The following is a 57,671-nucleotide window of genomic DNA, read 5'->3' on the forward strand; positions in this document are numbered from 1 at the left end:
TTGAATTTCTGTCATCTCTAGAGTATCTTGAATTTCTGTCATCTCTAGAGTATCTTGAATTTCTGTCATCTCTAGAGTATCTGTCACTTCCTGAATCTTGTGGTTTGTTTTGTCTGAAGCAATCACTGCAGTAAACAGGTTTGTTAGTTCTTGGAACAAATGGAATTTGACATTCGATACCACAATCAGAACAAGTTACAGTGGTAGATTCATTTCTGTCATCTCTAGAGTATCTTGAATTTCTGTCATCTCTAGAATTTCTAAAAGAACGGGATGGTTCATTTCCTCCAGTGTATTTTCTTACAGATTTTTTTTTATCGGAATATTTTGATTTGTAAAGTTCCATATTATAGAAAATTTTAGATTTATTGGATATAGATACTTAGATCTTGATTTTATGCCTAAAATAAAAAAATGTGTTAAATTAAGGATTTATCCATTTCAGTAGACATTATTTCCTGTACTTTGAGAAAATAAAGTTTTGTTGAATATGGCATATCATCTAAATTGTTGTCAACTGCAATCATAAAATATCTAACAGCACGTTTTGAAATATCAAGATTAAATTTCATTGATAAAACAGGGTCTTGATGAACTTTAATTTTGTCTTGAAGCCATGGGGGAGCCATATCAATTGTTTCTTTAATAATTTTATTATACCAATATGAAAGATTTTGAGGATGCAAGCCTTGTTTGAGATTAGATACATCAGTGTCAATTTGCTTCATCATGTGATTAATGATTGTCATAAGGCATAATTCCGTAGTTTTGATTTATTCCAATTACTCAAAGTTCGATAAGCTACTTGTCAATTGATAACAAGTTTCCATCAACATCAATTTCTGAATTTTTGATCCTAGTAGTAGATATTCTTGTTCCATCTTCTGCTAAAGACATTGGAACTGTGATGATTTGAACATGTGGAAGATTCTTTTCAGATCTTAATTTATTTAAAATATTTCCCTGATTACTTGTTTCATCACTAACAATTAACGCTTGGACTTCTTTTTCTAAAACTGCAGGCCCAAAATCATTTTCTAATTTACTAATTTGAAAAGAAGTATTTAGAAAATTTTTTGTAAGAACAGATGTTAAATTTTCAAGACGTTGAGTGTATTTATTTACAAGATTTTTTCCTTTTTTCTTAGCAAGTTCATCGCTAGTCAAACCAATAATTACTTTATCAGAAATTGTGAAGGCGTTTGAAAGTAATGTCAAATGACCTTTATGAATAATGTCAAATGTACCACCCATAGCAACAAGAGAAAATTTGGCCATGCAAATGTATGATATTCTTTAAAAATAAATCTACTAGTTTTCCTATAAATCTAGTCTTAAGTTATTCAGAAAAATTGCTTCAATCTGATTCTTTATGCATTTAAACGATGAAAATCTATATGAGAAAATTCTAATTCACAAGAATTAGGGTAAATGGTCCTTGGTCTGCTATTGGGACATTATTTCTATCCCAAACAAATGTTTCAATAAAGAATAATCCAGGTTGTTCTGGAGTCCAGTCTATTGTTTGAGTTTCTTGTCCAGTTCCAATAAACCTTCCATCAAATTTTCCAATATATTCTACAGTGGGTAATGCATCACGACTTGATGGAGATTTTTTTATCTGAACATAGTAAGTGTAAGCAGTTTCATTAGATTTTGGATCTGCTGCAAATTCAATCAAGGTGTGACTTTTTATGTTAACAATAGATCCAACTTTAAGATCAGATAGTGTATTTCCATTAGGATCTTCTACAGATACATTAGAGATTGTTACTAATTTATTAGGAATTTGAGACTGTGGAATTTTTACATCAACAAAATCAGAATAAAAAATATTAGATTCAGCAAAAAGCCAAAATCCTACTGCTTGTGAATTTATTTTTTCATTGAGTTCAAAATCCACATTAGTGTTTAAATCAACTTTACCCAATTCAATTGTAGAAACTTCAAGCATTCGTGGTGGTTCAAAATTATCATAAAATGCAAGGTAGACATTAGTATCAGTGTTTGGGGCCCCTCCATTTTGTAAAACTCCTGAAAATTGTAGAGTATTATCCAAAAATATTTCACTAGAATATACAATGAGACCTTTTTGTTTTTTATCTGAAGGTTCAAATCCCAAAAGCAAAACGGATGCTTCAGTTATGTTAGCATCAGGTGTTGGAGAACGAATAGAATATGGTGATTTACCATTTGGTGGAATTACCTCAAGAGTGGTAGTACCTTGTATTACCTCCAAAGGATCAGACCCAAATTCATCAAAGAAATTTGCTTGGATTTTGACATTTGTGACAGATGTTAATGAATTCTTATTTTCAACTACTCCAACTACAACAGTGTACCCTTCAGAATCTCGATAAACAAAAGGAACTTCATTTGTTAAAGAGACAGATAGTGTAGGAGCATTATCAGTTTTTTGTGCAGTTGATACCTGTGAGAGAGGAATTAGAAGTAATATCAAAAATGCAGATAAAAATAGTTTCATAGCTAGATTTCCTTACGATTAGAGATTAATTTCAGGTAACATAACATATAGTGAACAATAAAGGTAACAACGTTTAACCCAGTTAACACTGGACGCTAAGAGAATAAAAAGAAATTAAAAATAGATGTAAATTTTATTTTCTCTTTGCGGTAATTGCTAACCAGTATATCAAACCTGGTGCTAAACCAACAATGAGTGGAATCCATACAGGCCATCCATCTACTACACTTGCCATAGATGAAAATCAAAACTTATCCTATTTAAATCCATCCAGCAAGTATGAATTTCAGCATAGATCGGGAAGTATGAAAGTGGACCGGACGGAATTTGAATCCGTGACCCCCCGCGTGCAAGGCGGGTATACTACCAGGCTATACTACCGGCCCACATAAGGAATGGATAAGGTGTGGATTTTAATTGTTGTCTTCTTGGGAAGGATTTTATTTGAAATCTCAATCGATTTAATATGGTACTTTTAGAATCACAAATTAAGTTAAAGGCAGGAGATATTGCACCTGATTTTGAATTACTAGGAATTGATGGTAAAAAACACTCACTAAATGATTATAACAATTACAAAGGAATTTTGGTAATTTTCATGTGTAACCATTGTCCATACGTCAAAGCAAAAGTTGGTGCACTAAATGAATTATATGAAAAGTTTGGCAAAGAGATAGCAATCATAGGAATTAACAGTAATGATTCTACCGATTATCCTGAAGATAGCTTTGATGCAATGAAAGAAACTGCAAAAGAGAAAGGATTTGGGTTTGATTATCTAGTAGATGAAACTCAAGAAATTGCCAAGAAGTACGGAGCCATGTGTACGCCAGACCCATTCTTGTTTAATAGCCAAAAACAATTAGTTTTTCATGGAAAAATAGATAACGCTATGAAACCAGATGATATTGCAACCGAAAAAACAATGGTAGCTAATATGCAGAAATTATTATCTGGTGAAAAAATTCAGAAAGATTTTGACCCTTCCATTGGATGTTCAATCAAGTGGAAAGAAAATTAAACTTAAATGAGTCTTGCCTAGAGATTTGTTCGTGGGCTCGTAGCTCAGCTTGGCTGGAGCGTTCGACTGATAATCGAAAGGTCATGTGTTCGAATCACATCGGGCCCATTTTTGTCATTTCAGGTTTTGTGATACAGTTTGAGACCACTGTAAAACTTCTTCAATCTTATCAGATACCATATCTGAATTGATTTTAGTCTTTTTTGATACTTTTCCACATAGGATTAATTTCATGTTTTTGCCAGATTTTTCTTTAATTGGATTTATAGAATCTGCAAAAAAAATCAATCCCTCATCTGTTTGAGAAAATACAACTACTAACAAAATACCGGGCTTTTGTTTCCATATTTTTCCCAATAATTTTTGAAAATCAAGATCAAAAAGGATATTGATTGCAGAAGACATATCACCCAAGTGAGAAACTTTCCAACCATCTGAATGATAAACAGCAGAAGCAGCTTCTGAATTTAATCTGCTTTGTGCATCTGAGGCAATAACTACCACATTCTTTTTTGGATCAGAAATTACTTGAAATTGATTAAAAATTTGAAGAGATTTTGAAATTGTTGTATTAAGAAGATTTTGTTCTGATGTGCCAATTTTACCATCATCATAAAGTTTCTGTACATTTTCAATTGCAGGTAGAATTATTTCTAGGACTAAGCGATTAGTGGTTGCTCCAGAATGTAAACAATTACGAATTAAGGAATAAACTCTATCTTCACTATCTTTGAGTAAATATTCAAGATATTGTGGAGTGATTTTAAAGTAATCATCAGGAAAGTTAAAAGATTCTTGCCCTGGTTCTAAAAACCACAAAGTAACATTTCCAATATTTTTTTGTCGAAGCAATCCTTCAGCTGCAAATACTTTGAGATATTTTGCCATAGTAATTCTATTGATACCAATTTTCTCAGAAATCTCAACTCCGGACATTCCAGATACTGCACCATCCAAAATTGAGATTAGTTTTTGTCGAATCTCTTCAGTTGAATAGCCTTTACCCATAGTGATCTTGAGTCAAGGTATTCTATAAAGACTAATTTTCATTCCCATAAGAGATTTAACAAAAAGACCTAACGCCGAAGCCTGCAGGATTGAAATCAATGGAGACAACAAATGGATTACAGTAATTCAGAATGAAAAGAAAAACTAAGAGACTTTAGAGTATGGATTCAAAATCGCTACAATAATCATAGTTTTATTTTTGTAAAATAAAAAAATTATGGAGAGGCATTATTACCAAACCATTGTGGTTGTTTTTTTAACCACCTAACAAAATCCATAACAGCAGTATTGTTTGAAAAATCTACAACAACTGCGGAACCACCTGAATTTTGATTAGTAAGCATTTGTTGATATTCAATTTCAGCCATATTACATATTACACATTAATGTATATTATATACATGTATTATGCTTATACGTATTATACATAAATGTATATATATAGGTGGATATGCATACTAGTGTATGAATGAAAAGACAATGATGCAGAATGATGTAAAACATATTTCCAGAAACAATACAGATTCTAAAACAACATCTAAAAATCAACCCAATCCAACATTAGGAACAATCAGAATGGTTGAAGAAACACTTTTTGAAATGTCTGAGTATCCAACAAAAAATAAACTATGGAGAGCATTACCAAGACAGATTCAATATCCATCATTCAAAGAAATTTTAAAATATTTAGAAGAATCGAATAAGTTAATCACGGATAAAGACGGTTCATTGATTTGGATTTTTGCAAATACTGAAAAACAAAAGAAATTGAGAGAAGAAACTAAATCACTGCTATAAACTCAATACTCGAATCGTTTTTCATAATCTTTATGTGAAAATACTTCTAAAATTGAAATGATTAACCCATCAGGTTCACCAATTATAGTATAGATCATTCGCCAACCTGATTGTAATGCATATCTCCATAGATTAGTAATTTCATATTTTTTTATATAAACTGATGGCCATTTATCACGTTGAATTTTTTGGCCAGATAAACAATCTTGTTTTAAGATTAGAAATGCATTTTTCAATTCTTGTTTTAAAGGATCTTTTTCAGATAAAGAATCGAAATAACTTCGAAAATCATCAGTACCTCCAACATCTTTTACTTTAGATGACATAATGAGTATAGTAAAGTATTACCAATTTAGAGTTACTAAATTAGGCACTTAATTCTTAGATAGATTTGAACAGTGTCTTGACTATCTAATTTAAAATAATACTGCCATTTTTAGGACATATTGAAATCAAAACAAGTCACGATCTCTATTTTCCTTTTCTTTATAGCTGGACTTTGTGAAATCGGTGGTGGTTATCTAGTTTGGTTATGGTTGCGAGACAGTTTTGCATGGTGGGTTGGTGCAATCGGAGGTTTTATCTTATTTTTGTACGGTATTGTTCCGACATTTCAAAAAGCAACTTTTCATAGGATTTATGCAGCATATGGCGGCGTCTTTGTTGTCATGTCCATCTTATGGGGATGGCTCATTGACAATACACCACCTGACAGTTATGATGTGATCGGCACAATAGTTGCCGTAGTTGGCGTCTTGATCATTTACTATTATCCAAGAAAGGAGGAAAAAATTTGGAATTCATAGTAACAACACTTGGTGTCTTCTTTCTTGCAGCATTGTTGGAGATTGGTGGAGGGTATCTTGTATGGAAGTGGTTACGTGAACATAAAGGTAAAATGTTTGGTTTGATTGGAGGATTGATTTTGTTTGTTTATGGAATGGTACCAACTTTACAACCTGCCGAATTTGGACGTGTGTATGCTACTTATGGTGGAATATTTGTCGTTGCATCCATAATGTGGGGATATTGGATCGATAAGAAAAAGCCAGATAGGTTTGAGATAATAGGTTCAGTTGTTGTTTTGGTTGGTGTTGCGATTATGTTTTATTTTCCAAGATAATCATCAACCGAAAGGCAACACGAATAATAATTCCTGAGAAGGCAACAGTACTGATCAGAGTTATTACTTTCTTGTTTAAAAAAAAAGAAAAAAGGTGTGATTATTCACAAGAACAATCACAACCATTTTCACTGTTGCATGAACAGTTACAAGTACATTTACATTCATTTACCATATTATCACCTCCACTCATTTTCTCATAGTGACTATAGAAAGTTAAGTTAATAAGTTGGCAAGTGAAGAAAACAGTATTAGGTGAAGTTTTGTTAAGTTGCCCGCTATGATTGATTTTCTACCTGAGAGCTGTAAATGCTGTCCCATTGACAACACATTGAAAATTATTGGGAAAAAATTCACAATTCACATATTGCGTAATATGGTTATTCTCAAACAAAAAAGATTCAATCAGTTATTGGCTTCAATTGAGGGGATCAATCCAAACACTCTAGCAACTAGACTCAAAGAGATGGAAAAAAGTAATCTAATTGAAAAAAAGATTTTCAATGAAACTCCTATCAGAATAGAATACTCCCTTACCAAAAAAGGAAATGCATTAAGACCAATTCTTGAAGAAATGGCAAAATTCTCAATTATGTTTTGTTGTGGGGACATATTCAAAGATGCAAAACCTAGAACTTTTCGTCATGTTTATGGAAAGAATTTACCCATAGTGTAATTACAAAATTCAATCAACCGACAGGCAACAGCCTTAATTTTCAATCGTTAACGCAATAACAGCACTCAAAGTAATTTCCATTTTTTCTAAATCAGTGTACTTACCCAAAAAGCCATGGTAGTGATATAGATTGATGCTACTATGTATAATGGAATTTCACCCAAATTTGGTTTTGGGAATGAAAACTTGATTTTTGGTTTGTGAATGAATTCCTGTCCCATATGTACAGTTTATTTTGAGACTTTTTAAATTTTAATGATAAGAAAAAATTGAATCATATGTCACGATCCTTGACAGGGAATAGAATATGTCCCAAGACTTGACAGTATCCTCTGAAAGGTGACAGAAACAACAACAAGATGGAACGTCTCAATGGTGAGTTTAGGGATAGAGAGAAAGTAATGAGGGGAGTAAAGAAGAAAGAATCTGTAATATTTGATGGGTCACAGATTTACCATAATTATGTTCGTCCTCACATGGCTTTGAATGGGAAGACTCCTGCTGAGGCTTGTGGGATTGATGTGAAAGGTTCTGACAAATGGAAGACCCTGATTCAAAATGCAAGCCAAAATTAATTGAAATTTTCATATATGTACTCCATAAAGTTTAGCGGAGGTAATTCCACAGATTTAACCGATAATATGTTAATCATATTTTCTCTATGCGTATCTCCTTTAAGAGAAGTATTTGGGATGGAAAATCTGTCCAAAATAATATACATAATCTGTCACATATGTCAAGACTAGGTGGCTATTCGCCACCTAATCCATCACGCATGTCCCGAATGTTTACAAGAAAATTATGTCCCATCAATTTGACAGCACCTCCTGAATAAAACATTATATACTTGAGTACTTTATTGTACGGTAAGGAAAAGTAAATTGCCAAAAGCCGGATTCAAATCAATCACTGTTTCAGAAACTGTTTATGATAAATTCCACGAAGTTTATCAAAAGAGTAAAGACGATCTAACAATGAAGGGCGTCAATAGTTTTGCAGGTTATGTGACTTACATGTTAGAGGAGATGATGCAAAAGGACAAGACCTTTGCAAGATATGCTCCAAAGATTGAAAAGATTTCTGTCGATGATGATCGTGTCATACTAAAAGATAATATCAAAAATAGAATTGCAGAAGTTGCAATTCAGAAAGGAGAATTATTTTGTCAGCTCTGTGACGAAAAAGATTGTGTCCATGTTGGCTTTGTATTTTCACTACCAGATGTTTACGAAGTACTAAACTCTAGAGGAATTAAAAATCCAAGATAAGGTGGAGGAGGTGGGATTTGAACCCACGAACTCCTGAGAGACAGGATCACCCATTATTTGATCTTAAGTCCTGCATGTCCAAAAGCACATAGTGCTTACTTTGGCCAGGCTTGATTACTCCTCCAAAAGGATGAAAATCTGAGTGAAATTTAACAGTTTAGAGTAAATTGACCCAGAATGAAGAATTATAAGGATTTTCTACAGGACAAATTTGTGCTTCGATAGCTCAGCCTGGTAGAGCGTTACATTGGTAATGTAAAGGTCGCGGGTTCAGATCCCGTTCGAAGCTTTTAATAATTTTTAATCAATAATTCGAAATGACCAGTTCTCTTTTTAGAATTGGAGTTAATTGAGCGGTTTGCCTGAATCTTACTTATGGTCCAGTGTTTTGTTGAGAACATATCTACAACTTCTTTAGAATTAGAATTAGATAAAAGTACTTTACATCCTTTTGAATCCAAATTTATACAAAGTTCTGCCAATCGACTGAGATCATCAAAAGTGAAATCTTTGTTTGTATAACTTGTGAAATTGGCAGTATCACTAACTGGTTGATATGGAGGATCAAAATATACAAGATCACCTTTTTTGGCATCTCTAAGAACTGCCTCAAAATCCCTGCACTGGATATTGACTTTACTTGATTGTAAAATGTAACTTACTGAACGAAGGTTATCTTCGTTTACAATATTTGGATTGGTGTATTTACCCAGTGGAACATTAAATTTTCCCTTACTGTTAACTCGATATAATCCATTAAAACAAGTTCTATTCAAGAAAATTAATCGTGAAGTTTTTTCAATTTGGCTTTTAGGATTACTTTCTCTAATAGAGTAATAGTATGATTTGGAGTCTTTTTGATAATTATGTTCATGATTTTTTAATGAAATAATTAGAGATTCTACTCTATCTCGGATTGTAGTATAAGACAAAACAAGATCAGAGTTAAGATCAGAGATACTACATTTCTGTCCAATGCGCTCTGTTAGCATATGAAAAAGTAATGCTCCACCACCCAAGAAGGGTTCAAAATAAGTGCCAAAAGTTTTAGGCAAGTTTTCATTTAGAATTGGAATTAATTGACGTTTTCCACCAGCCCATTTTACAAATGGTTTCGGAATTGCAAGAATTTGATCGTATTGTTGCTTCACATATTATCATCACAAGATTACATATTGGCAAAAAAGACAATAAAAGATCACAAGCTGTGTGGTATTTTTTAATCAAATTTTTTGAAATGTAGAGAACACTCTACAAAAAAATAATAAAATGAAAAGGAAAAGGTTGGAGTTTTAGTCCCACTTTGACCATGCGGCCATCCATCTGTATGTCCAAGTGTTCAATTTACAACCTAAAGCTGCAAATGTACATGCCAATACTGCACCTGCACCTGCACCGAGAGCAACTGGGCTGTTATAGAATTTGCCTACTTGCGGTTCGATTGGTGTCATATATGGTGGCAATGTTGGTCTTGGATATTTGAATGCCGTTTCTAGTGGGTCTGCTACTGTTATCAGGTTTACCATGTTGAACAATGGTAATGACATTCCTACTAGTACGCCGCCAAACAGTATCAAGGAGTGCTTGTTCTTCTTTGTTGCCCAGTAGACTAAGTCCAACAGCATTGCTGATGGTAACCAAACTGGAGTTACAATGAAGTCATATGGATATCCGAGTGCAAACCATGCACCTTTTGCTACCCATGTGTATACTGTCATAATTAGAGCGTAGTACGTTGCTGTGCCTGGAACGCCAGTAAATGTTAGGTAATATGTTGCACCTACAATTAGCATCAACGTTTGCGATATTGAAAATACCGTGTACGAAGTCCAAGCCCAGTCAGTGTAGAAGATGTAGTCTCCTGCATTAATTGTTAACAGTGTTGAGTTAACTGCAACTACTACTATGAATAAGTAGTGTGTACATCGTCTTAACCAGACCATATGAAGGTGAAGAAACGGTCAGTATATAAAATTTTAGAGTGTGATGAAGATCGTTAATCTTAACGAAAAAGGAAAATGAAAAAGAGTGTCTGAGGGGTTTGCCTATTAGTTACCAACGAATAGTGATATGAAGATAGTACCTGCGGTAACTGCAGCAATACTGCCGGCAACAATACCGTTACTATTTTTGTTGGAACCTTCTTCCATGACCTTAACACAGAAGATGTAACCTATTGCCTCAATGATTGTCAATACGATGAATGCAAAGTGACCACTTTGAGTTGGATATGCCCATGGATAATAGAAGTATCCTGCTGCAGTTCCACCAAAAGTTGCTAACCATGCTGCCCAGAATGAAATTGTAATCATACCGGTCATGTTTTCAACACGTCTACCAATCATTCGTTCTACATCAGCACTTGATGATCCACCAGCGCCGCCAGAACCGAATCCTTTAGGAAGAGTCATTCTGGAATTATTCTAATTCAGATTCTTTTAAGTCTTTCTTAAAGTAGTGTGACATGTACGATCTGCGTCGTTTGAAAAATAATAAAAGAGAAAAAATGTGCTAATGCACTTTTTCTATGGAATTGATCTGCTGTACAATTTGCCTTCTAGAGCCATCTTGTACATCTCTGCTACGTATGGGTTCTCACCAGGAGTTTCTGCACCTAGTTCTACGAGTCGAGCATATACTCTAACTACGTATGCAAGTGCGCCCATGAAAGCCACTACGACTCCCATGTTAAACATCCAGTGGTTTGGAACTGCAAAGATTTCTTCTACAAACCAGAAATGCCACATCTCATTGACTCCAATTGTAAACATGGTTGCAAGGTAACCAAGAATGGTCATCTTTAAACCGGTGTTCATTGAATTATTTGGACCTCTAAGAACTGGTATTTTTCTATCATAGATTGCTGCTGCTCCCCATCCAAGTGGTAATGTGATGAAGTGGGAATATAGCCACCAGTGAGCTGGTGTGAAAGCACTATCTCTGATAGAGGTTTGATGCAAAGAACCATCAACGAAGTTATCCACTTCGACTGATGCTGCAGTTGAACCCATAGCAATAACGATGAGCCAGATTTTCTTTAGTCTCTGGATCTCAACTTCTTTTGGGATTAATGCGGGCATCTGTGCCATGCATACTATCATGTTAGTTCGGGATATAAAGTAAGAGTTTTAGATACTGCGTATTTTATAAGAAATATCATATCTATTACAAAATTATATGTAAATATTACATATTTTTAAATCTAAAATATTAGAATTTAGATTAAATTTTTATCAATTTCAATGTTATACATTAATGTTTTACAATGAGTATAATATCGATCCTCGTTGTGAAGGTAAAACATATAACGATGTATTTTGTTTCCACACTTTAGGGATAACTATGGTCGAAAAAACAATTTTCGTATTTGGACTAGCTGTAGTACTTGCACTAGGAACATTAGGCTTCAACTGGGTTGAATCCGTACTTCCAACTGCAGATGCACACGGTGTCCAAGCACAACTCCAGAGTCGTTTCATCAGAATTGAGGATGAAACCTTCAACAGACAATCCCTACAAACTGGCGAAACCTTGACAGTTCAAGGAACATTAGTTAGTTTAGTAGAAAGAGACCTAAGAGGATGGCTATCCATTTTCACAGAGTCAACCAACGCAGGTAACAGATGGGAGATGTTGGCAAGAGATCCACCAGGAAACGTCTTTGACATTTCTGGTAACGCTGTCGTCGATTACTCACTATCAGCCAAAGCACTTGAAGCAGGTGTATACCACGTACACACCCAACTCAACGTAGCAAAAGTTGGTCCAGGACTTGGTCCAGGTCAAACAGTAGTTGTTGAAGGAGATCCAATTATCAAACCAATCCCATATACTAACATCGCATATCAATCAATTATTATCGGTGTTGGATATGTCATTACGTTTGCAACACGACCCTGGCAAGTAATCTAAACAACCCTACTTTTTCATTTTCTAGATTTATCATACGGCAACGTAAGCTCAACAAACCAAGTTTATGTTCTGGAAAAAAATAATTAAGATATGCTAAGTTTCAAGATAATCAAGTTAGATATTTTTCAAAGTTATTTTTTCGGAGAAACAGAATTTCGAAATGACAAATACAAAGTCAACATCCAAAATCAACGAAGAGGTAAAGTTCTCAAATTACCTTTTGAGATAAAATCAAAAAAGGAAAGAATGATAGTCAGATTGACAGGTCCAAAAGATATGTTTGTAGAAGACTATCTTGTTTATCAAGGAGAATCAGAGTGGCTTGAAATTGACTCGGATGAAATTACATATTTTCTTGCAGATCATCAAGACCAATGTGATACAATTGAGATAGTAATTGAGTAAAAGAAAGGACTTTAAGGAATCTGTCAAGTCATCACATTATGAAATATCCTGGAATGGGGGATCCGTACAAGAGAAAGAAGACAATAAGATTTCTCGTGATAAGTGCCATCATAGGAGGTATCGCAGTATTACTTACCAGTTTAGTAGTAAACCCCATGATAGGAGGACAGCCACACAATGCTTGCATCGACAACATTGATACTGATTGGAAAATATCATTTACGTTTGAAATGATTGTAGATGGTCAAAAAGCCGAAGTTCAACCAAATATTGGGATCACAGAAGGGTGTCAAAGAGCCATATACACACTTTCTAATGACGGTACAGTATATGCAGAATGGACTGAAAATCCTAATTTTGAAATAGGACATTTCTTATACATTTCCAAGTTTCAAATTAGAGACATGGAAGAGTCAAAAACAGAAATTTATGTTAATGACAGATTATCAGAAACAGGCCTCAAAACCCCAATACAGGATAATTATCATTACAAAGCAGTGTTTACGACAAAAGATTATGACTCATCCAAAGAGAAAGACTTCCTGCCAGAACTAGAAGTTAGTGATTAAGATAACCATAACTAAAAAAATTAGTATTGTATACTATGTAAAAAAATTGTAATTACTAGAACTGAAAAAATACTAGTTTTCACTAAGTGATATTAAAAATAATGAAAAGAAAGGAAGTAACCTTACCAGTATTTGCCGTTGTCTGGAATAAGACCGATACCTTCTCTTTCAAAGTGTCTGTCCAATTCATCAACCCATCTCTCACGATTGTCTTTGTAAGCCCAACCGTGTACACGTAACCAGAATGAAATAATTCCAAGAAGGAATATAGTAAACATCATGGTTCCGAAGATGTAAATCATTACATCATAGAATAATGGATCATAGTTTGGTCCCAATTGTCCTGTAAGTGAAGACAGGATACTTAGGAAAGTACCTACGATAGGAATCATGATAGTTTGGCTCAATTTGTGCGATATATACATTTCTTTTATTATCAGAAAGTACGAGATCAGTATCCACTAGAGCGGACATAATAAAATAAGAAAATTGTGAGGTTTTTTATCCTCTACCCATCGCTGCGTATTTGCCAGATCTTCCTCTTAAGAAGAAAGCTCCTGCAATACCACCGAATACTGCACCAGCAATAACTGAAGCACCAACTACACCACTGGCATCAAGATATGGTGTTCCTGAACCAGAAGATGGATTTGCTGCAGCTGCTTCGATTCTTCTTCTTTGAATCTCAAGTGCTTCTTCTAGCGTGTATGATCCGGTTTCTCCTTCACTACCGACGTTACCCATGTATTGTGCAAATGCTATTGCATCTTCTGCATAGAATCCCATAGTGAATACAGCGATTAAGGATGCTGCTAATAGTATTTTTGTATTCATACCGTTTACCTGTTCGATGTGAAGCCAGAGACTTATTTAACTTTTATTCTAAACACCAGATTTCGATATAATGTACGAGATCAGTATAAGTAACGTTTAATTCTGTTCTATAATCAGCCAAATCATGGGACGAGTCCATACACATAGACATGGGAAATCACATTCTATTAGACCAGCTACACTTCGTGCACCTTCTTGGGTAACACAAAGTCCTGCTGAAATTGAAGAACTAGTAGTAAAGTATTCCAAGGATGGATTAACTCCTAGTCAAATTGGAATCAAATTAAGAGATCAACACGCAATTCCTCTAATCAAACCAATGATCAAAAAAAGCATGGATCAGGTTTTAGAAGAACATGATTTGAAAGCAGAAATGCCTGAAGATTTAGAAAACATTGTTAGAAAAGCAGTCAACCTACAAAAACACCTAAAATCAAACAAAGGGGACAATAGAAACGTTAGATCTTTGGAGTTAATTGAAGCCAAAGTTCACAGGCTATCAGTATACTACAAAAGGGTTGGAAGAATTCCTAAAACCTGGAAATATAAATCCGTGGTTGCTCAACTAGAGTGATGACAAAATCACTTGACGAGTCACTTTCATTATTCAAAGATAAAATTTCAGATTGTATAAAATCAAAAAAATCAATTTCTGTAACTACACATATTGATTGTGATGGACTAACATCAGGCAGCATAATCACAAAAGCTCTAATCAGAGCAGGTGCCAAATGTACAGTTAGAACATCAAAAGAATTTAGTAAAAATATAGTAGAGTCATTCAAAACAGATTCTAGAGATTTTCATATTGTAACTGATCTAGGCGGTGGTTTTGCAAAGGAGTTAGATAATGCATTAACAGATAATTGGATAGTTTTAGATCATCATCAAATTCCAGATGAGGAGATAGATAATCAAAACGTCATTAATTCATGGAAGTATGGCATTGATGGTGGAGTTGACATATGTGCTGGCGGAATGGCATATCTTGCATCAATGGCTCTAGATGAAAGAAATTCGGATTTGTCTGCCATTGCAGTTGTTTCTGCATTAGGGGATAGACAAGATCAGGGAGAAAGAAAATCATTTACAGGTAAAAATTTTGAGATTGCCAACACTGCCAAAGAAATAGGATTGGTGGATATTGATTTGGATTTATTGTTAGTAGGACGAGAAACAAGGCCGCTCTCAGACGCTTTGGCATTTACTTCACAGCCATTTATTGAAGGTTTAACTTGGAATAGAGATGCATGTCTTTCGCTGTTAAATTCATCTGGAATCAAGCTAAAGGAGGAAGGTCGGTGGAGAGTTCCAGCGGAACTAAACGAAGATGAAAAAAGACAAGTTATTGAGTCGATTACAAAATTTGCTTCAGGAAAAAACTCTACTGAGATAATGACAGAACTAATTGGATACACATACACATTTCCAAGAGAAGATAGCAGAGGATTCTTGCGAGACGGTAGAGAATTTTCAACCATGTTAAACTCATGTGGAAGAATTAATCGTTCGGGAGTTGGAATGGCAGTATGTATGGGAGACAGAAATAAGATTCTAAGAGAAGCTGAAACCATTCTGATAGACTATAGAAAGATGATTAGAGAATACATGAATATTTTATCAAACGAGAGATGGAGAATTTCAGAAAGTGATACATGTGTAATGGTAAACGGAGAAGACATAGTGCCAGAAACCATGACAGGTACTATTTCATCACTGATAGCAGGATCACCAAAAAATTCAGGAAAAATTGTGATTTTGAGAACAAAGGGGGAAGAGAATACAATAAAGTTTTCATCAAGAAAATCATTTGGTTGTAAATCAGATATCAATCTAAGTGAATTAATGAGAACTGGGGCCAAAAAATTTGACGGTGTTGGAGGAGGTCATAACGCAGCAGCAGGAGCAAAAATAACTAAAGACAAATTGGACGAATTTCTTAACTATTTAGAAGTAAATGTCGTTAACGTGCCAAGTACAACTAGTTCTCAATAACATATCTAAAGAAAAGGCAGAAACTGTCAAAAAAGCTCTAGAACCAGATAATGTAGATTTTCCAGAAGGATTGAGTCTTTATGTTGAAAATGTTGATAACAAACTAGTTTTTAATTTTGAAAGTAAGAAGAACATGAAACACCTTATTGGATCAGTTGATGAAGTAATGGAACATATCCAAGTAGTCTTAAAGGTGATTGAGTAATGTTAGATCCGAAACTAATCAAAGAAAATCCACAGATTGTTCGGGATATGCTCAAAAAAAGATCAGTTGAATTTGATTTAGACTCTTTGATTGAATCTGATCAAAAAAGACGTGAATTTATAATAAAAACTGATGAGTTACGAAAAAAGAAAAACCAAGTTGCAGTAGAGATATCTCAGAAAAAGAAGGCAGGCGAAGATACAGCATCAATTTTATCAGAGATGAAAAAGATTTCAGAAGATCTTACAAAATTAGAAATAGAACAAACAGATATTGAAAAAACATATTCTAGATTGGCACTAACGATTCCAAATATTGTTCATGAATCAGTTCCTGTTGGTGCAGATGAAAGTGCTAATCAAGAGGTAAGAAAATGGGGCAGCATTCCAAATTTTGATTTTAAAATAAATGATCATATTGATATTTCAGAGAATTTGGATTTAGTAGATCTAGAAAGAGCTGCAAAAGTGGCAGGTGCAAGATTCTATTATCTGAAAAATGATCTTGTGAGATTGAATCAAGCATTAATTCACTACGGATTAGACTTTCTATCAAAAAAAGAATATTCGCTTGTACAACCACCGTACATGATTAATCGAGAGTCTATGGAAGGTGCAGTAATAGCGGATGATTTTGAAGAAGTCATCTACAAAATTGAAGGTGAAGATCTATACATGATTGGAACATCAGAGCATGCCATGGCTGCAATGAGAGCAAAAGAGATCATCGAAGGAAAAGATTTGCCTTTGAGATATGCCGGTGTTAGTCCATGTTTTAGAAAAGAAGCAGGGGCACATGGAAGAGATCAAAAAGGAATTTTCAGAGTACATCAATTTGATAAAATTGAACAGTTTGTCTTCTCAAGACCAGAAGAATCTTGGAAGGAACACGAAAGAATGCTATCAGTTGCTGAAGAATTTTATCAAAAATTAGAAATCCCTCATAGAGTGATGTTGTTATCAACTGGGGATATGGGAAAAGTTTCAGCAAAAACATACGATATTGAAGCATGGATGGCAGGTCAGGGAGCATTTAGAGAAATTGTCTCGTGTTCCAATTGTTTAGATTATCAAGCAAGGAGATTGAAGATCAGATTTAGAGACAAAACAAATGAAGATACACAATATTTACACACGCTAAATAGTACGCTGATAGCCACAACAAGAGTTCTAGTATCCATAATGGAGAATTTTCAAACTAAAGATGGGCACATTAGAATTCCTAGTGTTTTACAGAGTTACATGGGAAACCAGAAAGAGATTTAGTGACATACCCTTATATTTTGGGTTCAAAGGTCGTTAATAATTGGCACGTAGAAAAGGTCGAGTAAAGGACAAGTGGCGAGAAAAACGCTGGGTCACAGTAATCGCACCAGATTCATTTAACAATGTACCAATTGCATACATTCCAATCACTGATGATGAGAATGCAGTAGGTAGAGTTTTAGAAGTTACACTTTATGATATTCTAAAAGGAGATCCATCACAACATCAATACAAGATCTACTTCCAAATCAATAAAGTTGATGGCGAGAAAGCTACAACAATTTTCAAGAGATACGAGTATTCAAAAGAATTTTTGCGCAGTTTAGTTAGAAGGGGTTCATCAAAAATTAATTTTGTAATGGACATTAAAACAAAAGATGGATATGTTTTCAGAATCAAAGTGATTGCCCTTACACATAGACAGCTAAATACATCTAGGAAACATGCTCTTAGATTAATCACAAGAGATGTAATTAACAAAACAATTCCAGAGATGACAATCGAGCAATTTGTTCAAGCAACTTGTTACAGTAAGATTAATTCAGATATCATGGCAGCATTCAAGAAAGTGATCAGAGTACGTCATGTAGGTCTAGAGAAAGTGAAACTAATCAGAACTGCAGACAAAGAAACAATACTACTTGAAGCCTAAACAAGAATCACTCTTTTACAGTAATGATTGATAAAATTGAAATTACAATTAATGTGATTGTTCATGCAACAGAAGATATTTTAAAAATTTTTCAATCTTTTGAAGAAGTTTTAGATCTAAAAGAAGAAGAGTTTACAATGAATGAAACCATAGGGCATTATGAAAATCCAATAGTTGTCTTAAATGCAAAAATTGTGAAAAAACAGGCTCAAAATCTCATTAGAAAATTGATCGAATTGTTACCAACAGAGCAAATCAGTAAATTAATTGAAGAAATCGAGGAAAGAACTGTAGATTCTAGATTCCATATGAGAATAGACAAACAAGAATTAGTGAATGGAAATCTAAGAGTAAAAGACAATGATACAATACAGATAAAAATTCACACGCCAATTTACAACAAAAAAGATACAGTCAAAACATTTACAGAAATTTTTCAAACTGTCAACTAGATTAAATAGGAATGAAAGAATCATACAATTTGGGAATGAGGAAATATTAGCCGCTCCAGTCTGAGCTAAAGCTTTGAAGACGCCGCGACGAACCGACCCCATTTTTAATCGATCAATTATGTGAAACCATGAATTGACAAGAGATGCTGTATGGTATTATTTTAAATACGGATAGACGAGAACCTCAATATCGTGGTAGATTATGATGTTATAATCGCAGGCGGAGGTCTTGCAGGTACAATTACAGCACAAGCTATTTCTCATTATTCAAATCAAAACGCAAAGATTTTGGTTGTTGATAGAAATACAGAATTTTTACCAGGAAGAAAATCATTGGCAGGATGGGTGTGTGGAGATGCATGCTCCAAAGAAGCAGTAGATTATATGGCAAACAGAATCAAAGTCGCATGGACTAGACCTGAGATCGAACACGATGTAAAAGGAGTCATGGCGTTTTCTCCAGATAAAGAGACTGCGATTCCATTTGATGGTTCAGGATACATGTTAAACCGTCAGAAACTTCCAGAAATTCAAAATCAACGATGTAAAAAAATTGGAATTGAATTTGAATATGAAATTAATCTTACAGGACTAATATACGAAGGTCAACAAGTAGTTGGAATTCAAGGAATAGACAATAAAACAAAACAACCATTTAAAAAAACATCAAAAATTGTGATCGACGCTACTGGAATGACATCCATGCTTAGAAATGGATTAAAGAATTCTACAAAAGTAGAAAGAAGGATAGATAGACGTGATATCGAATCAACTGGAAGATACATTATGTATTTTGAACAGGGTCAGAGAGATCTTACTGAATTTGATCCAGATTATTGTATAATACATTTAGATCAAAATATTGCACCAGGTGGATATGGATGGGTATTTCCAAAAGCAGATAACAAAGTCAATATCGGATTAGGAGTTGAAAAATCACTATTAGATAAAAGAAATCAAAGGTTAGGCAAGAAAGATAATGTGGAATCATTAATGAAAGAATATTTGCATAGAAATGTAGCAATTAAAAATCCAAAGTTATCAGAAGATCCTGAAGACATCAACAATAATTCAGGAGTTTTTCAAGTTTCAGTTAGAAGACAAAATGATTGCATGGTTTCAGCAGGATATATGATGGTTGGAGATTCTGCATGGATGCCAAAACCAATCGATGCAGGTGGCATAGGACCTGCCTTAATTGCAAGTACAATTCTAGGAAATAATGTAGTACAAGCATTAGAAGCAAATGATTTTTCTGAAGCAAGTTTATGGCAATATAATTTAGATTACATTAAAGAATACGGATACAAAACTGCAGGTCTGGAACTTTTTAGAAGACTAGTACAACAAATGTCTAATGAACAAATTAGTTATGGAATGAAACATTTTCTAGGAAATCTTGATGTGGAATCAATTAGTAAAGGTGAGCATCCAGACTTTTCGGGGTTAGGAAAAATTGGTATGATAATTAGAGGCGCAATGAACAAAACAGTTGCAGATGGACTCAGGTACACATCAAAACAAAACCAATGGCTAGTAGAGCATTATTATAATTATCCAAAAGACCCATCTGGATTTGATGAGTGGAATAAAACATTACATCGGAGACTAGAAGAAGCTTTTGCAAAAGTAGAAGCATTTGGAACATAGCTCTAATATTAAATATTGTTTAAATTACTAAAAACGTACTTTGGAGGAAGCACAGTATCTTGATTGGAATAATTCAATTCAAATTCTAAACAAAGCATATGATGCAGGACTTTTTGTACTAATCATAGGGCCCAAAGGAACTGGAAAAACATCACTTGTTAGAGATTTTGCAAAAAATAAGAATGTAAATCTAGAATCAATTAATTTCAGTCTTAGAACTAGAGAAAGTCATCTAATAGGTACTAAAACACTCAAGGATGGAAATGTAAGTTTTGATGAAGGTCTCTTGATCAAATCAATGCGAAATGGAGATATGTTATATTTAGATGAAATTAATTCTGCTGAAGCAGATGTTCTACTTAGACTCGATGAAGCATTAGATGACAGACGTCAAATTGTACTAAAAGAATCAACAGGGGAAACTATCAAAGCAAATGATAAGTGGTTTGTAGTTGCAACAATTAATCCATTAACACATAGTGGAACAAAAGAATTACCACCACAAATACTAAGCAGGTTTCCCGTACGAATAAGATTAGAATATCCACCAGAAGATATTGAATTACAAATTGTAAAAAAATACGTTTCAGGTGATCATGACTCAACAATAATTCAAGCAATCAAACTAGCAAACACATTACGACAAGCTGCTGCAGTTGAAGAATTATTTTATTCACCTAGCTTAAGAGAAACTATTGCTTTTGCTAAATTATTAGATAAAGGGATGACACCAAAAAAAATTGCAAGTATTGTTTTTGGAAATGTGTACACACAATGGGGAGATATAGAATATCAAAAAGTAAGTGATATTATAACTTCAATGTTTGGGAATTAAATGCAAACAATTCGACTACAAAATGATTCCATAGTAGAAATTGCAACTTTTCTTGTTAGAAGATGGTCTGAAAAAGAAAACGTCACAGTAGAGATTTCAGATAGGGTAGAAACTACAACAAGACTCAAAGAAAACAAAGTGATTTTAACTCCATTGGAGAAACGAATTGGAAATGATTTTCAAAAATATAGACAATTTAGAACAACATTATGGTATGAAGCAATGCGAATCAAACATTCTAAAAAAATTCTCAGTAATGATCATGCATTTGGATTTATTCTCAATACCATGGAAACGCATAGAGTTGAGCAAATAGGAAGAGCGATTTGGAAAGGAATGGACGAGGAGATACTTTTCAATTATACATACATGCTTGTATCAAGACCTCAATTACACACAGTGTATGGAAAAGCAAGGATAGTAGAAGCATTTTATCAATATTTCATGTTTGGCGTCATAAAAGGCGAAATTCAATCAAGTAGTTGGGAGAAAATAAAAAATGCAACTGAATTTGCAAAAAAAATTGTAAACCAAGCAATTAAGGAAAAACGAGATACAGAATGGATTGAAAAAAATGTAAGTGAAATAATCAAAATGTTAGATATTGATTCTTTGTTAACAATTCCTGTATCTTTAGCATTTATGAAAGCAGGAATGGTATTAACTGAAGAAGAACTGCTAAAAACACTAAAAATAATTTCTAAAAATAAGGAAGGCAATATAGGATCTATTGATCCAAAAGCTGTGTTACGAGGAGACAGTGTTTATGATGAATACAAAGTACTGTTAAATGAAAATAAAAAAAATGAAAACAAAGGATTATCGTCAGAAACAATAGGAATGCAAACTCCATTAACAAGAAATGTTGACGAGACAACAATCTATGATATGAGTTTGATTAATGGATTAAAAATGAAGTTCAAAGAATGGAAAACAGGTTGGAAAGAACAACATTTGAGATCAGGTGATGAATTTGATGAGGAGAGCTATATTGAAGGTCATGAGCCATTTTTTACAGATATAAAAAAATCCATTAAAACAAAGATTGTGATATTGTTAGATCATTCTTCCAGTATTGCATCAGACTCTATTGAATACAAAAAAGCAACGTTAGCACTTTGTGAAGTTTTGTCTTTTTTGAAAGTAAAATTTGCAGTATATGCATTTAGTACACAAAATAGATCCATGGTTTGTTGGTCAATAAAACCAGAAAATGTGAAATGGAATAATATAACGGCAAAAAGATTAGCACAGATCGTTGCTAATGGTTCAACTCCTTTAGCTGAAGTTTATGATAAAATGTTTCCAATTTTACAATCAAAAAGACCAAATATTTTTCTGACATTAACTGATGGAGAGCCATCAGATTCAGATGCGGTAAGAAGCATGGCTAAATCATTTAGAGGATTAGGAATCAAAATGGTTGCTTTGGGCTTGGGTCCAAATACTCTAAGGGCAACCACAATAGCAAATAATCTAAGACGTTTGGGATATGAAAAAACTGTGGCAGTTAGCAGACTCAAAGATATACCAAATAAGGTAATTAGTATTTTAGACGTATGAGTTAGAAATTAAAAATCACATAATTTCACATTTTATCAGATATTTTATATGAGTAAAAAATTTACGGCATCTATAGAAAAAATATGTCAGAAAATGATTATGATAAACCACTATTAGAAAAATTTGAACAGGAAATTTGGAGTAAAATTCCACATTTGCAGGGAGACAAAGTTGTAAACGCAACACCGTTGATTGATGTTACTAATGACCTTAAGGAATGTGCAAAAAAACTGTACAAGCTTGATATTTCAGATTTAGAATTGAAAGTGTATGGAAAATTTGATTCTAACTTGGTATCAGGCTCAATCAAAATTAGACCTGCTATTCACATTATGCATGATGCAATTAAAACAGGAAAGTTGAAAAGTAATCAAACAATAATTGAAGCAACATCTGGAAATTTTGGAATTGCACTTGGACAGATGTCAAAATTAGGATTGACTGTTGTGTCACTTGTTTCAAGGAAACTACAAGAGGGAGTCTTTAAAGAATTAAGAAATGAAAATATTCGTATAATGGATCTAGACATGGATATTTGTCCTGCTCCTGGAATGAAAGATAGTGATGCTGATGCACTAGTTGCAAAAGCTACTGCAGCAAATATCCGTTCTCAGTTAGTGGAATTAGGTTTTGATCCTACTATTTATGACAAATCGATTTCTGAAGTTGAAACATTATTGGCAGCACAAGACATAATCAATTTAGCAAAACTACTTTCAAAAATTTATGATTGTTTTTGTCCAGAACAATATGATAATGAGTTAAACATTGAAGCACATAAAACAATTACAGCAATTGAGATTGATCAGCAATTACACGAAAATGGAGATTCATTAGAAAACTACAGAATAATGTGCTCCTTTGGAACCGGTGGTACATCTGGCGGATTAAGTAAATACATGAATCAAAAATATGGGAAAAAGACAATTCATGTGGTATTTCCATCTCCGGGTCAAGATGTTGCAGGAATTAGAACAAAGGCAAAAGCAGACGGACTAAAATTGTATAATCCAGAGGCATATGCTGCTCAACATGAGGTTGATTTTGGACAAGCAAAGCATTTGCTAAAATTTTTTGTAGACAAAGGTCACAATATTGGTGAAAGTACTGCACTTGCATTGTATGTTATTTTAGAGATGGTAAGTGATGGTGACAAAGGAAAGTTTGTAGTAGTAGTAGCTGATGGAATTGAAAAATACAGGAAAAACCTAGAAGCAATATCAACTAACAAACGGATTCAAGTTTCTTTAGAAGATGCAGTGTCTAGTGTACAAGAGTATGACAAAATAATATGGGTCCATACTCAATATACTCCAAAAGAACAGGGAATTGAAATTATTGCCAAATCTTTAGGAGTAGATAAGGAAAAAATTGCAATACCAAAAGCAAGTACGATTAATCAATTATTATCAACACAACAGATTCCAGATGATCTTAAGAAAGATCTTGATGGGTCTAAAGGTAAGTCACTGTTAATTTGCATGGCCGGAAATACATCATTAATGACTGCTCAAGTATTAGCAAGTAAAGGCATAGTAACTGAGAGCTTGAATGGTGGCATAACAAATTTGCCTGAAGGATTGGGTAAAAATCCTGGGGAATTTATCAAAATAGCTACTGAATAATAGCCGTGAAATGTCTATCAATTTCTCAACCATTTGCTGATTTAATAGTTTCAGGAAAAAAGATTATAGAATTAAGAAATTGGAATACAAATTATCGGGGCGAATTTTTAATACATGCTCCATTAAAAATAAAAACTGAAGATTCTAAGAGATTAAAAATTAACAAAAAATTTGTTACAGGGGCAATTATCGGTAAAGCTCAATTATATGATGTAAAAAAATACAATTCTACAAAAGAAATTCAGTCAGATCAAAAATTTCATTTTGCATCAAAAAAATTTCAAAATAAAATGTTTGGATTTTTGTTGAAAAATGCCAAACCATTTAGAATTCCAATTCCATTAAAAGGTCAACTAGGATTGTTTGATGTAGACATTCCAAAAACCAAAATTAAAAACGATGAGATCATATCAGATATCATCGATGAAGAATATCGTTACCAATGGATTGGTCATCATTAAAAATTCCTGAAAAAAATTATGACTAGTATATATAAAGCTCATATTTAAAGTCCCTCGTTATGCCTCAAACAAAACCTATTGTTAGTGTTGAAAATGTTGTTGCATCTGCATCAGTAGATCAAAAAATTGATCTTATTGAAATCACTGAAAAATTTCCAGATACAGAGTATCATCCAGATCAATTTCCAGGACTTGTATTTAGATTAACTAATCCAAGAACTGCAACATTGATTTTTAGAACAGGAAAGATGGTATGTACAGGAGCAAAATCTGAAGAGATGGCAATCAAAGCTGTCAATACAGTTGTTCAGAAATTAAGAAAAGGTAAAATCAAAATTAAAAATGATGCAGTAATTACAGTTCAGAACATAGTAGCAGCGATAAATCTAGGAGGAAAAATCCATTTAGAAAAAGCTGCTAGAACACTACCGAGAAGTATGTATGAACCAGAACAATTTCCAGGACTAATTCACAGAATGCTTGATCCTAAAACTGTGATATTATTATTTGCGTCAGGGAAATTAGTATGTACAGGTGCTAAAAAAGAATCAGATGTTTATCGTTCAGTACATAATTTACATGCATTATTAGAAGAAAAAACTCTAATGATTTATGATCAATGATTTTTGTATATGTTAAAAATTGACTAAAGATATTTTTGAGGATGAAAAGAGAAAACTAACTCCAGAATCAGGCTTTAGTTTAGTTGCAATAGACTACTTTTCAGAACCAGGAAATCAACTGTATCTGGTTGAACATTTTGAGATGTATCAAGACGCTTTGAATGCTAAAAAAGATAGAAAGAATCAAGACGAATATTTTGTATTGTACAGAGGAACAGGAAATGAATTTTTTTGCAGATAGATAAGAAAATCCAATAAACTTTACTAAATTTTACAAACTCTCTTATCATTCAGTTTGAGATTTGAAAAATATTGTCTAATGAGACCAGTGATTTAATTGATACACTGTATGAAAAAGATAGTTTAGTTCAGCCTCAACAAGTTACCCCACAAATTACTCGCAAAAGCCCAAAAGCAAAATATCAGATTTTTGATGAATCTGAATTTACCCGTGGAAGAGAAGTTCTAGGTGATCTAATTGTACACGGAATGATAGCCTCAGGTGGAACGGATATAGATTGGCTTATTGAGCACAAAGGAAGTTTTGTCATATTAGAATTCAAGGGATTTCATAATGATAAGATCAACATTGCAAAAGGTCAAATGATAGCATATGAAAAATTACATGAGAAATTAAACCAGGCAACAAAATGTTATCTTTATGTTGTTGGTTGCGATGATATTGATTTTTCAAATCCAGATTCCAGTATTTGGATTTTTGAGATGAATCAATGGAAAACGGGTGCGATTCCAAAAAACACCACAGACATTTATGGCGATAATTCAGATAGACAAAACAAATTCATTGTCTATCGTGAATATATGGATGAAATTAGTGTAGAGAAACTAAGAGAAATAGTAGATTCTCATTGGAAAGAATTTGGAAAAAAATTAAGCGTTGAATGAAAATGTATTAGATTTTGTTTCTACACCATTATCAACAGTGATTGTATAAGTACCAAAACTTTGCCAATTAGGTCCTCCAGCTATTGCTAAAGTTGAATATCGTCCATCACTTTTCAAAGACAGTTGTTCTGTCCACACTAGATCACCACTTGGACTTCTAATTGACAGGTTTACATTTTTGGAAGTGTTAGAAGTTCCACTAATTGAAATTAAATCTTTGTTGCCATACGATGTTAAATCAGTTTGTACAGACAATGAAAGAGATGTAGGGTTTTTTGTATCATTAATCTTTGGAACCCCATCAGAAATACCGCTAAATGATACGGCAACTACAATGATAATGACTAAAGCAAGACTACCAATACCTAAGAATATTTTTTTATTTTTGGATTTAGAATATGATATTCGTGACGGTGTTTGAAGTGATTGCTGGGTAAAATGAGTTTGAGGAATTATAACATCAGGAACTATTGGCTTTTCGTTAACAATTGTTTGTTTAAATTCAGGCTTTTTTCCAAGATGTTTTTCTGCTAATTCTCGAACATAGTTTCTTTCATAATTACTAATCACTTCATTATGTTCACAAGCTCTACGAATTTGTTTTAGTATTCTGTCATCGCCAAAATCCTTGTCTAAAAGAGCTTTTACATCATCAAGTAATGGATCAGTCATGTCTATTTTCTTCCGTATTTGATTATTTATGAATATCTTGTTTAATATTTTCTAATGAGTCATAAGTATAGAAAAATTACAGAAAATTCTAAAATAGACGTAAAAAATCTATTTTGAGCAGATTTTTTGGGCTTGTATAATGACTGTTCTTATGTAGTCCTTGGCAGTTGAGTCAGTTACTCCCATTTGTTTTGCTCTTTGATATAGATCATTTTCTTTAGGATTTGCCAGATAATATTTCAGAAGATAATTAAGCCTATGAGATCTTTTTTCATCACTTTTCATAATTTTATTTATTTCTGATGCTAAAAAGGTCAGAGGATAGTGACATAACCATCAAACTCATAGTATCACAGGATTTGAATAAAAACATATGATCTTTTTTAAATAATATCAAAAAAAGAATGGAAATGAAACGAATTGAGGCAACTATTCAAGCAACTAAAATTGGTGCAGTTACTGAAGCAATCAATGCTCTTGTTGGTGGATACACCGTTCTGGAAGGTAAAGGCAGAGGTTCTGGAGCAAGACAAGAGATGAGATCGGGTAGAGGAACAGGCACTCTTACTGCAGAATACAACCACGTTGCAACTGTAAGTACAATTGTAGATGATTCGAATGTAGAGAAAGTTTCTACAGCAATTGCAGATGCAGCTTTCACAGGAAAAGGTGGAGACGGAATTATTGCAGTATCCAATGTTGACAGCGTTCTGAATATCGCATCTAAAAAGAGTGGTTCTGAAGCCCTCTAATCATTTTCTTTTATAAAATAACTAATGATAATTACTACTGAGAGGGTGACAACCTCCTCTCAGTTAGGGATCCCTTTGGGGGACATGTTTTTTGAAGGGATGATATAACATTACAATTTGAGTATAAAAGCAAAGGATTTTGAAGATTTATGATTGACCTTCAATTCCCATCAACGTTAGTGTTGACCTTATTTTTGGAATTTTTCTAATCTTCCAAGTGATTGTTTCTCGTAATGCTTCCACTTGACTTGATTCAACTTTGACCAAAATATCATATGCTCCAAAAGTTCCATGAACTTCTTTAACACCTTCAATTGCCTTTAGTTCTGAAATAACTGCTTCCTCAGAACCTAGTTCACAGTTTATGAGAACATAAGCTGTTGCCATTACGATTCAACTCCTATTTTCATACTTAAAACACTCTCTTGAAATATATAAGAATAGTCCAATTTGTTTAAAAATCCAGCATAAAATCATGTAACATAATGAACAAATGTTTAGAAATATGAGGAATGATTTTAAAAACTTCTATAATAAGGCGTATGCATTTCTCATAATTTTTTCTAGTTCATCAATATTTTTTGAAAACGTGATTTTGGAACGTAATTTAGAGCCACCTTTCATGCCTTTAGTAAATCTCATGGCTTGACTCTTGATGTTTGCAAATTTGATTTTATATCTACTTGTGATATGCAAATAATCAAAAAAAGAATCCAATCTATCTTTGAAAGAGTATTCTTTGTAAGAATTAGTTTTAAGATAATCATTGATTTGTTCAAACAAAAATGGATTTCCCATTGCACCTCTACCAATCATGACATAATCACAATTAGTCTCATCTAGCATGATTTTTGCATCCTCAGGAGTGATAATGTCACCGTTTCCCACAATTGGAATGCTGGAAATTTGTTTGAGTTCTTTAATCAAATCCCAGTCTGCATTTCCAGAATAGCCTTGACTAACAGTTCGTGGATGTAATGTAATCATTTGAATTCCTTCATCTTCAGCAATTTCTGCAATGTCACGAAATAGAAATTTACTTGCATCAGTAACCCCAGAACGAATTTTTAGTGTTACTGGTTTTTTTACTGCATTTACAAGAGTGTTAAAAATTTGCTGAGTCAGATTGACCTCTTGTAAAAGTGCACCACCAGCCATTTGTTGGGTGATATGAGGTGCAGGGCAACCCATGTTATAGTCGATCATATCAAAATAAGGTTCTACGATCTTTGCGGCTTTTTCCAACGCAAGAAGATCAGATCCAAATAATTGAATTGAGAGAGGTCGTTCTTCATCAGAGTATTCAAGAAATTCTTGTATAGTTTTCATCTTTTCTTTTAGTTGATGTTCTTTTGCGATTATACTATGGATGTTTGTAAATTCTGTTACGACCAATCCTGCTCCCATTTGTTTACATTGTAAACGAAGTGCAGGATCACTTACCCCAGCCATTGGAGCTAAAAATGCACGACTAGAAAATTTTGGAAGCATATTTGGATTTCATATTTTGAATATATTTATCATATCAAAAATAAAGTCAGAATATTTCTATTAGTTGTCTGGGCAGCCGTCTGTATCTCTGTCACCATCATAATCTTCTGGATCTAGAGGACATAGATCTTCATCATTAATGATACCATCTAAATCATCATCGTGAACAAATCTCTGCTGTTCAGGAGCTGTATCTGGGCAGCCGTCATGATCATTGTATTTGTTCCAAGTTTCAGGATTTGTTGGACATGAATCAATTGCATCATAATAACCATCGCCGTCAGAATCTGGTCTTGTTGGAGCAGTAGATTCTGCTGCTAACACATCAGGGCAGCCGTCCCAATCTAGATATCCATTAAAGTTCTCTTGATCATCAATACATGCATCTTTTCTATCATCTATTCCGTCACCGTCAGAATCAAGGAAACTATACGCTGGTATAGCAGAACCAGTTGAATCTGGGCAGCCGTCTTCATCTTGATAATAGTTGTAAGTTTCAGGCTCTAATGGACATGCATCAGATACATCAACAATTCCATCTTGGTCAGTATCAAGTGTGAAAACATATCTGTCAGGACAACCGTCTTTGTCATCAATATCATTGAATGTTTCAGGTTGGTTAGGACATAGATCTAAATTATCTGGAATGCCATCGCCGTCAGAATCAGATGTATGTTTGGTATCAGAAAGTGTATCAGGACAACCGTCATCGTCTAGATATCTGTTGTAAGTCTCTCTATTGTTAGGGCATTGATCAATATTGTTAGGAATACCATCAAAATCAGCATCGCCAAAGGAATCATATGCTATTGTGTCTGGGCAGCCGTCTTCATCTTGGAAACCGTTGTATCTTTCAGCAATTGTTGGGCAAGCATCAAGTATGTCAGGAATGTAATCATAGTCAATATCAGATAATGCAGATTTTGAAAATCCAGGAATGTCAGGACAGCCGTCAGTATCTAAAAAGTCATTATAGTTTTCTGGTTCATTGATACATTGATCCCATCTATCGTCTATGCCATCACCGTCAGAATCAGGAAATACATATGATGAGACAACAGTTCCAGATGAATCAGGGCAGCCGTCACCATCTTTGAAAAAATTATAAGTTTCAGGTTCTAGTGGACATGCATCTAGAGTGTTTGGAATTCCATCTTGATCAGTATCTATTAGAGAATTATTATTATCAGGGCAGCCGTCTGTATCTTGAATACCATTAAATGTTTCAGGTTGGTTAGGACACTTGTCTAAATTATCAACAATTCCGTCACCATCAGAATCATAAGTAATAGAGTTGTTTGTAATAGAATCAGGACAGCCGTCATCATCCTGGAATTTATTGTAAGTTTCTTTATTGTATGGACATGCATCTAGAGTGTTTGGAATTCCATCTTGGTCATAATCACCTGCAGTTAAGAATTCAATTTCATCAGGACAGCCGTCATCATCTTGGAATTTATTGTAATTTTCACGGTCCAACGGACATGCATCTACAGAATCAAGAATGCCGTCATAATCTGAATCAATTAAACCATTTGGAGCAGCACCAGGAATGTCTGGACATCCATCCCAATCTAGATGTCCGTTATAGTTTTCTGGCTCTCCAATACATTGATCCCATCTATCATCTATTCCATCACCGTCAGAATCTGGGAAAGTATATGATGAATCTATTGCATCTACATTATCAGGACAGCCGTCATCATCCTGGAATTTATTATAAGTTTCAGGTTCTAGTGGACATGCATCTAGAGTATTAGAAATTCCATCTTGGTCATAATCTCCTAACATCATAGCATCATCAGGGCAACCGTCTTTGTCATCAATTCCATTAAATGTTTCAGGTTGGTTAGGACACAAATCCATAAAATCAGGATAACCATCGCCGTCAGAATCTGCAATGCCTTTTGTATCAGTTGGAGATAAATCAGGACAGCCGTCATCATCCTGGAATTTATTGTAAGTTTCTTTTACAGTAGGACAATTATCTATATGATCTTGAATGCCATCAGAATCAACATCATACCATGGAACAAAATCTGCAGGACAACCGTCAATATTGTTACCATATTGTGGATCATAGTCTTCTAAAAGATGAGGGCAAAAATCTACATTGTTTGGAACCCCATCTCCGTCAGAATCAATATTTTCATTAGCAAAAGCACCACCGGGCATCATACCAATAGTGGATGTAAGTAAAAGCAAAAAGCCCAAAAGATATTGTTTTTTCATTCTTTACGACTTCGATATTATCAGGTATTTATTAAGTCTCACGTTGAACAGGTTCTTCAAAGATATTGTATATGGAAAAAATAGATTAATTATCTGGGCAGCCGTCGGTATCTCTGTCACCATCATAATCTTCTGGATCTAGAGGACATAGATCTTCATCATTAATGATACCATCTAAATCATCATCGTGAACAAATCTCTGCTGTTCAGGAGCTGTATCTGGGCAGCCGTCCCAATCAAAATATTTGTTCCACGTTTCAGGATTTGTAGGACAAGAATCTACAGCATCTGGGTATCCATCACCATCAGAATCAGCATACGTAGGAGTAGAAGATTCTGCGCCAGGAACATCAGGACAGCCGTCTTTGTCTAGATAATTGTTATAGTTCTCTGGTTCATTGATACATTGATCCCACCTATCTTCAATTCCGTCACCATCAGTGTCTGGGAATTGGTATTGTGGGGTCATTGCATCATTAGTATCTGGGCAACCGTCATCATCTTGGAATCTGTTGTATGTTTCAGATTCTAGTGGACATGCATCTAGAGTATTTTGGATTCCATCTTGATCAGTATCAAGTTTAGATGATAGTTTATCAGGACAGCCGTCTTTGTCTTGGAAACCATTGAATGTTTCAGGTTGAGTAGGACAAGAATCTATAATATCAGGAATGCCATCACCATCAGAATCAGCTGTGGATCTGTTATCTGCGATGTAATCTGGGCAACCGTCTAAATCTTGGAATTTATTGTAAGTTTCTTTAGCTAGTGGGCATTGATCAATATCATCATAAATTCCATCACCATCAGAATCTCCAACTTTGGTGTAATCAATACTGTCAGGGCAGCCGTCATCATCTTGGAAGCCATTATACCTTTCAGCAATCGTTGGACATTGATCTAAATGATCTGCAAGACCATCATAATCAGCATCAAGCATATCTCCTGCTGTGGTACCAGGAACATCTGGACAGCCGTCTTTGTCTAGATAATTGTTATAGTTCTCTGGTTCATCGATACATTGATCCCACCTATCTTCAATTCCGTCACCATCAGTGTCTGGGAATTGGTATTGTGGGGTCATTGCATCATTAGTATCTGGGCAACCGTCATCATCTTGGAATCTGTTGTATGTTTCAGATTCTAGTGGACATGCATCTAGAGTATTTTGGATTCCATCTTGATCAGTATCAAGTTTAGATGATAGTTTATCAGGACAGCCGTCTTTGTCTTGGAAACCATTGAATGTTTCAGGTTGGTTTGGACACAAATCTAGATTATCAATAATACCATCACCGTCAGTGTCAAATGCAAATTTGTCATCTGCGATGTAATCTGGGCAACCGTCTAAATCTTGGAATTTATTATAAGTTTCAGGACTAAATGGACAAGAATCTAAATTATCAGGAATGCCATCACCATCAATATCACCAGTCATTGTAAACTCTAATACATCAGGGCAACCGTCACTATCTTGGAATTTATTATAATTTTCACGTTCTAATGGACATGCATCTAGAGTATCAGGAATTCCATCATAATCAGCATCTGGAGCTTCCAGAGAGGTAACACCAGGAACATCGGGGCAACCGTCCTTGTCTAGATAATTGTTATAGTTCTCTGGTTCATCGATACATTGATCCCACCTATCTTCAATTCCGTCACCATCAGTGTCTGGGAATTGGTATTGTGGGGTCATTGCATCATTAGTATCTGGGCAACCGTCATCATCTTGGAATCTGTTGTATGTTTCAGATTCTAGTGGACATGCATCTAGAGTATCAGAAATTCCATCGCGGTCAGAATCTCGTATAGTCATAGCATTATCAGGGCAACCGTCTTTGTCATCAATTCCATTGAATGTTTCAGGTTGGTTTGGACACAAATCCATAAAATCAGGATAACCATCGCCGTCAGAATCTGCAATGCCTTTTGTATCAGTTGGAGATAAATCAGGACAGCCGTCATCATCCTGGAATTTATTGTAAGTTTCTTTTACAGTAGGACAATTATCTATATGATCTTGAATGCCATCAGAATCAACATCATACCATGGAACAAAATCTGCAGGACAACCGTCAATATTGTTACCATATTGTGGATCATAGTCTTCTAAAAGATGAGGGCAAAAATCTACATTGTTTGGAACCCCATCTCCGTCAGAATCAATATTTTCATTAGCAAAAGCACCACCGGGCATCATACCAATAGTGGATGTAAGTAAAAGCAAAAAGCCCAAAAGATATTGTTTTTTCATTCTAGATACTCCTATGGGTCAGGACATCCATCAGTATCGCTGTCACCATCATAATCCTCAGGCTCTAGAGGACATAGATCATTTTCATTAATGATATTATCCAAATCAGCATCATGTTTGTATCTTGACTGTTCTGGTGCAATGTCAGGGCAGCCGTCATGATCATTATACTTGTTCCAAGACTCTTTTTCATTTGGACATAAATCAACTTCATCATTTATGCCATCTTGATCACTATCAATAGTGACATTTCCAGTTGGCACAGTATCAGGACAGCCGTCATAATCAACATATCTGTTCCAAATTTCATTTTGAGTTGGACACATATCCATTACATCTGGAACCCCATCACCATCTGAATCTGGTTGTTTATCATCACTGTCAGGACAGCCGTCATCGTCTTGGAAGCCATTGTAAATTTCAGCAACTAGAGGACAATCATCGGAAACATCATTGATACCATCATTATCTGAATCAATCGCAAAGGATGTAGAAACAGAATCAGGGCAACCGTCATCGTCTTGGAATCTATTGTAAGTTTCTTTAGCAGTAGGACATGCATCTATTGCGTCTGGAATTCCATCCATATCTCTATCATTCTTTATGATGTATTCATCAGGGCAACCGTCTAAATCTAAAATACCGTTATATGTTTCAGGTTGATTAGGACAGTGATCATTGAAATCATTGATACCATCATTATCTGAATCAGCTGTAGATCTATCATCTGCAACATAGTCAGGACAGCCGTCTAAATCTTGGAATTTATTATAAGTTTCAGGAACAAGTGGACATTCATCAATACTGTCAACTATTCCATCAAAGTCAGTATCTAAACTAGTGACAAAGTCAGGATAGTCAGGACATCCATCATCGTCTTGGAAGCCATTGTATCTTTCTCTATCAAGAGGACATTGATCAATTGAATCTAAAATATTATCATAGTCAGAATCAGCATCGGTTGGATCATCTGGACAGCCATCATAATCGTGATAACGATTCCATGTTTCTGGAGTTGAAGGACATTGATCTAATGAATCCCTAATACCATCACCATCAGAGTCCAATACACTATCATCAGGACAACCATCTTGATCAAGATAACCATTTACAGTTTCAGCAACAAGAGGACATTTATCACTTAAATCAAGAATTCCATCACCATCAAAATCTGATCCTAATGCTCCAGATACGCTGTCAGGACATCCATCAGAATCTTCAATGCCATTGTAAGTTTCTTTGGCAATTGGACATTTATCTAAATTATCTGGAATTCCATCCAGGTCTCTATCAGATGTAGAATGAGTATCAGGGCAACCGTCTCTATCAAATACACCATTGAAAGTTTCTGGTTGGTTAGGACACAAATCAGAAAAATCGTTTATTCCATCACCATCAGAATCTGGAACTCCTTTATCAGAACTTACAAAGTCAGGGCAACCATCATCGTCTTGGAATCTATTGTAAGTTTCTTTTACTTCAGGACATTGATCAATACTGTTAGGAATTCCATCAAGGTCTGAATCAACATCACTTGAATAAGGAGGAATATCTGGACAACCATCATCGTCTTGGAAACCATTGTATCGTTCTGGATCTAGAGGACATGCATCATCACCATCCATAATTCGATCACCATCTGCATCATTTAATGTTCCATCAAAAGATGGTAGTGAATCTGGACAACCATCATAATCTGCAAATCTGTTAAAAGTTTCTGGTTGGTTAGGACAAATATCAAATTGATCAGCAATGCCATCGCCATCTTTGTCAGTAAATGAAAAGTCTAACGCAATATCAGGACAACCATCTAAATCTCTGTAACCGTTATACACTTCTGGTTCATCTGAACACAAGTCAAATTTATCTTGAATACCGTCATTATCAGTATCAACAAAATTAAAGTCATTTACAGAGTCAGGGCAACCATCTTCATCTTGGAATCTGTTGTAAGTTTCAGCACTTAGTGGACATTCATCAATAAAGTCTGGAACTCCATCTAAATCTCTATCACCAGAACCATAAGTATCAGGACAACCATCCAAATCATCAATTCCGTTGAAAGTTTCTGGTTGGTTAGGACAATTATCTATTAAATCAATAATACTATCACCGTCAGAATCAGATGCGCCTCCAACTCCATCTCCTGGAAGTGTATCAGGACAACCATCTTCATCTTGGAATTTATTGTGAGTTTCTTTTAGATTTGGACATTGATCAATATGATCTTCTATTCCATCATAATCTTCATCATACCATGGAACAAAATTTGATGGACATCCATCTATGGCACCTTCAAAATCTTCTTGTAAATTTGGGCATTGATCAATTGAATCATCTACATCATCTTTATCCAAGTCATCATCAGCAAAAGCTGGGCTAATAGGCATGCTAGTTAGCGTAGTTACAAGTAACAATAGGAACGATATCGTATGAATTTTTTTCAATGCCTAAAAATACCCCGAGGATCCAGTTATTAAACCTCACTCTAGAATCGACTAGAAAAATTAAAGATTTTGAGAAAACTTTCCATGTTGGACAAAAACTCGATTAATTTAAGTAAACCAAAACATGATCATGATCTCATGAGCTGTTCAGGAGAAACTGTAGAAGAAGATCATTTGATTCAGATCAGGCCTGCTATATCTGAACAACTAAAAAAAGCAAAGTATGGCGTATCTGATCATTCAACAGTAGAACTTTGTCACTGGACAAAAAAATCATTCAAACATGAGGGCAGTTGTTATAAACACAAGTTTTATGGAATATCAACTCATAGATGTATGGAATTTTCTCCAGCTGGAATGCATTGCGAAAATAGATGTGTGTACTGTTGGAGGCCAATGGAATTTTATGATTCAATGAAAATGGAGCCAGAGCATGTTGCAGAACCTGAAGAAATTTTAACAAAGTTGATGGCTGAAAGAAAAAAATTAATCAATGGATATTATGGGGATTCAAGAAACGATAAACAAAGATTAGATGAATCATTATTGCCTAGCCATTATGCAATTTCACTTTCAGGAGAACCAACAATGTATCCTAAACTACCAAAATTAATCAAGTATCTAAATTCTCTAGAGTCAACAAAATCAATTTTTCTTGTAACCAATGGACAAGAACCAGACATGATTCAAAAGCTGCAGGATGAAGATGCATTGCCGACACAGTTGTATCTATCAACAAATGCCGCAGATTATGAATCATTTATGAGGATAAACAAGCCAAAATATGATGATTCATGGGAAAGATGGAACAGAACGCTTGGCATGTTAAAAGATTTGGATACAAGAACTGTGTTAAGGATTACTTTGATAAGAGATTACAATGATCAAAGAGAAGGAATTCCAGCATTTGCAGAAATGTTTAGAAAAGCAAGTCCACATTTTATTGAAATTAAATCATACATGCACATTGGACGGTCAACTAATCGATTAGAACACGCAAATATGCTAGAAATGAAAGAAGTGAGGGAATTCAGTGAAGAAGTAGTGAAACACGGTAAAATATTTTCAATAATGGATGAAAGTGTTGTTTCAAGAATTTCAATTTTACAAAACAACGAACGGTTTATTGATCGTTTTATACCTACTTATGCAGATACCATTTAGAAAATTTCTCTAGTGCTTTGTATCTATGAGATAGTTCATTTTTATTATTTAGTTCAGCAAATGTCTTTGTTGAATTATTTGGAATAAAGATAGGATCATATCCCCAACCTTTTCCTTTTTGTGATTTGGATATTTTACCATTTAGATTTCCTACAAATGATTGTAAAATAGTCTTATCACAATAAGTTATGATTGAAACAAATTTTGCTTTTCTATTATTTTTTAAGAGATTAAGAATTCCTTTGTTACCAATTGTTTTAAAAACATATGAAGAATATGGACCTGGAAAACCATCAATAGAATCAATAAACAATCCATCATCCTCAATTATTATGGGTTTTTTAAATTGAGAAAATGCATAACTTGCTTTTGCCATTGCAATATCACAAAGGGAATTGGATTGAATTTCTTCTAAATTAGATTTGATAAATCCAAGACGAATTCCAAATGAATCTAAAATATTTTTAGCTTCATGATATTTGTGGCTGTTTGAGGATACAAAAAAGAGATCAAACGACTTGTGCATATCTACCACGACTTTCTATATCTGAAACTAGTTTAGTTATTTTCGTATAATAGGCATGGCCAACTATAGATTTGTATCCATTTAGGAAATTTTTCCACGAAGATGCCATGATTTTGGCATGAGCGCTGTTGAGAATTTCTTTAATTAATCTCAAGTCAACAGCATGATCTTCAGGTTTTATTGAGATTTGAGATAATCCAAAATCAATTACAAATACAGTATTATGAAATAAAATAAAATTCGAAGTTGTCAAATCACCATGCATAACTCCATTCTTGTGTAAAGTGCCAACCAGTTTTCCAATATCGCTTGATAATTTGATAATTTTTGATTCAGATAAATCATGAACAGGTTTTCCAGGAATTTCTTGCATGATTATTGAAGTTTTATCTAAATTTACAAAGTAAACAAGAGGTGTTGGAATTCCAAATGACTTTACAAGAGAAAGCATTTGTGATTCTTTAATTGTTCTATGTTTACGAATTTTCAAATCTAGTAAAGAATTTCGATAAGTTTTGATTTTCCTAATTTTTAGTATTGCATTAGAATTTTGCCATTTAGTTTGATAAAGGTCTGCTTCAGCTCCTTTTTTGATTAATTTCATTAACATTATATCCAGAGGAATTCAATAAAAATTAATCATGGATGAAGGAGAAAAACGAATCAAACAAGAAGACTGTAGCGAAGATGAGTTAGGTGCAGGAATTCTAACATTAACAAATAAAAGATTAGCATTTGATAAGACTAATGCAAGAATAATGGATTTTTCTAAGCGTTTTGGAGATACTGTATTAGATATTTCATTAGATAAAATAACAAAAACATGGAAAGAAGGATTACTAATGAAAAAAGTATGTTTCACAGCAAAAACAGACGATGGGGAACAAACTTTCAAGTTTGGAGTCTTCAACACTAAAAGTTGGGTCAAAATTATTGAACAGACAATTAAGGAATACAAAAATCAATAATCAACTTTAACAGAATCCAATCTCCATGATTGAGTAACAAATGTATCTTTTAATGCAACACCTGATTTTATTTGAGATTCCAATAAACCAGTCCAACAAATTTGACTTCCACAATCTCCAGCATATTGTAACGGAACTACAAAAAATTTACACCCGTGTCGTTTACATACATCTTGTAGCATTTCAGATAGTCGTTTGTTAGCTGCAACCCCTCCTACTATCATCAATTCTTTTTTTCTTGTAAATGATAAAGCACGTTCTACTGCTTCACTTATCATGGCAAATGCAGTTTCTTGAAGTGAATAACATGCATCAACTTTGCTTTTCATAGCAACTAATTTGGTTGCAGATAACAATCCAGAAAAGGATACATCATTTCCCTTCACAGAGTAAGGCAAAATAACATAGTTTGAAGAAGTATTTGCTAGCTCTTCAATATTTTTTCCACATGGAGATGCAAATCCAATTGATCGTCCAAATTGATCTAGTAATTGGCCGAGAGTAATATCCAAAGTCTCACCAAATACTCTCCATTGTTTATTGAGAAATGCCAAAAGCATTGTATGACCTCCAGACACCAAGAGTACAAGAGGGTTAGTTGCACCAGTCAATAATTTTCCCAATTCAATGTGCCCTATGGCATGATTCACTGGATATATTGGAATTTTGTAAAAAGATGCCAAAGATCTTGCAACTATAGCACCAACACGTAAACAGGGTCCTAAACCAGGACCTGCAGCATATGAAACAATATCCAAATCTTTGATGGAAACATTTGCTTTTTCAAGACATTCAGATAGAACTAGAGAACTATTCTCAATATGATGACGAGATGCTTCACGAGGATGAATTCCTTCACCCTCAGCAGGACGATAAATTTTTCTAATATCTGAAAGAATTTTTCCTTTCTTTCCATTTTTTTTAATTATAGCACAAGAAAATGTATGAGCTGTGCTTTCAATACCCAATCCAATCATATTAGCCACGACTTAATGTAGAAACAATTTTGATTACATCGCCATTTTTTAGTTTTTGATCACCGCTGATCCTTTGTTTGGTTTTACAATCTATTGCATGTAGAAATCCTTTTGCAATGTCTGCATGAATTAGGCCTGCCAGATCTTTGGCTGTAGAATCTTGTGGGACTAGTTTTGTATCAGGTAAAATAACACCATCTTTGTTTGTGAGTTTTGTCTCGTCTTCTACAGGATATACAACAATAAATTTTAATGAATCAAAAACAGCCGTGTTTAGAATTTTTTGAATGCCAGTCGTATTGATTTTTGAAAAAACTGATTTTACTAAATCAAGTGCTTTTTGTTGTGGTGGGGGGATTTCTTTCCCATCAACAATAGTAAAACTTTCATCACCAGAAGAATAATTTACAATTCCTGCTTTTGATGCCTTTCGTAAAAGTAATTCAGTTTCTGCACTACAGGGAATTACAACATCAGGAATTTTTTTGATAATATCAAGATCTTTGCAAAGATCTGCCTTGTTTGCAGCAATAATCATAGGTTTTGTATTTTTTCTTAATTCTTTGACAAAAGTTTGTATGTCAGATTCTGTCCATTCTTTAGGATTTTTAGTCATGAATCCTAATTTTTGAAGAACTTCTTGAACTTGAAAATCTTTAATTCCTAATCCAGTAAATCTTTTTGCTATACCATCAGTTAATTTTGCACGTTTTTGATCTATTTCTCGAGTGATTTTATCCCATTCTCTTTTTAGAATATCTGCAAACCATTGATCAAATTCATCTTGAACAAAAGCAATATCTTCCAAAGGATTATGTGTTCCAGCTGGAATAGGCTGTCCCTGAATATCAGTTGTTCCTGCAATATCAACAACGTGGATTAAGACTTCAGCTTGTCTTGCATCATCAAGAAATTGATTTCCTAATCCTTTACCTTCATGTGCTCCAGGAACTAATCCTGCAACATCAATGAGTTTTACTGGAATAAAACGAGTGCCATCTACACACAATTCATTTTCATGTTTAATTTTAAAATGTTGACAAGCGCAATCGGCTTTGACATATGCTACTCCAATGTTTGGTTCAATAGTTGTAAAAGGAAAATTTCCTGATGCTACTGGAGTTTCAGTTGCAGCAGAGAAGAAGGTTGACTTTCCTACATTTGCTTTTCCAAGTAAACCGATTTGCAATACTCACAGAAATCCAATTCTACTTATTAGTATTGCAGAAATCGTTTAATCTAGTTAGTTATGATTTCATATCATGTCAATAGTGATTACTGGTAATCCAGGAGTTGGAAAACATACAATTACACAAAAAATTGCTGAGATGATGGAACTATCAATTATAGATATTAATAAAATTGCAAAAGATTCAGGATTGTTTGAACAGAATGATGATACAAATGATGTAGATGTTGAAGAGCTTGAAAAAATATTAAAACAAAAAGTTTCATACAAAGATGTTATTGTAGGACATTTGGCACCTTATGTTTTAAGAAAAAATCAAGTAAAAGTAATGATTGTATTAAGAAGAAGCCCATATGATTTGATTCCAGTTTATAATGATAGAAAATACTCTGAGAAGAAAATAAGAGAAAATACAGGTAGTGAAATTCTAGGAATTATTGCCAATGATGCAATTAGTAGATTTCAAGAAAAGACATTTCAAGTCAATGTTAGTGGGAAGACAATTTCAGAAGTAGTCAGAAATGTAATGAATGTGATTGTAGAGAATGAGGGAAACGAAGAAGTAGATTGGCTAGAACTGGTGAGAGCAAATAATGATTTGGGAAAATTTTTTGTTGACTGATTAAATAACGCCTTTGAATTGATGAAATTACTTGTTTGAAATATCTAAAACAGATTTAGCTGGAAGAATTGGTACTCTTTATACAAATCATGGTAAAATTGAGACTCCAGCATATGTTCCAGTTATTCATCCAGTCAAACAGACAATTCCATCTAAAAAAATTCGAGAGATTGGATTTGATCTAGTAATTACCAATGCATACATTACAAGAAACAATTATGGAGACAGTGCTATAGAAAAAGGAATTCATAAAATAATTGATTTTGATGGTGGAATCATGACAGATTCTGGAGGATATCAAGTTCTAGAATACGGAGATGTGGAGGTGACGCCACCAGAAATGGCAAATTTTGAAAAAGGAATTTTAACAGATTTTGCAATACCACTTGACAAACCAACTGGGTATGGGATGCCAATCAAAAAGGCAGAAGCATATGTAAAACACACACTTGAAGTTTCAAAACAAACACTTGAGAACAGTGAAGATAATGGCCAAATTTGGATTGGTCCAATTCAAGGAGGAGAACACTTTGATCTTGTTGGAAAGTCTACAAAGAGTTTGGTGGATATGGGTTTTCAAATGCTTGCTTTAGGAAGTCCAGTTGAATTTATGGAATCATATGAATACAGATTATTAGCTCAAATGATAGTAGCTGCAAAAAAACAGATGCCACACTCTATTCCATTACATCTTTTTGGTGCAGGGCACCCCCTTACGATACCATTTGCCATAGCTTTGGGTTGTGACACATTTGATTCAGCCTCATACATGCTTTATGCCAAACAACTAAGATACATAACAGATGACGGCACACGATATTTGTCAGATATTACAGTATTTCCATGTAATTGTGAGATATGTTCGAAATATACTCCTGATGAATTCCGTCAGTTAGAATCAACAGAAAAGATCAATCAATTAGCAATTCACAACTTGTATGCAATTAAACTTGAGGTAGATAAAGTAAAACAGGCAATTCATGAAGGCAGATTATGGGAATATGTTATAAAAAAAGCAAGAGCTCATCCTAAACTATTTGAAATGATTGAAGTAATGACAGAAAATTATGAATTTCTTGGTGTGGGTACACCTAAATTTAAAGAGAAAGCTATCTTCTTGTACGGTAAAGAGGATCAATATCGTCCAGAGGTTCAAGCATTTCATAAAATGGTTAGAAAATTCAAATCAAAGAAGAAGAAACTCATCATTACCAAAGAATCTAATACAAAACCAGGGTATCTATCTTATGAGTATGTTGGATTAAAAAAGAGATACAAAGATTTTGAATCGTTTCAAATATGTCAGTATAATCCCCAATTAGGAATAATCCCAATAGAAATTTCAGACATATTTCCTGCTGCACACCATGAAACTTCAAGAATAGATTTTGAGCCAGGTGATTTTCCTACATTTAAAAAAACATGGAATAATTTCTTTACAAATAACAAATTTTCAGAACTGTATTATGATAAAAATGATAAATTCTTAAAATATTTTGCAAAGAATTTACCAAAAGAAATCAAGAAAAAATCTTTTGAATAATTAAAAATAAGAAAAAAGAATGTGCTAAAAGATGCTGCTTATAGAGCAGCGTCTTCTGCCCAACCTTTGATGAAGATACCGTTTTTGTGAAGAGGTACTGGTTGTCCAGCGGTGTAATTCATTGGTCTCATCCAAAAGATTGATTTTGTTGGGCATACACCGATGCATGCACCGTCAGAAATACATCTTTCTGGGTAGAAAACAAATGCTTTACCTCTCTTCCAGCCTTCAACAGGTTTTACTCTAAGGACATCAGGACCAAGAGTTGTACAGATTTCTACACATAGTGCACATCCGATACATCTTTGTTCATCAATGTCTGGTAGTATTGCTATTGGCATTACAAAGTTTAGTTGGCTTGGTTACTATTTAAACCATGATTGAAATTCATAACCCTGTTATGAAAATTGATCGAGTGGAAATTCATGCGCAGAACATAGATTAGAAATTTAAAAAACAAAAAGATAACGTGGTGTGCACGTTTATTTTCTCATTGCGTCTATTTGACCAGAAGTAACCCAGTCAAGTAGTTCTGCTGAAGATGGATTTAGGTCTGCTCTCTGTTTCATCAGATTGTTAACCCAGATCCAGTTTAATTGGTTTAGGAGCGGCTTGTTTGCTTCGTCACCAGCACGTGTTTTAGCGACGACGGCTTGATCTTGTTGTCCTAACCATTCTTGGAAGCTTCTTCCCATGAGGATCGGATCTTAGCTTACACTAATTAAAGCTTTTGTAGATTCCATGGTCGGCATAATGATCGGATTGAGTCTAAGAAGGTTTTAACATAGATGATAATTCATTTTAATTCTTGGATGTCAAGGTTTTAGGTGCAGCAAATGAAGTTGGCAGATCGGGTTTTTTGGTAAATTGTAATGGAACTAAACTATTACTTGATTATGGAGTATTATTTGGAAGAAGAGGCTCACCACCACAATATCCTCTACATGTAAAGCCTAAAGATTTGGATGCAATTATTATCACTCATGCACATTTAGATCATTCAGGAAACGTTCCATCACTTTTTGTAAGTGGCAATACTGATGTTTATGCTACTCCACCAACATTTGATCTTTCGAAATTATTGATTGAAGATATGCTAAAAATTGAAAAAAACGCCCATCCGTTTGATTTGCCTGAAGTAAATAACATGATGAAAAACGCCAAAGAGATTGGATTTAAACAAAAAATTACTAAAGGCAATGCGACGTTTGAATTAAGAGAATCAGGACATGTAATTGGTGGAAGTACAGTGCTAGTAGAATCAGAAAAGAAGCGACTTTTCTATACTGGAGACATCAAAACTAATGGTTCAAGAATGTTACGGGAAATGGATCTAGATATAGGTGAAATTGATTTACTAATTACTGAAAGCACTTATGCAAAAACTGAGCAAAAGCCAAGAAAAGAATCAGAAGCAGAATTAATAGAATTTGCAAATGAGGTGATGGACAGGAAAGGAATATTGTTTATTCCATCATTCTCAGTTGAACGCTCTCAAGAGATTGCATGTATTTTACGAAGTGCAAACTTTAAACATAAAATCATCATGGATGGAATGGCACTAAAAGTAAATGAGATAATGTTTAAACATCCAGATTATCTAAGAGATCCTAAAATATTTTCTGAGGCAATCAAGAGTGCAACTGCAATAAGAGAACATACTGAAAGAAAACGTGCAATGGACGAACCATGTGTTGTCATATCACCAGCTGGAATGTTAGTAGGAGGAAATGCAGTGTATTACCTACAGCAATTATCATTTGATAGTAAAAATGGAATAGCTCTTGTTTCGTATCAAGGAGATGGCACGCCAGGTAGAAAATTGTTAGATACAGGAACAGTTTCTACTAGAGGAAAGGATCTGAATGTTAAAGCTAAAGTAAAACAATTTGAATTTTCAGGGCATGCAGATAGAAAAGAATTATTTGATATGATTAAAAATATCAAAGGAAATCCCAAAGTGTGGGCAGTTCATGGAGATTCTGAGTCATGCGATATGTTTGCTCAAGAAATTCACGAGAAATTTGGTTTGGAAACATATGCACCTGCAGTTAATGATGAAATAACTGTCTGATATGCAAAAAAAGCATACAATAGATGTAGATAATTCAATTAATAGTGGACAAGTGTTTCTTTGGAGAAAAAATGGTAATTATTGGTACGGAATAAATGGCCAAGACATTCTAAAAATTAATAATTTTGGAAACATTCAATCATATCAAAATAGCAAGACAGATTTTTTTAGAAAAAAAGACAATATTGAAAAAATAATAAAGTCAATTTCAAAAGATAATACAACAAAAAAGGCTGTAAGACAGTTTCCAGGACTAAGAATACTTGAACAAGATCCCTTTCAATGTGTGATTTCATTTATTGTATCTTCAAACTCTAATATTCAAAAAATTAAAAGCAGTTTAGAGAACATATCAAAAAAATTTGGAGTGAAAGTAAAATTTCAAAATCAGGAGTTTTTTTTATTTCCTAAACCAGAAAAACTTGCTAAAGCATCAATTGATGAAATTAAAAGTTGTGGAGTAGGGTATAGAGCTCAGTTCATCAAAGAGGCAGCAAATATGATTTTATTTGAAAAAATTAATTTTGAGTATTTGAAAAAATGTAGTTACCAGGAGGCAAAAGAAATGATTTGTGCAATTCCAGGAGTGGGAAATAAAGTTGCAGATTGTATTTTGTTGTTTTCATTAAACAAGTTAGATGCGTTTCCATTAGACAGATGGATGATTAGAATTTTAGAAAAATATTATGCAAAAGAATTTCAACTAGAGACTAAAACCATTACAGAAAAACAATATGATATCCTCCATAAAAAAATTGTAAATCATTTTGGCCCATTTGCAGGATATGCTCAACAATTTCTCTTTAAAATGGAACGAGAAAATTACCAAAAAAAGTGGCTCTAAACCCTTAAAATGGTAATTAATTGCTAGGTTTTTGGGCTCATAACTCAGCATGGATAGAGTGCTGGACTTCTAATCCAGACGCCAAGGGATCGAAGCCCTTTGGGCCCGCTTACAAAATTATTTATTATTATTCACGTGTGATGTTTTGTGAAAGACATAGAGTTTCAGCTAAATTCTACAGATATTCATCCAGATTCAGAGATTAAAGGAAGTATCTTTGTCTCATATCCTGGAAGATATGACGGGGTTGTGATAAATACACAAATTTTGGATTCAAATGAACATATAATTTACAAATCATATAATGGAAAAAAAATATCACAAAACGTTTCAAGACTGTTTATCAACAAAGATGTAATGCCTGAAAACAAAGCAGAGTTTACGGCAGTGATTAGCTTTATACCAAAACAAGAGCATGAAATTAAATTCAGGGTATCAATTATTGAGCAACACAAAGAAATTGAAAGTCAGATAATTTTTGCAAAATATTTTATCTAGAATCTAAGTTTCTCTACAGATATTGTTCCAGTCATCCATGGATGTGGTGTACAATGATATGGAACATCTTGTGGTTCAGTGAACAAGAATTCATAAGAATCACCAGGTTTTAAAACTCCAGATGAGCCAAAATCGCCACTATAGCTATCTGCACTTCTATGATCAGGAGTTACAGTATGAGCAGTATCGTCATTATTTTGCCAAATTACTTTGTTGTTAACGCTCAATGTAACTAGAGCTTTGTTTGGCACATAGTTTTGATTGCCTTCAACTACGGCTCCAGGTACAATTTCAATGATAAAATCTTCTTCAGGATGTAAAATGTGCTCATCTACTGAAGGTTTTGCCAAAGATTCAGGAAGATAAAACGATGTATAAAATACAAAAGAGGCAGACATTCCAATAATTAATGCAATCACTCCAATACCATATGCATGGCTGGATGTAGATGCACTCATAATTTTTTCAATCGCTCAAGTTCTTATAAAGCTTGTTTAGAATTTTTGAAATCATGGTTTTTTAAGATCGCCAGATCCAATGTCTGAATTAGTATCAGCACTAATTCCTAAATCTGCCTGAGTCTTTGGTAGAGAAATTTCAGGTGCCAACTCTTTTGGTTGAGATTTTACTTCAGATGAATCGTTTCCTTTTGGAGGTGTGCTATGTTCAGCAACAACATCAAGTTCTGCTAGTTTTGGTTTTTCTTCTATTACAGGAACAGGTGGAGGTGGAGGAGCATTCTTTTGCTGACTCATCGCATACCTATACACATGGAAGAACGCCGCAAACACTAACAAGATAATTCCAACAAAGAATAATGATACATTCTTCATTCCAGTTAGAGCCGCATTGTACGCTGCAATATTTAGAAATACTTGGAATGCCAAAAGTGCAACCAGTAACCAGTTAATCCATTTTTCTGAAAGCTTGATTGAAGCGACTTTCTGAGGACCGCTGCTTTTTGCAAGTTTTGATTTTCTCTCAGCTTCGTTTGCAAGTTTAATCATCATGTAAGTAAATCCAAATCCTAGTGGTACCAACAATATCATTGTAGAGTAAAAGAATATTGGATCAATTACTAGACGCTCTACTAGTGGAATCTTTGTGTCAGGTGAGATATAGAATCCCCAATATGTAGTGACCATGATTTGGGCAAGACTGGTAATTCCAAATGCAGTAATGATTGGTCTGTCTCTCCAAGAGAATTTCTTGTATCTGTCGATAAATGGAATCAACACAAATGATATAATAAATAACAACGGCCATAACAAGCCAGTAACAAATTTGTCATACTGTGTCCTCATGAATGCATAAATTCCTGTAAGATACCATTCAGGAACCGTTACGCCAGGAGGTACTGTTGGTTCAAACTTGAAACCTAGATCAATTGGGAATACACCGCCTGTTATCAGAATAGCACCGCTAATTGCCATTACCATAGGTACATCAAACACCAAGAATCTTGGGAAATGAACTGCCATCAATCCTAGCATTACTATTGGTAGTAAAAACACGTGTTGAGCATAGAATCTTAATACAAAGTCGGAGAACCCACTACCTAACGCCGCATCACGAATAGTCGGCCCCACAACGGGAATAGAAGTTGTTAATGACGCCGCAATACTGATTGCAAGTTCAGCTCTTTCACTGAAAATAACATCATATCCTGTAAATGCTTCAAGAATTGTAACAGTACCTAAAATGACACCAGTCATCCATAGAACTTCATTTCTAATTTTGTATCTTCCACTAAAATATTGATAGTACATATGAAGAACTGCTAAAAGAACCATTGCGTTAGAACCGTGATAGTGAATGTTTCTAATATGAAAACCAAATGGGACATCATCGTTAATAAATTGAACACTGTCCCATGCCCTATCAAGAATTGGTTGATAGTAAAACATGAGTAATGCGCCAGAAACTCCAAGGATGATGAATACAACAAAAGTTAACATTCCTAAAAATCCAAATGGACTGACAAATCTTGCGGGGAATGAGAATTTGATTGCAGTAAAGATAGTTCTGTCTACTCCATCCCAAAGCCAATAAAGAAACGCTACTGCGCCAGTTCTTCTGCTAAGCGAAACGGCCATATCCAATTACTCCATTATCATTTGCGTTAAACTTTGGTGGCATGATAAATACAAAGCCATCTGAATCAATGTCCAAGGTTAATTTTGGTAAAGTGTTTGACGGTGCAGCTTGTACTGATGCAGGGCCAACAAATGCTGTTCCAGTTATTGGATCATACATACTTCCATGACAAGGACATTCGCCTCTTTTTCTACCATCATCTGGCCAATATTTCCATAAACACCAAAGATGTAGACATATCATACTATAAGCTCGTAATGCATCTGTGTCTTTGTTTCCTCCACCTAACTCTTCAGGAAGTCTAATGAATTGCCATTTACGAAAAGCTTCTGCATCAAGTGCTGCATCACCTGTTGAGGGATAAGTGATAACTTCAGCATGATTAATTGGATAGGTGTTGATATTAGCATGTGTGCCATCAGGCAAAATTACTGGAACTTTTTCTAGTGATGCCTGATTTGGGTTTGGCATAAAATTTCCAAACGGAACAAAGGGGGCAAAAGCTAATCCTGTGCCTGCAGCACCCATTAATTTTAGAAAATCTCTTCGGGATAATCCACTAGGCTTTTTTGTCCCAAGCTCCGACATTCAAGCTGACGTACCCGCCAAATTGCTTATAAACCTTGTTCAGTCAATTAGGAGGTTTTTGTCTGATGATGAAAATGCAAGCTAATCCGATCGCTACTCCAATAATCAACCCAACTACAATTCCAACATTAAATGAAGAATCAACATTGTTTACTGGATAGTTAGAAGTGGTGTTTATTGTATAGTTAGTGGTGTTTGTATAATCAGAAATTTTTGTTTCATGTGTTATTTCAGAATTCTCTGATGTATCATTTAAAATTGAACTAGTCTCTGTTTTGTCTTGTTTAACAATGTTCATCTCAGGTGAAATATTTGTAAATTTTGCAGCCAGTGTTATTGGTTCAGTAGTTGATAAGCCGCCAAACAAAGTAGAGTGTGTTAAGATTGTATAGGTACCAGTTTGATTAATTGGGACATACAACACTGTAGATGTGTCATCTTTATTTTTTACTGGAAAAAATCCTCCACCTTGACTGAATACAGAATTTCCAAGCCAATCAAGTGATGGCCAATCAAGAAAATGTCCAAAGACTCCAGATGGGACATTAGTTTGAATTATTTGTCCAGTCGGATCTGTTACAAATACAGATAGATTTGTGTCATCGCTAATCCATGAAAGTTCAATTGATGCAGAATTAATCGATTCATTTTGAATATCAAAATAATATTGTCTCCAATCACCTGCCATGTAACGATTAACCATGTCAAATGCACCTTTAGTGTATCCGTTTCCGTATAGAACATCATCGCTTTGTACTCCTTTGATTAGAATTGTAGTATCATTTTCTATTACAGGTTGTTTAATTACAAAAGATACAGGTGCATTTACGGTATGTCTATCACTTTCAAAGCTGAGAAATCCTTGATAAACTCCAGTTTGAAAATCATTTGGAGTTACTAGTGTGATGTCAACTGTAGATGAGTCATTTGGAGGAACAGAAACTATTTCAGAGTTTGACCACAATAAAGGCCATTTTTCTTTTTCGTAATAACTTGCAGATATGGTATAGTCCATGGAAGTGGAGTTTTGCTTTGTGTCACCTAACCAATACGAATATCTTGTAGGTACCGGATATACTCCAACTAATGGAACTCCTTTAAATTTATCATTAGGTTCAGAAACTCTTAACTCCTGAACTGTACCCCATGAACCAGCTCTATTCACCATGGATAACTCATCGCTTGTAATTTTTGTGTCATTGTTGTTATCAATCCAATCATACAGATACAGTGAAGATATTTTGAGATCATCGGCGTAAACATCAGAAGTGTTATTCATAAAATCACTAAACAAAAAATTCACATTTAAGATCATCAGTGATGACTCATCAGGGATTGGATTATCTTCATTGAAAAAATTTCCCAAATCAGAAGTGTGGCCAAGATTTGATAGTTTGACATAGTTTGGAATAAAGGTATCAGTTTTGTTTAGTATGGAATCTTGTTGTCTGAGAATTGTTGTTCCATTAAATTGAGTTTTAGTAATTAATGACAGAGTTTGAGGATTGACATTAATAACAAGTGTGTCATTGGTAGGATTTTCAATTGTAAAAGTCGCTGTGCTTCTATCGCCTGGAAGTAATTGTCCTGCAAACCAACTTGTCATTGGAAATGAATGTGTAGGTAATTGGAATTTTTCAAATCCCATATCAGTTGAATTTATTTTTTTTATTGCAGGATCAAGAATTTTCTTAATGTTGTCATATGAATTATCATTGTAAACTATGAATGTTCCATTTTTACCATTAACATAATTCAGAGCAGATTCAACGTTAACTAAACCAGAGCCTTGAGTCAACGGATCATTATACAAATCAGTTGCAGTAGACATTAGAATATTTTTAATCAGAAAAGAGTCATAGTCCTTTGATTGTTTTTTCATCTCTTCCATTAAAATCGCCGCACTGCCAGAAACCAATGGTGCAGCCATACTCGTACCACCAAACAACGAAAAAGACTCATCAGTTGAATCCTTGTGAATTTTCAAAACATTTGATGGCACAAACCCATGAGCCCCAATACTCATAATGTCGGGTTTTGGATCTCCAATAGAGCCAGGACCTCGACTAGAAAAATCAATTATATCATTGAAATGATCAATTGTATTTCCAAATCGTGGTTGATCTTTGAAAGGACCATACCCAACAAACACGTTGTTGGTAGTAGCACCAACTGAAATTCCAAATGGAGATGCGTTGGGCAATCCAATTGTTCCATATCCATGACCAGAATTTCCAGCGCTGGAAATTATTGTAACTCCTGGATAGTCATCATCCAAAGAATTGGGAGTTGCCAATACACTCAAGATTAATGACAATACATCCATTCCTGGTGACACATTAAAAGAAGGAAAGTTAGATACGCCCCAACTGTTAGAAATTATATCAGCTCTTGTATGACCTGAGAATTTCCAATCATGGTTTTGATTATCAAAACCTGCAGACCATAGCCAGCCATATACAGTATCACCAAACCATAATGCTTTTACTGGAATAATTTTTGCATCAGGTGCTACGCCAGTGATAGAATATTTTTTTGAATTGTTGTAAATATCATAAGTCTCTTGTCCACGTGAAGTAATAGATGCAGCACTGGAAGTTCCATGTCCCATAAAATCAGTCATCAATCCAAAAAATTCACCATCTGAATCTAAAGCAGGCAAGAGTGTTCCATTAATTGCTTTTAGAGTATCATCAATATCAGTAGAATTATTTTTTATTGCACCATAAACATCAAGAACCTTTGCACCGAAAGTTCCAGCACTGTAATCGTTTACTCCATCATTGTTTGAATCATATACAAGAAATTCTTTTCCACTACCCAACACTATTGGTTTTTCATCAGTAAAATCAAAATCATAGTTTACTTTTTTTCCAGGCGCTAGATCAAATCGAGTATAGTCTTCCCAAGAAGTACTAAGATCTGGAATTATAGTATCATAAACTCCAGATGTAAAAGAATCAACTACAAGAACAGGCACTACCTGAATTCTTGCCATTGGACCTTGCAATCCTCCTTGGTATATTACACCTAAATGATATACACCACTTTTTGATTTTATGTAGTTTCTATTATCATCGCCAATTTTCATATCATTAGTCAGGGTTCCATTAAAAATAACTGAAGACCCTATCTGTGGAAAAAATGAATTGTATATTGGAATATTGCTTCCTTTGCCGCCTTGAGACACGTCAAGGAATACACCATCACGAGACACATATACTGATGATGTCATGTGAGAAGGAATTGGTTTACTGTAATTTCGAATGATTTCATTTTCATCAACATATGCAAAAAAAGTTGCATTAGTCAAAACGATTCCTTGGCCGTCAGGATCAAGCATTATTGGGTGATTAATGTCGTCTCGTGCAAGAGAGTGCTGTACGTCAGGATTTGAAAAGTCTACACCAGTATCAACAATAGCTATTACAGTTCCGTTACCTGTAGAGTTGTATTGTTTTTTAGCCAAATTGGAACCTGTGATATCACCGATTCTTGAAGCGTCTTGGATTTTATCGTCATTGTAAAAATCTAATTTGAAATCTTCAACAACATGATACCCTTGAGAAACTAGATTAGATGCAACATTTTCAGAAAGAACAGAAACAGAAAAAAACCCACTGTCAGACTGTACTTGATACATTGAATTAGTCTTTAGGAAATCATTTTGTTGTGAATCTTTACCAAATATCAGATATCTTTTGAAATTATTTTCTGTAAAAAAATTGGAATCTACTTCTACAATATCTGAATCAAAAACTAGAGAACTTTGAGTGTCAAGATTATTCAGATCTGCAGGAATAAACGCATGTGAATTAATTAGCATGGGAGAAACAAGGAGTGCAAAAAAGAAAATCGCCACTTTGGGCATGGATTAATTTTCTTTTCTTGCGTTATTATAACTATCTTCGGCGTGCAAGTATTGTAACTTGTAATGCAACAATAAGTCCAATTGACGCAATGATTGGCAACAATAATGCGTTGAGCTGTGCAGATGATTCACTGATTGATTCAGCAGAACGTGCAAATGTTCCAATATTTTCATCAATTTGACTACTTGCATGTTTTAGGGTAGTATCAAATCCCTTGATTTCAGATTGGAGAGTGTCAAGTTCATCAGATGTGTTTTTTAAAACAGAACTGAGATCCAGTAGATCCTCAGAAATTCCTCCCAAATCTTGACTGATGACACTAGTTGCAACCGATCCGTGTGATGTTGTACCTTGACTGAATGCAACAACATGAAACACATGTGTTCCTTCCTCTACAGGAGTGTAATCTACATAATACAATCCTTGATGTAATGTCTTAAATGAACTGGATAGTTGAACCGAAACTCCAGATGGCAGATGAACGTGTGTTGTACCCAATAATTCAGTCGGAGTGTTTCCAATCAAAAGACCATCACTAGTTGTCTGGACAAAGACCCTGATAGGATTTCCAACAGCAGTAGTTTCAGGTGCAAATACTAGTACGTTGAGCTGGCGCTCAACTGGAACCTCAATTAGTTCAGATGTGGAAGTAAATTTAAGATCTATTTTTTTTGATAGTCCTTGCTGTGTACTAATTATTTCAACAGTGTATGTTCCAAAAGGAAAATCAGTTGATTCTTCAGGCCATGTAAGTAATGCATGATGAAATGCACCCTTATCGTCAGTGGTGATTTGATCAAACTTTGCAATTGTTTCATCGGGTTCAAATAATCGAATAATCAGGTTTTCATTTGGTGCACCTTGGCCGTAAACAAAAAGAATTTGCTCTTTGGAGTATATCTGATTGCTAGTGAACGCTTCAAAGTTTTCTGAAAATGAGTTTGGTGCATTTACAATCAAAATAACAAACAAGATGGAAAACAAGATATAAAATTTCAATTTAATTAATTGACAATCTTCTCCTAGATATTACTTCTGGAAAAATTGTCTACAACTAACGTTAAGAGAAGATTCAAAAAAAAGAAAAAAAGGATAATGTGAACTAGTTTCTTACTGTACAGTTATTGTCGTACTTACTGGTGGTGATAATGCCGTAGGATTATCTACAGATTCCCAAACGAATGCAGTAGCAGTGTATGTTCCTGCTTCAGTTGGAATCCATGATAAGGCTGGGCTAAATGATTGACCAGCAGATAGTGAACCTGTAATCCATGCTAGTGAGACTGTAACACCGTTACCATCCTGGATCTGTACCAAGTATGCAAATGCTTGCTCTCTATCCTGACCATTTGCTAAGTCAGCACTGATTTGTACCTGTTGGTCAACGGAGACAGTGCTAAGACTGTTACCGAATGCATCAACGGTTCTCAAGTTAGCAGCTGGTGCTCTCTCGAGAGGTGGTACTATAGTGCCAATTAGTGAAGTGGCAGTAATATCAAGTTCGTCTGCAGTTGTGTACGGATCTGGTAGTGTATTGTCCTCATATTCTGCGGTGACAGTGTCACCTTCTGCGACTCTGAGTCTGTGACCAGAAGATTCATCAGTTACTGTAAAGAATACAGTTCCTTCGAAAATTCCAGTTGCTTGATTTGTCTCAGTTACAGTAAGGTCAATACCTCCGGCATCGGAGTCAGACCACACATCAGCAGAGAAGTTGTCTACTGATTCTGGATCTAAGTTCATGTCTGGATCAATTATTCTTACAACACCTGTTCCGCTTGCTGGGTAGCTTGCTTCTAACCATTGTACCTCACCGATATTCCATCTGATTAGTGCTGAACCTACTACTGTTTCATCCTCTGAGAATTCAAAGGAGACTGTAAGTCCGTCATCATCAGATGTTGGAATTTTACCATCAGTTGGGCCAGTACCAGTTGGAGTACCTGTTGTTTTATCGTCATCACCGTCACCATCAGCATCGTGACCGAATCCTGTAAGGATTACTTCACCTGTAAAGATGCCTGTGTCAGTACCAGTTTCAACGAGTTTATAGTCATCAAGACTGAATCCTCTAGTAGAGACCTTTATTGGGTCATCTCCGGAAGTTCCAATCTCATCAACTAAGTTACTGCCGAAGTTGTGATCTGGTGCGACGATGGTAAGATAGACTTTGTCAGTCCAAGTGTATACTTTTTGGTCAAGTTCGATAGTTGCACCAAAGTTAGAAGTAAAGATTGTCAAGTTGACATCTTCTTCTTCGTCACCTACATAGTCAGCTCCGCTTGGTCCCCAATCAGTGTATTCTAAAACAATTTCCTCTCCTCTTTCGAGTGAATCATTGCTTAGTACTTGAGGAATTTCGATTACAACCTGGAAGATACCAGTGCTGTCACCTGTTTCCCTAAAGTTTGATGGTTCTGGATCGAATGCTGCTGCGTTAGTACTACCACCAAGGTCACCCATGGAGACAGTAGCTGCGTCAGAATCCCATTCAATCAAGTCCAAGTCATATGTTTCTGCACCATCATTGTCCAAATCAAGGTCTGGCTCAATGAGGGTTAAGATCATATCGGATCCGATAATGTATACAGACTTGTCAGACTGTAAGACACCATTTCTGAGGTCGAAAGTTGCAGAGTCAGTTACAGTGTTGACATCACCTGATGCATCAGCTGGATCAGTGTATTCTACTTGGAGAATATCTCCTTGTAAGATACAGTAATTGCCAGATGATGGGGCTGCGTCAAATCTGTCTGCTACTCCAGTACTTGAACCACCATTAGTGTTTGTGAAAACAGTGGTGGTTGGACAAGTACTACTTGCTGGACCGTCAGTATATCTAATGCCAAAGTCTAACTCGAAAATACCTGCATCTGGTGCGATTTCAACTAAGGGTCCCAATGATCTGGCTGAAAAGCCACCTGGGTTTGTCCTATCTGTGTCAATTACACCTGTGTTTACAGTTCCGTTACCTGCATAGCCAAGAACTACTGAGCTAGAACCTCTTATTACAGAGATCTTTACTGGTCCTCTTGGTGGGTCAGAACCTGCAACGTTTTGTGAAATTTGATCTTCACCACTTGCGGATATATCGAAGTCTGGGTCGTTAACTCTAATGTGAATCGTTAGATCTCCATTTGATAGGTGTTCACCTACATCCAATATGGAGTCCTCGTCAAGGCCTAAACCAGCTGAGTGAACTGGGAATAAAGCGCGACCGGCTGGAGTTTCTGCAGTATTAGTGCCGAAATCTCCAGGTACACCAAATGGTACTGGGTAAACTGTTCTATCTAGACTAATTGAACCAGTGCTGGCTCTAACTCCTGCTGCATCACCTACTTCGATGATTTCACCACTTGCATCTCTAAAGTCAACATAGTTGACTTCAATGTCAAGTCCAGTTACTGGGGTCAAATCCGTTGAAGCGGTTGAACCAGATGGACAGTATGTAGGTGGAATTTGGAAATCACCGACGAATACACCAGTTTCCTGGCCAGTTTCAACTAGAGTAAATCCAGTTGCACCTAAACCAGTATCTGTTGTGATATCAAGCAGTGCAGTATTACATGCACCTGTTGTAGTAGTCCAGAGTCCGTCATCAAATGTAATATCTAATACACGTCCTAATGCACCAAATGGTAAGCCTGATGGCAAGCCGGCTTTACCGACTGCATCTTTGGCTGCATCACCTGTTGTAGTTACGACGGTGTAGATATCAATCAGATCGGAATCTGTGTTAAGATCTAAGTCTTCTAATGTGATAGTAACTGTGTCAGCTGTCTTGTATGAATCATTATCGAGAGATACTATACCAGAGTGGCTTGGAGCCTCTTGTTGGTCAGCAATTTGCGTTGCAACACCATCTGCACCTAGGTCCAGATAATTGACTCTTGGAGAGTCTTCATCTGTTAGGTCTTCAATTACGATGAAAGATGGATCATCTGCAATTGGGGATAGACCAGTGTAGGTACTTGCCTCTAGTATGTTGACTTGATTAACCATGATAAATTCCAAGGAACCTGTAAAGGTACTTGTATTATCACCGGTTTCTTCAACTTCAATTCTTACGATTTGGTTAGCGACTCTTTCGCCAGATACATCACCATCGGATGAGAATCCAAAGGTGAAAAAGTCTGCAACGATAGACTCGTTAACTGATCCATCAATTGTGTAACCATTGTTTTGAGAGTTGTCAAAGACCCACATCAAACCAATTTTATCAGTACTGTCCATATCAAATATTGCTTTAACAACATTATCTAATAGGGTACGGTCTGCTGCTGTACTAGTGGCAGTAGAGTTGATTAATGTAAGTGATTGTGCAGCACTACTGTTAAACAAGTTAATAGCTGTTGTTCCTGCTTCCAATCCGTCAAATGTACTGTTAAGTACCCTAACGGTATTGTTCAAAAGATAAACAGAGTATGAACCTGTTGCGTTAATGCTTCTCAAGTCTTGGTTAAACAAATTGAATCCATTGAACCTATCAGTAATTGTTGATCCTCGTGGATCTTTAATTGAACTGAA

64 protein-coding genes and 5 tRNA genes (1 of these 69 only partly in view) are annotated in these 57,671 nt (G+C 34.8%); 34 read left to right on the forward strand and 35 right to left on the reverse strand.

From position 1 onward, the window contains the following. From WDZ98_RS08590 to WDZ98_RS08610, 5 genes are all read right to left on the reverse strand, one after another. Positions 1–346 (reverse strand): CxxC-x17-CxxC domain-containing protein (locus WDZ98_RS08590; protein ID WP_368060974.1); only part of this gene is annotated, 346 nt, incomplete at its 3' end. Positions 347–419: 73 nt separating this feature from the next. Further along, complete coding sequence (locus WDZ98_RS08595; RefSeq protein WP_368060495.1) at positions 420–749, reverse strand: hypothetical protein; 330 nt, start codon at positions 747–749, stop codon at positions 420–422. Positions 750–801: 52 nt separating this feature from the next. After that, complete coding sequence (locus WDZ98_RS08600) at positions 802–1,278, reverse strand: phosphopantetheine adenylyltransferase (RefSeq protein ID WP_368060494.1); 477 nt, start codon at positions 1,276–1,278, stop codon at positions 802–804. Between the two features lie 130 nt (positions 1,279–1,408). Beyond that, positions 1,409–2,485, reverse strand: coding sequence for a hypothetical protein (locus WDZ98_RS08605; RefSeq protein WP_368060492.1), 1,077 nt, complete (start codon positions 2,483–2,485; stop codon positions 1,409–1,411). Between the two features lie 312 nt (positions 2,486–2,797). After that, a tRNA-Ala gene (locus WDZ98_RS08610) sits at positions 2,798–2,871 on the reverse strand. Positions 2,872–2,951: 80 nt separating this feature from the next. Here WDZ98_RS08610 and WDZ98_RS08615 point away from each other — a divergent pair. Continuing rightward, positions 2,952–3,506, forward strand: a complete 555-nt coding sequence (locus WDZ98_RS08615) for a thioredoxin family protein (protein WP_368060490.1) — start codon at positions 2,952–2,954, stop codon at positions 3,504–3,506. A 33-nt stretch (positions 3,507–3,539) separates the two neighbouring features. After that, positions 3,540–3,614, forward strand: a tRNA-Ile gene (locus tag WDZ98_RS08620). 6 nt (positions 3,615–3,620) lie between these two features. Here WDZ98_RS08620 and WDZ98_RS08625 read toward each other — a convergent pair. Together WDZ98_RS08625 and WDZ98_RS08630 are read right to left on the reverse strand one after the other, a co-directional pair. Further along, positions 3,621–4,514: an ArsR family transcriptional regulator gene (locus tag WDZ98_RS08625; protein WP_368060488.1), complete on the reverse strand. Its 894-nt coding sequence runs from the start codon at positions 4,512–4,514 to the stop codon at positions 3,621–3,623. Between the two features lie 215 nt (positions 4,515–4,729). After that, on the reverse strand, positions 4,730–4,882 hold the full coding sequence (locus WDZ98_RS08630) for a hypothetical protein (protein ID WP_368060486.1): 153 nt from the start codon (positions 4,880–4,882) through the stop codon (positions 4,730–4,732). Positions 4,883–4,979: 97 nt separating this feature from the next. Here WDZ98_RS08630 and WDZ98_RS08635 point away from each other — a divergent pair, with 97 nt between their 5' ends. Further along, positions 4,980–5,312, forward strand: a complete 333-nt coding sequence (locus WDZ98_RS08635; RefSeq protein WP_368060484.1) for a hypothetical protein — start codon at positions 4,980–4,982, stop codon at positions 5,310–5,312. Positions 5,313–5,314: 2 nt separating this feature from the next. Here WDZ98_RS08635 and WDZ98_RS08640 read toward each other — a convergent pair whose 3' ends face one another. Beyond that, on the reverse strand, positions 5,315–5,638 hold the full coding sequence (locus WDZ98_RS08640; RefSeq protein ID WP_368060482.1) for a hypothetical protein: 324 nt from the start codon (positions 5,636–5,638) through the stop codon (positions 5,315–5,317). A gap of 120 nt (positions 5,639–5,758) precedes the next feature. On the opposite strand from WDZ98_RS08640, the gene WDZ98_RS08645 reads away from it, so the two are divergent. The 3 genes from WDZ98_RS08645 (at position 5,759) to WDZ98_RS08655 (ending at position 7,111) form a co-directional block, all read left to right on the forward strand. Further along, positions 5,759–6,118 (forward strand): YnfA family protein, encoded by a 360-nt coding sequence (locus WDZ98_RS08645; RefSeq protein ID WP_368060480.1) that lies wholly within the window; start codon positions 5,759–5,761, stop codon positions 6,116–6,118. Beyond that, positions 6,106–6,435, forward strand: a complete 330-nt coding sequence (locus WDZ98_RS08650; protein ID WP_368060478.1) for a YnfA family protein — start codon at positions 6,106–6,108, stop codon at positions 6,433–6,435. The genes WDZ98_RS08645 and WDZ98_RS08650 overlap by 13 nt, the downstream gene beginning before the upstream one ends. Before the next feature lie 280 nt (positions 6,436–6,715). Further along, positions 6,716–7,111, forward strand: coding sequence for a winged helix-turn-helix transcriptional regulator (locus tag WDZ98_RS08655; RefSeq protein ID WP_368060476.1), 396 nt, complete (start codon positions 6,716–6,718; stop codon positions 7,109–7,111). 86 nt (positions 7,112–7,197) lie between these two features. Here WDZ98_RS08655 and WDZ98_RS08660 read toward each other — a convergent pair whose 3' ends face one another. After that, a complete protein-coding gene (locus WDZ98_RS08660; RefSeq protein WP_368060474.1) occupies positions 7,198–7,332 on the reverse strand; it encodes a hypothetical protein in 135 nt (44 codons plus the stop codon). A 138-nt stretch (positions 7,333–7,470) separates the two neighbouring features. Here WDZ98_RS08660 and WDZ98_RS08665 point away from each other — a divergent pair, with 138 nt between their 5' ends. After that, complete coding sequence (locus WDZ98_RS08665; protein ID WP_368060472.1) at positions 7,471–7,686, forward strand: hypothetical protein; 216 nt, start codon at positions 7,471–7,473, stop codon at positions 7,684–7,686. 306 nt (positions 7,687–7,992) lie between these two features. Then, the gene (locus WDZ98_RS08670; RefSeq protein ID WP_368060470.1) at positions 7,993–8,379 is read left to right on the forward strand and encodes a hypothetical protein; all 387 of its coding nucleotides are present in this window, start codon (positions 7,993–7,995) and stop codon (positions 8,377–8,379) included. A gap of 2 nt (positions 8,380–8,381) precedes the next feature. Here WDZ98_RS08670 and WDZ98_RS08675 read toward each other — a convergent pair. Continuing rightward, a tRNA-Leu gene (locus tag WDZ98_RS08675) sits at positions 8,382–8,503 on the reverse strand. Positions 8,504–8,594: 91 nt separating this feature from the next. On the opposite strand from WDZ98_RS08675, the gene WDZ98_RS08680 reads away from it, so the two are divergent. Beyond that, positions 8,595–8,668 (forward strand) — tRNA-Thr (locus tag WDZ98_RS08680). 1 nt (position 8,669) lies between these two features. On the opposite strand, the gene WDZ98_RS08685 is transcribed toward WDZ98_RS08680, so the two are convergent. From WDZ98_RS08685 to WDZ98_RS08700, 4 genes are all read right to left on the reverse strand, one after another. Then, positions 8,670–9,530: a DNA adenine methylase gene (locus tag WDZ98_RS08685; protein ID WP_368060468.1), complete on the reverse strand. Its 861-nt coding sequence runs from the start codon at positions 9,528–9,530 to the stop codon at positions 8,670–8,672. Between the two features lie 141 nt (positions 9,531–9,671). After that, complete coding sequence (locus tag WDZ98_RS08690) at positions 9,672–10,322, reverse strand: ammonia monooxygenase (RefSeq protein WP_067959013.1); 651 nt, start codon at positions 10,320–10,322, stop codon at positions 9,672–9,674. 105 nt (positions 10,323–10,427) lie between these two features. Then, positions 10,428–10,790 (reverse strand): hypothetical protein, encoded by a 363-nt coding sequence (locus WDZ98_RS08695; RefSeq protein WP_368060466.1) that lies wholly within the window; start codon positions 10,788–10,790, stop codon positions 10,428–10,430. 114 nt (positions 10,791–10,904) lie between these two features. After that, positions 10,905–11,468, reverse strand: coding sequence for a methane monooxygenase/ammonia monooxygenase subunit C (locus WDZ98_RS08700; RefSeq protein WP_086907101.1), 564 nt, complete (start codon positions 11,466–11,468; stop codon positions 10,905–10,907). A gap of 253 nt (positions 11,469–11,721) precedes the next feature. On the opposite strand from WDZ98_RS08700, the gene WDZ98_RS08705 reads away from it, so the two are divergent. The 3 genes from WDZ98_RS08705 (at position 11,722) to WDZ98_RS08715 (ending at position 13,265) form a co-directional block, all read left to right on the forward strand. Beyond that, positions 11,722–12,291: a methane monooxygenase/ammonia monooxygenase subunit B gene (locus WDZ98_RS08705; RefSeq protein ID WP_368060464.1), complete on the forward strand. Its 570-nt coding sequence runs from the start codon at positions 11,722–11,724 to the stop codon at positions 12,289–12,291. A 90-nt stretch (positions 12,292–12,381) separates the two neighbouring features. Next, positions 12,382–12,696, forward strand: coding sequence for a hypothetical protein (locus tag WDZ98_RS08710; RefSeq protein ID WP_368060462.1), 315 nt, complete (start codon positions 12,382–12,384; stop codon positions 12,694–12,696). A 38-nt stretch (positions 12,697–12,734) separates the two neighbouring features. Next, positions 12,735–13,265: a hypothetical protein gene (locus tag WDZ98_RS08715; RefSeq protein ID WP_368060460.1), complete on the forward strand. Its 531-nt coding sequence runs from the start codon at positions 12,735–12,737 to the stop codon at positions 13,263–13,265. A 122-nt stretch (positions 13,266–13,387) separates the two neighbouring features. Here the strand turns inward: WDZ98_RS08715 and WDZ98_RS08720 are convergent, their stop codons facing one another. Together WDZ98_RS08720 and WDZ98_RS08725 are read right to left on the reverse strand one after the other, a co-directional pair. Further along, on the reverse strand, positions 13,388–13,657 hold the full coding sequence (locus WDZ98_RS08720; RefSeq protein ID WP_368060458.1) for a hypothetical protein: 270 nt from the start codon (positions 13,655–13,657) through the stop codon (positions 13,388–13,390). Between the two features lie 109 nt (positions 13,658–13,766). Next, positions 13,767–14,099 carry a hypothetical protein gene (locus tag WDZ98_RS08725; RefSeq protein ID WP_368060456.1) on the reverse strand — a complete coding sequence of 111 codons (333 nt, stop codon included), beginning with the start codon at positions 14,097–14,099 and terminating at the stop codon, positions 13,767–13,769. Positions 14,100–14,223: 124 nt separating this feature from the next. Here WDZ98_RS08725 and WDZ98_RS08730 point away from each other — a divergent pair, with 124 nt between their 5' ends. The 13 genes from WDZ98_RS08730 to WDZ98_RS08790 all read left to right on the forward strand — a co-directional run bounded on the left by WDZ98_RS08730 (position 14,224) and on the right by WDZ98_RS08790 (position 25,666). Next, entirely contained in the window at positions 14,224–14,673 is a 450-nt protein-coding gene (locus WDZ98_RS08730; RefSeq protein ID WP_368060454.1) for a 30S ribosomal protein S15, read from the forward strand. Further along, positions 14,673–16,094, forward strand: a complete 1,422-nt coding sequence (locus WDZ98_RS08735; protein WP_368060452.1) for a DHHA1 domain-containing protein — start codon at positions 14,673–14,675, stop codon at positions 16,092–16,094. Before WDZ98_RS08730 ends, WDZ98_RS08735 begins: the two co-directional genes overlap by 1 nt. After that, positions 16,057–16,299: a KEOPS complex subunit Pcc1 gene (locus WDZ98_RS08740; protein WP_368060450.1), complete on the forward strand. Its 243-nt coding sequence runs from the start codon at positions 16,057–16,059 to the stop codon at positions 16,297–16,299. The genes WDZ98_RS08735 and WDZ98_RS08740 overlap by 38 nt, the downstream gene beginning before the upstream one ends. Continuing rightward, positions 16,299–17,564: a serine--tRNA ligase gene (serS, locus tag WDZ98_RS08745; RefSeq protein ID WP_368060448.1), complete on the forward strand. Its 1,266-nt coding sequence runs from the start codon at positions 16,299–16,301 to the stop codon at positions 17,562–17,564. Before WDZ98_RS08740 ends, serS begins: the two co-directional genes overlap by 1 nt. Positions 17,565–17,604: 40 nt before the next feature. Then, the gene (locus tag WDZ98_RS08750) at positions 17,605–18,216 is read left to right on the forward strand and encodes a 30S ribosomal protein S3ae (RefSeq protein WP_368060446.1); all 612 of its coding nucleotides are present in this window, start codon (positions 17,605–17,607) and stop codon (positions 18,214–18,216) included. Between the two features lie 23 nt (positions 18,217–18,239). Continuing rightward, positions 18,240–18,668, forward strand: coding sequence for an RNA-binding domain-containing protein (locus WDZ98_RS08755; protein WP_368060444.1), 429 nt, complete (start codon positions 18,240–18,242; stop codon positions 18,666–18,668). 192 nt (positions 18,669–18,860) lie between these two features. Beyond that, a complete protein-coding gene (locus WDZ98_RS08760) occupies positions 18,861–20,318 on the forward strand; it encodes an NAD(P)/FAD-dependent oxidoreductase (protein WP_368060442.1) in 1,458 nt (485 codons plus the stop codon). Positions 20,319–20,358: 40 nt separating this feature from the next. Then, on the forward strand, positions 20,359–21,153 hold the full coding sequence (locus WDZ98_RS08765; protein WP_368060440.1) for an AAA family ATPase: 795 nt from the start codon (positions 20,359–20,361) through the stop codon (positions 21,151–21,153). Beyond that, positions 21,154–22,716, forward strand: a complete 1,563-nt coding sequence (locus tag WDZ98_RS08770) for a VWA domain-containing protein (protein ID WP_368060438.1) — start codon at positions 21,154–21,156, stop codon at positions 22,714–22,716. It abuts the gene before it with no gap. A gap of 83 nt (positions 22,717–22,799) precedes the next feature. Then, positions 22,800–24,341 (forward strand): pyridoxal-phosphate dependent enzyme, encoded by a 1,542-nt coding sequence (locus WDZ98_RS08775; protein WP_368060436.1) that lies wholly within the window; start codon positions 22,800–22,802, stop codon positions 24,339–24,341. Positions 24,342–24,346: 5 nt separating this feature from the next. Further along, positions 24,347–24,802, forward strand: coding sequence for an ASCH domain-containing protein (locus WDZ98_RS08780; RefSeq protein ID WP_368060434.1), 456 nt, complete (start codon positions 24,347–24,349; stop codon positions 24,800–24,802). Positions 24,803–24,861: 59 nt separating this feature from the next. Beyond that, positions 24,862–25,425 carry a TATA-box-binding protein gene (locus WDZ98_RS08785; protein ID WP_368060432.1) on the forward strand — a complete coding sequence of 188 codons (564 nt, stop codon included), beginning with the start codon at positions 24,862–24,864 and terminating at the stop codon, positions 25,423–25,425. Positions 25,426–25,444: 19 nt separating this feature from the next. Further along, the gene (locus tag WDZ98_RS08790; RefSeq protein ID WP_368060430.1) at positions 25,445–25,666 is read left to right on the forward strand and encodes a hypothetical protein; all 222 of its coding nucleotides are present in this window, start codon (positions 25,445–25,447) and stop codon (positions 25,664–25,666) included. Positions 25,667–26,008: 342 nt separating this feature from the next. Here the strand turns inward: WDZ98_RS08790 and WDZ98_RS08795 are convergent, their stop codons facing one another. Together WDZ98_RS08795 and WDZ98_RS08800 are read right to left on the reverse strand one after the other, a co-directional pair. Then, positions 26,009–26,179 carry a hypothetical protein gene (locus WDZ98_RS08795; protein ID WP_368060428.1) on the reverse strand — a complete coding sequence of 57 codons (171 nt, stop codon included), beginning with the start codon at positions 26,177–26,179 and terminating at the stop codon, positions 26,009–26,011. Positions 26,180–26,316: 137 nt separating this feature from the next. Next, positions 26,317–27,003, reverse strand: a complete 687-nt coding sequence (locus WDZ98_RS08800) for a hypothetical protein (RefSeq protein ID WP_368060426.1) — start codon at positions 27,001–27,003, stop codon at positions 26,317–26,319. 410 nt (positions 27,004–27,413) lie between these two features. Between WDZ98_RS08800 and WDZ98_RS08805 the strand changes: the two genes are divergently transcribed. Beyond that, a complete protein-coding gene (locus WDZ98_RS08805; RefSeq protein WP_368060424.1) occupies positions 27,414–27,755 on the forward strand; it encodes a P-II family nitrogen regulator in 342 nt (113 codons plus the stop codon). A 147-nt stretch (positions 27,756–27,902) separates the two neighbouring features. Here the strand turns inward: WDZ98_RS08805 and WDZ98_RS08810 are convergent, their stop codons facing one another. From WDZ98_RS08810 to WDZ98_RS08830, 5 genes are all read right to left on the reverse strand, one after another. After that, entirely contained in the window at positions 27,903–28,142 is a 240-nt protein-coding gene (locus WDZ98_RS08810) for an Lrp/AsnC family transcriptional regulator (RefSeq protein ID WP_368060422.1), read from the reverse strand. A gap of 141 nt (positions 28,143–28,283) precedes the next feature. Further along, positions 28,284–29,246, reverse strand: a complete 963-nt coding sequence (gene dusB, locus WDZ98_RS08815; protein ID WP_368060420.1) for a tRNA dihydrouridine synthase DusB — start codon at positions 29,244–29,246, stop codon at positions 28,284–28,286. Between the two features lie 60 nt (positions 29,247–29,306). Then, positions 29,307–31,478, reverse strand: coding sequence for a thrombospondin type 3 repeat-containing protein (locus WDZ98_RS08820; protein ID WP_368060418.1), 2,172 nt, complete (start codon positions 31,476–31,478; stop codon positions 29,307–29,309). Between the two features lie 85 nt (positions 31,479–31,563). After that, a complete protein-coding gene (locus WDZ98_RS08825; protein ID WP_368060416.1) occupies positions 31,564–33,735 on the reverse strand; it encodes a thrombospondin type 3 repeat-containing protein in 2,172 nt (723 codons plus the stop codon). Between the two features lie 11 nt (positions 33,736–33,746). Then, positions 33,747–36,125, reverse strand: coding sequence for a thrombospondin type 3 repeat-containing protein (locus WDZ98_RS08830; protein WP_368060414.1), 2,379 nt, complete (start codon positions 36,123–36,125; stop codon positions 33,747–33,749). Between the two features lie 195 nt (positions 36,126–36,320). On the opposite strand from WDZ98_RS08830, the gene twy1 reads away from it, so the two are divergent. Beyond that, a complete protein-coding gene (gene twy1, locus WDZ98_RS08835) occupies positions 36,321–37,346 on the forward strand; it encodes a 4-demethylwyosine synthase TYW1 (RefSeq protein WP_368060412.1) in 1,026 nt (341 codons plus the stop codon). Here twy1 and rdgB read toward each other — a convergent pair. Next, entirely contained in the window at positions 37,324–37,872 is a 549-nt protein-coding gene (gene rdgB / locus WDZ98_RS08840; RefSeq protein WP_368060410.1) for an RdgB/HAM1 family non-canonical purine NTP pyrophosphatase, read from the reverse strand. The genes twy1 and rdgB overlap by 23 nt on opposite strands. After that, complete coding sequence (locus WDZ98_RS08845; RefSeq protein ID WP_368060408.1) at positions 37,856–38,476, reverse strand: KEOPS complex kinase/ATPase Bud32; 621 nt, start codon at positions 38,474–38,476, stop codon at positions 37,856–37,858. The genes rdgB and WDZ98_RS08845 overlap by 17 nt, the downstream gene beginning before the upstream one ends. A gap of 37 nt (positions 38,477–38,513) precedes the next feature. On the opposite strand from WDZ98_RS08845, the gene WDZ98_RS08850 reads away from it, so the two are divergent. Beyond that, complete coding sequence (locus tag WDZ98_RS08850) at positions 38,514–38,840, forward strand: hypothetical protein (RefSeq protein ID WP_368060406.1); 327 nt, start codon at positions 38,514–38,516, stop codon at positions 38,838–38,840. On the opposite strand, the gene kae1 is transcribed toward WDZ98_RS08850, so the two are convergent. Both kae1 and WDZ98_RS08860 read right to left on the reverse strand, forming a co-directional pair. Then, positions 38,834–39,817 (reverse strand): KEOPS complex N(6)-L-threonylcarbamoyladenine synthase Kae1, encoded by a 984-nt coding sequence (gene kae1 / locus WDZ98_RS08855; RefSeq protein ID WP_368060757.1) that lies wholly within the window; start codon positions 39,815–39,817, stop codon positions 38,834–38,836. The genes WDZ98_RS08850 and kae1 overlap by 7 nt on opposite strands. 1 nt (position 39,818) lies before the next feature. After that, positions 39,819–41,006: a redox-regulated ATPase YchF gene (locus WDZ98_RS08860; protein WP_368060404.1), complete on the reverse strand. Its 1,188-nt coding sequence runs from the start codon at positions 41,004–41,006 to the stop codon at positions 39,819–39,821. Between the two features lie 73 nt (positions 41,007–41,079). Between WDZ98_RS08860 and WDZ98_RS08865 the strand changes: the two genes are divergently transcribed. After that, positions 41,080–41,628 (forward strand): adenylate kinase family protein, encoded by a 549-nt coding sequence (locus tag WDZ98_RS08865; RefSeq protein ID WP_368060402.1) that lies wholly within the window; start codon positions 41,080–41,082, stop codon positions 41,626–41,628. 31 nt (positions 41,629–41,659) lie between these two features. Further along, positions 41,660–43,171: a tRNA guanosine(15) transglycosylase TgtA gene (gene tgtA, locus WDZ98_RS08870; protein WP_368060400.1), complete on the forward strand. Its 1,512-nt coding sequence runs from the start codon at positions 41,660–41,662 to the stop codon at positions 43,169–43,171. Between the two features lie 38 nt (positions 43,172–43,209). On the opposite strand, the gene WDZ98_RS08875 is transcribed toward tgtA, so the two are convergent. Both WDZ98_RS08875 and WDZ98_RS08880 read right to left on the reverse strand, forming a co-directional pair. Next, positions 43,210–43,512 carry an ATP-binding protein gene (locus WDZ98_RS08875; RefSeq protein ID WP_007403030.1) on the reverse strand — a complete coding sequence of 101 codons (303 nt, stop codon included), beginning with the start codon at positions 43,510–43,512 and terminating at the stop codon, positions 43,210–43,212. Positions 43,513–43,653: 141 nt separating this feature from the next. Then, positions 43,654–43,866 carry a hypothetical protein gene (locus tag WDZ98_RS08880; protein ID WP_008300067.1) on the reverse strand — a complete coding sequence of 71 codons (213 nt, stop codon included), beginning with the start codon at positions 43,864–43,866 and terminating at the stop codon, positions 43,654–43,656. Between the two features lie 113 nt (positions 43,867–43,979). Here WDZ98_RS08880 and WDZ98_RS08885 point away from each other — a divergent pair, with 113 nt between their 5' ends. The 4 genes from WDZ98_RS08885 to WDZ98_RS08900 all read left to right on the forward strand — a co-directional run bounded on the left by WDZ98_RS08885 (position 43,980) and on the right by WDZ98_RS08900 (position 46,587). After that, positions 43,980–45,245 carry an MBL fold metallo-hydrolase gene (locus tag WDZ98_RS08885; RefSeq protein ID WP_368060397.1) on the forward strand — a complete coding sequence of 422 codons (1,266 nt, stop codon included), beginning with the start codon at positions 43,980–43,982 and terminating at the stop codon, positions 45,243–45,245. Between the two features lies 1 nt (position 45,246). Next, the gene (locus WDZ98_RS08890) at positions 45,247–46,089 is read left to right on the forward strand and encodes a DNA-3-methyladenine glycosylase 2 (protein WP_368060395.1); all 843 of its coding nucleotides are present in this window, start codon (positions 45,247–45,249) and stop codon (positions 46,087–46,089) included. A 33-nt stretch (positions 46,090–46,122) separates the two neighbouring features. Beyond that, positions 46,123–46,197, forward strand: a tRNA-Arg gene (locus WDZ98_RS08895). A 39-nt stretch (positions 46,198–46,236) separates the two neighbouring features. Beyond that, the gene (locus WDZ98_RS08900) at positions 46,237–46,587 is read left to right on the forward strand and encodes a hypothetical protein (RefSeq protein ID WP_368060393.1); all 351 of its coding nucleotides are present in this window, start codon (positions 46,237–46,239) and stop codon (positions 46,585–46,587) included. Here the strand turns inward: WDZ98_RS08900 and WDZ98_RS08905 are convergent. The 6 genes from WDZ98_RS08905 to WDZ98_RS08930 form a co-directional block, all read right to left on the reverse strand. After that, complete coding sequence (locus tag WDZ98_RS08905) at positions 46,584–47,045, reverse strand: plastocyanin/azurin family copper-binding protein (protein WP_368060391.1); 462 nt, start codon at positions 47,043–47,045, stop codon at positions 46,584–46,586. The two genes, WDZ98_RS08900 and WDZ98_RS08905, sit on opposite strands and share 4 nt — an antisense overlap. Before the next feature lie 51 nt (positions 47,046–47,096). Next, positions 47,097–48,683, reverse strand: coding sequence for a cytochrome bc complex cytochrome b subunit (locus WDZ98_RS08910; protein ID WP_368060389.1), 1,587 nt, complete (start codon positions 48,681–48,683; stop codon positions 47,097–47,099). Continuing rightward, positions 48,667–49,272, reverse strand: a complete 606-nt coding sequence (locus WDZ98_RS08915) for a ubiquinol-cytochrome c reductase iron-sulfur subunit (RefSeq protein ID WP_368060387.1) — start codon at positions 49,270–49,272, stop codon at positions 48,667–48,669. Before WDZ98_RS08915 ends, WDZ98_RS08910 begins: the two co-directional genes overlap by 17 nt. Positions 49,273–49,315: 43 nt before the next feature. Further along, on the reverse strand, positions 49,316–53,143 hold the full coding sequence (locus tag WDZ98_RS08920; protein ID WP_368060385.1) for a S8 family serine peptidase: 3,828 nt from the start codon (positions 53,141–53,143) through the stop codon (positions 49,316–49,318). Between the two features lie 31 nt (positions 53,144–53,174). Next, positions 53,175–54,107, reverse strand: a complete 933-nt coding sequence (locus WDZ98_RS08925; protein WP_368060755.1) for a methyl-accepting chemotaxis protein — start codon at positions 54,105–54,107, stop codon at positions 53,175–53,177. A gap of 147 nt (positions 54,108–54,254) precedes the next feature. Then, positions 54,255–57,671, reverse strand: the 3' portion of a protein-coding gene (locus WDZ98_RS08930; protein WP_368060383.1) for a hypothetical protein. Its footprint extends 1,710 nt past the window's final position; the window shows 3,417 of its 5,127 coding nt (coding positions 1,711–5,127); its start codon lies beyond the right edge, outside the window — the gene reads right to left on this strand; it ends in the stop codon at positions 54,255–54,257.

The sequence above is a fragment of the Candidatus Nitrosopumilus sp. genome, from assembly GCF_040878665.1.
In the GTDB taxonomy this organism is placed as follows: Archaea; Thermoproteota; Nitrososphaeria; order Nitrososphaerales; family Nitrosopumilaceae; genus Nitrosopumilus.

Excerpts from the sequence above, each read along its gene's own strand:
- WDZ98_RS08905 (WP_368060391.1), bottom strand. The coding sequence starts at position 47,045 with ATGAGTGCATCTACATCCAGCCATGCATATGGTATTGGAGTGATTGCA.
- WDZ98_RS08625 (WP_368060488.1), bottom strand. The coding sequence starts at position 4,514 with ATGGGTAAAGGCTATTCAACTGAAGAGATTCGACAAAAACTAATCTCA.
- WDZ98_RS08720 (WP_368060458.1), bottom strand. The coding sequence starts at position 13,657 with ATGATTCCTATCGTAGGTACTTTCCTAAGTATCCTGTCTTCACTTACA.
- WDZ98_RS08820 (WP_368060418.1), bottom strand. The coding sequence starts at position 31,478 with ATGAAAAAACAATATCTTTTGGGCTTTTTGCTTTTACTTACATCCACT.
- WDZ98_RS08875 (WP_007403030.1), bottom strand. The coding sequence starts at position 43,512 with ATGCCAATAGCAATACTACCAGACATTGATGAACAAAGATGTATCGGA.
- WDZ98_RS08755 (WP_368060444.1), top strand. The coding sequence starts at position 18,240 with ATGATTGATAAAATTGAAATTACAATTAATGTGATTGTTCATGCAACA.
- WDZ98_RS08845 (WP_368060408.1), bottom strand. The coding sequence starts at position 38,476 with ATGAAATTAATCAAAAAAGGAGCTGAAGCAGACCTTTATCAAACTAAA.
- WDZ98_RS08785 (WP_368060432.1), top strand. The coding sequence starts at position 24,862 with ATGCCTCAAACAAAACCTATTGTTAGTGTTGAAAATGTTGTTGCATCT.
- serS (WP_368060448.1), top strand. The coding sequence starts at position 16,299 with ATGTTAGATCCGAAACTAATCAAAGAAAATCCACAGATTGTTCGGGAT.
- WDZ98_RS08695 (WP_368060466.1), bottom strand. The coding sequence starts at position 10,790 with ATGACTCTTCCTAAAGGATTCGGTTCTGGCGGCGCTGGTGGATCATCA.
- WDZ98_RS08710 (WP_368060462.1), top strand. The coding sequence starts at position 12,382 with ATGCTAAGTTTCAAGATAATCAAGTTAGATATTTTTCAAAGTTATTTT.
- WDZ98_RS08775 (WP_368060436.1), top strand. The coding sequence starts at position 22,800 with ATGTCAGAAAATGATTATGATAAACCACTATTAGAAAAATTTGAACAG.
- WDZ98_RS08690 (WP_067959013.1), bottom strand. The coding sequence starts at position 10,322 with ATGGTCTGGTTAAGACGATGTACACACTACTTATTCATAGTAGTAGTT.
- WDZ98_RS08600 (WP_368060494.1), bottom strand. The coding sequence starts at position 1,278 with ATGGCCAAATTTTCTCTTGTTGCTATGGGTGGTACATTTGACATTATT.
- WDZ98_RS08705 (WP_368060464.1), top strand. The coding sequence starts at position 11,722 with ATGGTCGAAAAAACAATTTTCGTATTTGGACTAGCTGTAGTACTTGCA.
- dusB (WP_368060420.1), bottom strand. The coding sequence starts at position 29,246 with ATGCTTCCAAAATTTTCTAGTCGTGCATTTTTAGCTCCAATGGCTGGG.
- WDZ98_RS08910 (WP_368060389.1), bottom strand. The coding sequence starts at position 48,683 with ATGGCCGTTTCGCTTAGCAGAAGAACTGGCGCAGTAGCGTTTCTTTAT.
- WDZ98_RS08810 (WP_368060422.1), bottom strand. The coding sequence starts at position 28,142 with ATGGCAACAGCTTATGTTCTCATAAACTGTGAACTAGGTTCTGAGGAA.
- WDZ98_RS08880 (WP_008300067.1), bottom strand. The coding sequence starts at position 43,866 with ATGGGAAGAAGCTTCCAAGAATGGTTAGGACAACAAGATCAAGCCGTC.
- WDZ98_RS08725 (WP_368060456.1), bottom strand. The coding sequence starts at position 14,099 with ATGAATACAAAAATACTATTAGCAGCATCCTTAATCGCTGTATTCACT.
- WDZ98_RS08640 (WP_368060482.1), bottom strand. The coding sequence starts at position 5,638 with ATGTCATCTAAAGTAAAAGATGTTGGAGGTACTGATGATTTTCGAAGT.
- WDZ98_RS08805 (WP_368060424.1), top strand. The coding sequence starts at position 27,414 with ATGAAACGAATTGAGGCAACTATTCAAGCAACTAAAATTGGTGCAGTT.
- WDZ98_RS08735 (WP_368060452.1), top strand. The coding sequence starts at position 14,673 with ATGACAAAATCACTTGACGAGTCACTTTCATTATTCAAAGATAAAATT.
- WDZ98_RS08660 (WP_368060474.1), bottom strand. The coding sequence starts at position 7,332 with ATGGGACAGGAATTCATTCACAAACCAAAAATCAAGTTTTCATTCCCA.
- WDZ98_RS08630 (WP_368060486.1), bottom strand. The coding sequence starts at position 4,882 with ATGGCTGAAATTGAATATCAACAAATGCTTACTAATCAAAATTCAGGT.
- WDZ98_RS08595 (WP_368060495.1), bottom strand. The coding sequence starts at position 749 with ATGACAATCATTAATCACATGATGAAGCAAATTGACACTGATGTATCT.
- WDZ98_RS08715 (WP_368060460.1), top strand. The coding sequence starts at position 12,735 with ATGAAATATCCTGGAATGGGGGATCCGTACAAGAGAAAGAAGACAATA.
- WDZ98_RS08655 (WP_368060476.1), top strand. The coding sequence starts at position 6,716 with ATGATTGATTTTCTACCTGAGAGCTGTAAATGCTGTCCCATTGACAAC.
- WDZ98_RS08800 (WP_368060426.1), bottom strand. The coding sequence starts at position 27,003 with ATGACTGATCCATTACTTGATGATGTAAAAGCTCTTTTAGACAAGGAT.
- kae1 (WP_368060757.1), bottom strand. The coding sequence starts at position 39,817 with ATGATTGGATTGGGTATTGAAAGCACAGCTCATACATTTTCTTGTGCT.
- twy1 (WP_368060412.1), top strand. The coding sequence starts at position 36,321 with ATGAGCTGTTCAGGAGAAACTGTAGAAGAAGATCATTTGATTCAGATC.
- WDZ98_RS08915 (WP_368060387.1), bottom strand. The coding sequence starts at position 49,272 with ATGTCGGAGCTTGGGACAAAAAAGCCTAGTGGATTATCCCGAAGAGAT.
- WDZ98_RS08605 (WP_368060492.1), bottom strand. The coding sequence starts at position 2,485 with ATGAAACTATTTTTATCTGCATTTTTGATATTACTTCTAATTCCTCTC.
- WDZ98_RS08615 (WP_368060490.1), top strand. The coding sequence starts at position 2,952 with ATGGTACTTTTAGAATCACAAATTAAGTTAAAGGCAGGAGATATTGCA.
- WDZ98_RS08730 (WP_368060454.1), top strand. The coding sequence starts at position 14,224 with ATGGGACGAGTCCATACACATAGACATGGGAAATCACATTCTATTAGA.
- WDZ98_RS08665 (WP_368060472.1), top strand. The coding sequence starts at position 7,471 with ATGGAACGTCTCAATGGTGAGTTTAGGGATAGAGAGAAAGTAATGAGG.
- WDZ98_RS08830 (WP_368060414.1), bottom strand. The coding sequence starts at position 36,125 with ATGCCTATTAGCCCAGCTTTTGCTGATGATGACTTGGATAAAGATGAT.
- WDZ98_RS08850 (WP_368060406.1), top strand. The coding sequence starts at position 38,514 with ATGGATGAAGGAGAAAAACGAATCAAACAAGAAGACTGTAGCGAAGAT.
- rdgB (WP_368060410.1), bottom strand. The coding sequence starts at position 37,872 with ATGCACAAGTCGTTTGATCTCTTTTTTGTATCCTCAAACAGCCACAAA.
- WDZ98_RS08740 (WP_368060450.1), top strand. The coding sequence starts at position 16,057 with ATGTCGTTAACGTGCCAAGTACAACTAGTTCTCAATAACATATCTAAA.
- WDZ98_RS08825 (WP_368060416.1), bottom strand. The coding sequence starts at position 33,735 with ATGAAAAAACAATATCTTTTGGGCTTTTTGCTTTTACTTACATCCACT.
- WDZ98_RS08865 (WP_368060402.1), top strand. The coding sequence starts at position 41,080 with ATGTCAATAGTGATTACTGGTAATCCAGGAGTTGGAAAACATACAATT.
- WDZ98_RS08890 (WP_368060395.1), top strand. The coding sequence starts at position 45,247 with ATGCAAAAAAAGCATACAATAGATGTAGATAATTCAATTAATAGTGGA.
- WDZ98_RS08700 (WP_086907101.1), bottom strand. The coding sequence starts at position 11,468 with ATGGCACAGATGCCCGCATTAATCCCAAAAGAAGTTGAGATCCAGAGA.
- WDZ98_RS08770 (WP_368060438.1), top strand. The coding sequence starts at position 21,154 with ATGCAAACAATTCGACTACAAAATGATTCCATAGTAGAAATTGCAACT.
- WDZ98_RS08635 (WP_368060484.1), top strand. The coding sequence starts at position 4,980 with ATGAATGAAAAGACAATGATGCAGAATGATGTAAAACATATTTCCAGA.
- WDZ98_RS08920 (WP_368060385.1), bottom strand. The coding sequence starts at position 53,143 with ATGCCCAAAGTGGCGATTTTCTTTTTTGCACTCCTTGTTTCTCCCATG.